General features: G+C 55.8%; 54 protein-coding genes, 1 other RNA gene and 1 pseudogene (2 of these 56 cut by a window edge). 31 read left to right on the plus strand and 25 right to left on the minus strand.

Annotated features, from left to right (window positions below; genetic code table 11):
- On the plus strand, nucleotides 1–504 hold the 3' portion of the coding sequence (thiL, locus tag ACR42C_RS05030) for a thiamine-phosphate kinase (protein ID WP_479984842.1). It extends 468 nt beyond the left edge of the window; the window shows 504 of its 972 coding nt (coding positions 469–972); its start codon lies off the left edge, out of view; its stop codon occupies nucleotides 502–504.
- Nucleotides 505–577: 73 nt separating this feature from the next.
- Here thiL and ACR42C_RS05035 read toward each other — a convergent pair whose 3' ends face one another.
- The 4 genes from ACR42C_RS05035 to xseB all read right to left on the minus strand — a co-directional run bounded on the left by ACR42C_RS05035 (nucleotide 578) and on the right by xseB (nucleotide 4645).
- The gene (locus ACR42C_RS05035) at nucleotides 578–1552 is read right to left on the minus strand and encodes an aldo/keto reductase (RefSeq protein ID WP_479984843.1); all 975 of its coding nucleotides are present in this window, start codon (nucleotides 1550–1552) and stop codon (nucleotides 578–580) included.
- 63 nt (nucleotides 1553–1615) lie between these two features.
- Nucleotides 1616–3478, minus strand: a complete 1863-nt coding sequence (gene dxs / locus ACR42C_RS05040) for a 1-deoxy-D-xylulose-5-phosphate synthase (protein WP_116341627.1) — start codon at nucleotides 3476–3478, stop codon at nucleotides 1616–1618.
- Nucleotides 3479–3502: 24 nt separating this feature from the next.
- Entirely contained in the window at nucleotides 3503–4402 is a 900-nt protein-coding gene (ispA, locus tag ACR42C_RS05045; protein ID WP_116341625.1) for a (2E,6E)-farnesyl diphosphate synthase, read from the minus strand.
- Nucleotides 4403–4645: an exodeoxyribonuclease VII small subunit gene (gene xseB, locus ACR42C_RS05050; RefSeq protein WP_045909783.1), complete on the minus strand. Its 243-nt coding sequence runs from the start codon at nucleotides 4643–4645 to the stop codon at nucleotides 4403–4405.
- Nucleotides 4646–4836: 191 nt separating this feature from the next.
- On the opposite strand from xseB, the gene thiI reads away from it, so the two are divergent.
- Complete coding sequence (thiI, locus tag ACR42C_RS05055; protein ID WP_116341623.1) at nucleotides 4837–6285, plus strand: tRNA uracil 4-sulfurtransferase ThiI; 1449 nt, start codon at nucleotides 4837–4839, stop codon at nucleotides 6283–6285.
- Nucleotides 6286–6352: 67 nt separating this feature from the next.
- Here thiI and yajL read toward each other — a convergent pair whose 3' ends face one another.
- A complete protein-coding gene (gene yajL / locus ACR42C_RS05060) occupies nucleotides 6353–6943 on the minus strand; it encodes a protein deglycase YajL (protein WP_116341621.1) in 591 nt (196 codons plus the stop codon).
- On the minus strand, nucleotides 6906–7817 hold the full coding sequence (gene panE, locus ACR42C_RS05065) for a 2-dehydropantoate 2-reductase (RefSeq protein ID WP_316380337.1): 912 nt from the start codon (nucleotides 7815–7817) through the stop codon (nucleotides 6906–6908). Before panE ends, yajL begins: the two co-directional genes overlap by 38 nt.
- A gap of 121 nt (nucleotides 7818–7938) precedes the next feature.
- Between panE and ACR42C_RS05070 the strand changes: the two genes are divergently transcribed.
- The gene (locus tag ACR42C_RS05070; protein ID WP_023334701.1) at nucleotides 7939–8430 is read left to right on the plus strand and encodes a YajQ family cyclic di-GMP-binding protein; all 492 of its coding nucleotides are present in this window, start codon (nucleotides 7939–7941) and stop codon (nucleotides 8428–8430) included.
- Nucleotides 8431–8461: 31 nt separating this feature from the next.
- Here ACR42C_RS05070 and ACR42C_RS05075 read toward each other — a convergent pair whose 3' ends face one another.
- From ACR42C_RS05075 to ACR42C_RS05110, 8 genes are all read right to left on the minus strand, one after another.
- Nucleotides 8462–9823, minus strand: coding sequence for an MFS transporter (locus tag ACR42C_RS05075; RefSeq protein ID WP_479984844.1), 1362 nt, complete (start codon nucleotides 9821–9823; stop codon nucleotides 8462–8464).
- Between the two features lie 148 nt (nucleotides 9824–9971).
- Entirely contained in the window at nucleotides 9972–10859 is an 888-nt protein-coding gene (gene cyoE / locus ACR42C_RS05080; protein WP_479984845.1) for a heme o synthase, read from the minus strand.
- Between the two features lie 11 nt (nucleotides 10860–10870).
- Nucleotides 10871–11197, minus strand: coding sequence for a cytochrome o ubiquinol oxidase subunit IV (locus ACR42C_RS05085; RefSeq protein ID WP_006176899.1), 327 nt, complete (start codon nucleotides 11195–11197; stop codon nucleotides 10871–10873).
- Nucleotides 11197–11811, minus strand: coding sequence for a cytochrome o ubiquinol oxidase subunit III (locus ACR42C_RS05090; protein ID WP_003859057.1), 615 nt, complete (start codon nucleotides 11809–11811; stop codon nucleotides 11197–11199). Before ACR42C_RS05090 ends, ACR42C_RS05085 begins: the two co-directional genes overlap by 1 nt.
- Nucleotides 11801–13792, minus strand: coding sequence for a cytochrome o ubiquinol oxidase subunit I (gene cyoB, locus ACR42C_RS05095; protein WP_116341615.1), 1992 nt, complete (start codon nucleotides 13790–13792; stop codon nucleotides 11801–11803). Before cyoB ends, ACR42C_RS05090 begins: the two co-directional genes overlap by 11 nt.
- A 16-nt stretch (nucleotides 13793–13808) precedes the next feature.
- Complete coding sequence (gene cyoA, locus ACR42C_RS05100) at nucleotides 13809–14756, minus strand: cytochrome o ubiquinol oxidase subunit II (protein ID WP_008503322.1); 948 nt, start codon at nucleotides 14754–14756, stop codon at nucleotides 13809–13811.
- Nucleotides 14757–15233: 477 nt separating this feature from the next.
- Complete coding sequence (gene ampG / locus ACR42C_RS05105) at nucleotides 15234–16709, minus strand: muropeptide MFS transporter AmpG (RefSeq protein ID WP_116341613.1); 1476 nt, start codon at nucleotides 16707–16709, stop codon at nucleotides 15234–15236.
- Nucleotides 16710–16754: 45 nt separating this feature from the next.
- A complete protein-coding gene (locus tag ACR42C_RS05110) occupies nucleotides 16755–17333 on the minus strand; it encodes a lipoprotein (protein ID WP_023310568.1) in 579 nt (192 codons plus the stop codon).
- Nucleotides 17334–17638: 305 nt separating this feature from the next.
- Here ACR42C_RS05110 and bolA point away from each other — a divergent pair, with 305 nt between their 5' ends.
- The 11 genes from bolA to ACR42C_RS05165 all read left to right on the plus strand — a co-directional run bounded on the left by bolA (nucleotide 17639) and on the right by ACR42C_RS05165 (nucleotide 28718).
- Nucleotides 17639–17956 carry a transcriptional regulator BolA gene (gene bolA / locus ACR42C_RS05115; RefSeq protein WP_003859051.1) on the plus strand — a complete coding sequence of 106 codons (318 nt, stop codon included), beginning with the start codon at nucleotides 17639–17641 and terminating at the stop codon, nucleotides 17954–17956.
- A 330-nt stretch (nucleotides 17957–18286) separates the two neighbouring features.
- Nucleotides 18287–19585 carry a trigger factor gene (tig, locus tag ACR42C_RS05120; protein WP_014882773.1) on the plus strand — a complete coding sequence of 433 codons (1299 nt, stop codon included), beginning with the start codon at nucleotides 18287–18289 and terminating at the stop codon, nucleotides 19583–19585.
- Between the two features lie 260 nt (nucleotides 19586–19845).
- Complete coding sequence (gene clpP, locus ACR42C_RS05125) at nucleotides 19846–20469, plus strand: ATP-dependent Clp endopeptidase proteolytic subunit ClpP (RefSeq protein WP_014069126.1); 624 nt, start codon at nucleotides 19846–19848, stop codon at nucleotides 20467–20469.
- Between the two features lie 126 nt (nucleotides 20470–20595).
- Entirely contained in the window at nucleotides 20596–21870 is a 1275-nt protein-coding gene (gene clpX, locus ACR42C_RS05130; protein ID WP_061099041.1) for an ATP-dependent protease ATP-binding subunit ClpX, read from the plus strand.
- A gap of 183 nt (nucleotides 21871–22053) precedes the next feature.
- Nucleotides 22054–24408, plus strand: a complete 2355-nt coding sequence (lon, locus tag ACR42C_RS05135; protein ID WP_061099040.1) for an endopeptidase La — start codon at nucleotides 22054–22056, stop codon at nucleotides 24406–24408.
- Between the two features lie 210 nt (nucleotides 24409–24618).
- On the plus strand, nucleotides 24619–24891 hold the full coding sequence (gene hupB / locus ACR42C_RS05140; RefSeq protein ID WP_002444653.1) for a nucleoid-associated protein HU-beta: 273 nt from the start codon (nucleotides 24619–24621) through the stop codon (nucleotides 24889–24891).
- Between the two features lie 212 nt (nucleotides 24892–25103).
- Entirely contained in the window at nucleotides 25104–26975 is a 1872-nt protein-coding gene (gene ppiD / locus ACR42C_RS05145; RefSeq protein ID WP_479984846.1) for a peptidylprolyl isomerase, read from the plus strand.
- Between the two features lie 148 nt (nucleotides 26976–27123).
- A complete protein-coding gene (locus ACR42C_RS05150) occupies nucleotides 27124–27504 on the plus strand; it encodes a helix-hairpin-helix domain-containing protein (protein ID WP_163330427.1) in 381 nt (126 codons plus the stop codon).
- A 97-nt stretch (nucleotides 27505–27601) separates the two neighbouring features.
- Entirely contained in the window at nucleotides 27602–28000 is a 399-nt protein-coding gene (locus tag ACR42C_RS05155; protein WP_025756175.1) for a YbgC/FadM family acyl-CoA thioesterase, read from the plus strand.
- 48 nt (nucleotides 28001–28048) lie between these two features.
- Complete coding sequence (locus ACR42C_RS05160) at nucleotides 28049–28402, plus strand: type II toxin-antitoxin system RelE/ParE family toxin (protein ID WP_233003137.1); 354 nt, start codon at nucleotides 28049–28051, stop codon at nucleotides 28400–28402.
- Complete coding sequence (locus ACR42C_RS05165) at nucleotides 28389–28718, plus strand: addiction module antidote protein (protein WP_233003138.1); 330 nt, start codon at nucleotides 28389–28391, stop codon at nucleotides 28716–28718. Before ACR42C_RS05160 ends, ACR42C_RS05165 begins: the two co-directional genes overlap by 14 nt.
- Nucleotides 28719–28720: 2 nt before the next feature.
- On the opposite strand, the gene queC is transcribed toward ACR42C_RS05165, so the two are convergent.
- Nucleotides 28721–29416 carry a 7-cyano-7-deazaguanine synthase QueC gene (gene queC / locus ACR42C_RS05170; RefSeq protein WP_023332238.1) on the minus strand — a complete coding sequence of 232 codons (696 nt, stop codon included), beginning with the start codon at nucleotides 29414–29416 and terminating at the stop codon, nucleotides 28721–28723.
- A 66-nt stretch (nucleotides 29417–29482) separates the two neighbouring features.
- Nucleotides 29483–31183: an SgrR family transcriptional regulator gene (locus tag ACR42C_RS05175; RefSeq protein ID WP_163330429.1), complete on the minus strand. Its 1701-nt coding sequence runs from the start codon at nucleotides 31181–31183 to the stop codon at nucleotides 29483–29485.
- A gap of 101 nt (nucleotides 31184–31284) precedes the next feature.
- Between ACR42C_RS05175 and cof the strand changes: the two genes are divergently transcribed.
- Nucleotides 31285–32103, plus strand: coding sequence for an HMP-PP phosphatase (gene cof / locus ACR42C_RS05180; RefSeq protein WP_163330430.1), 819 nt, complete (start codon nucleotides 31285–31287; stop codon nucleotides 32101–32103).
- 41 nt (nucleotides 32104–32144) lie between these two features.
- Here the strand turns inward: cof and ACR42C_RS05185 are convergent, their stop codons facing one another.
- Nucleotides 32145–33191: a PLP-dependent cysteine synthase family protein gene (locus ACR42C_RS05185; protein WP_166710273.1), complete on the minus strand. Its 1047-nt coding sequence runs from the start codon at nucleotides 33189–33191 to the stop codon at nucleotides 32145–32147.
- 115 nt (nucleotides 33192–33306) lie between these two features.
- Here ACR42C_RS05185 and ACR42C_RS05190 point away from each other — a divergent pair, with 115 nt between their 5' ends.
- From ACR42C_RS05190 to amtB, 5 genes are all read left to right on the plus strand, one after another.
- Nucleotides 33307–33765: an Lrp/AsnC family transcriptional regulator gene (locus tag ACR42C_RS05190; protein WP_008503307.1), complete on the plus strand. Its 459-nt coding sequence runs from the start codon at nucleotides 33307–33309 to the stop codon at nucleotides 33763–33765.
- Between the two features lie 30 nt (nucleotides 33766–33795).
- On the plus strand, nucleotides 33796–35568 hold the full coding sequence (locus tag ACR42C_RS05195) for a SmdA family multidrug ABC transporter permease/ATP-binding protein (RefSeq protein ID WP_479984847.1): 1773 nt from the start codon (nucleotides 33796–33798) through the stop codon (nucleotides 35566–35568).
- Nucleotides 35561–37342 (plus strand): SmdB family multidrug efflux ABC transporter permease/ATP-binding protein, encoded by a 1782-nt coding sequence (locus tag ACR42C_RS05200; protein WP_316380341.1) that lies wholly within the window; start codon nucleotides 35561–35563, stop codon nucleotides 37340–37342. The genes ACR42C_RS05195 and ACR42C_RS05200 overlap by 8 nt, the downstream gene beginning before the upstream one ends.
- Before the next feature lie 220 nt (nucleotides 37343–37562).
- Entirely contained in the window at nucleotides 37563–37901 is a 339-nt protein-coding gene (gene glnK / locus ACR42C_RS05205; protein ID WP_008503304.1) for a P-II family nitrogen regulator, read from the plus strand.
- A gap of 35 nt (nucleotides 37902–37936) precedes the next feature.
- Nucleotides 37937–39223 (plus strand): ammonium transporter AmtB, encoded by a 1287-nt coding sequence (gene amtB / locus ACR42C_RS05210; RefSeq protein ID WP_014882787.1) that lies wholly within the window; start codon nucleotides 37937–37939, stop codon nucleotides 39221–39223.
- A 96-nt stretch (nucleotides 39224–39319) separates the two neighbouring features.
- Here amtB and tesB read toward each other — a convergent pair whose 3' ends face one another.
- On the minus strand, nucleotides 39320–40180 hold the full coding sequence (tesB, locus tag ACR42C_RS05215; RefSeq protein WP_116341587.1) for an acyl-CoA thioesterase II: 861 nt from the start codon (nucleotides 40178–40180) through the stop codon (nucleotides 39320–39322).
- A gap of 203 nt (nucleotides 40181–40383) precedes the next feature.
- On the opposite strand from tesB, the gene ACR42C_RS05220 reads away from it, so the two are divergent.
- Nucleotides 40384–40911, plus strand: a complete 528-nt coding sequence (locus tag ACR42C_RS05220; protein ID WP_479984848.1) for a YbaY family lipoprotein — start codon at nucleotides 40384–40386, stop codon at nucleotides 40909–40911.
- Between the two features lie 33 nt (nucleotides 40912–40944).
- On the opposite strand, the pseudogene ACR42C_RS05225 reads toward ACR42C_RS05220, so the two are convergent.
- Nucleotides 40945–41341 (minus strand): annotated as a pseudogene (locus ACR42C_RS05225) (MGMT family protein).
- A gap of 84 nt (nucleotides 41342–41425) precedes the next feature.
- Between ACR42C_RS05225 and ffs the strand changes: the two are divergent.
- The 3 genes from ffs (at nucleotide 41426) to ACR42C_RS05240 (ending at nucleotide 42246) form a co-directional block, all read left to right on the plus strand.
- An RNA gene (gene ffs / locus ACR42C_RS05230) (signal recognition particle sRNA small type) lies at nucleotides 41426–41522 on the plus strand.
- Nucleotides 41523–41782: 260 nt separating this feature from the next.
- Nucleotides 41783–42034, plus strand: coding sequence for a hypothetical protein (locus ACR42C_RS05235; protein ID WP_006176926.1), 252 nt, complete (start codon nucleotides 41783–41785; stop codon nucleotides 42032–42034).
- Nucleotides 42031–42246 carry a hypothetical protein gene (locus tag ACR42C_RS05240; protein WP_023310588.1) on the plus strand — a complete coding sequence of 72 codons (216 nt, stop codon included), beginning with the start codon at nucleotides 42031–42033 and terminating at the stop codon, nucleotides 42244–42246. Before ACR42C_RS05235 ends, ACR42C_RS05240 begins: the two co-directional genes overlap by 4 nt.
- An 81-nt stretch (nucleotides 42247–42327) precedes the next feature.
- On the opposite strand, the gene yczR is transcribed toward ACR42C_RS05240, so the two are convergent.
- Entirely contained in the window at nucleotides 42328–43749 is a 1422-nt protein-coding gene (gene yczR, locus ACR42C_RS05245; protein WP_479984849.1) for a MocR-like transcription factor YczR, read from the minus strand.
- A gap of 87 nt (nucleotides 43750–43836) precedes the next feature.
- Here yczR and yczE point away from each other — a divergent pair, with 87 nt between their 5' ends.
- The 3 genes from yczE to ACR42C_RS05260 all read left to right on the plus strand — a co-directional run bounded on the left by yczE (nucleotide 43837) and on the right by ACR42C_RS05260 (nucleotide 48787).
- Nucleotides 43837–44448 (plus strand): membrane protein YczE, encoded by a 612-nt coding sequence (gene yczE, locus ACR42C_RS05250; protein ID WP_166710280.1) that lies wholly within the window; start codon nucleotides 43837–43839, stop codon nucleotides 44446–44448.
- 76 nt (nucleotides 44449–44524) lie between these two features.
- Complete coding sequence (locus tag ACR42C_RS05255; protein WP_479984850.1) at nucleotides 44525–45595, plus strand: LacI family DNA-binding transcriptional regulator; 1071 nt, start codon at nucleotides 44525–44527, stop codon at nucleotides 45593–45595.
- A 102-nt stretch (nucleotides 45596–45697) separates the two neighbouring features.
- Nucleotides 45698–48787, plus strand: a complete 3090-nt coding sequence (locus ACR42C_RS05260) for a beta-galactosidase (protein ID WP_479984851.1) — start codon at nucleotides 45698–45700, stop codon at nucleotides 48785–48787.
- 39 nt (nucleotides 48788–48826) lie between these two features.
- On the opposite strand, the gene ACR42C_RS05265 is transcribed toward ACR42C_RS05260, so the two are convergent.
- Nucleotides 48827–49642 (minus strand): nickel/cobalt efflux protein RcnA, encoded by an 816-nt coding sequence (locus ACR42C_RS05265; protein ID WP_479984852.1) that lies wholly within the window; start codon nucleotides 49640–49642, stop codon nucleotides 48827–48829.
- A gap of 133 nt (nucleotides 49643–49775) precedes the next feature.
- On the opposite strand from ACR42C_RS05265, the gene ACR42C_RS05270 reads away from it, so the two are divergent.
- The gene (locus ACR42C_RS05270; protein WP_116341576.1) at nucleotides 49776–50048 is read left to right on the plus strand and encodes a metal-sensing transcriptional repressor; all 273 of its coding nucleotides are present in this window, start codon (nucleotides 49776–49778) and stop codon (nucleotides 50046–50048) included.
- Here ACR42C_RS05270 and ACR42C_RS05275 read toward each other — a convergent pair.
- Nucleotides 50041–51606, minus strand: coding sequence for an EAL domain-containing protein (locus tag ACR42C_RS05275; RefSeq protein ID WP_316380345.1), 1566 nt, complete (start codon nucleotides 51604–51606; stop codon nucleotides 50041–50043). The two genes, ACR42C_RS05270 and ACR42C_RS05275, sit on opposite strands and share 8 nt — an antisense overlap.
- Nucleotides 51607–51826: 220 nt before the next feature.
- Between ACR42C_RS05275 and ACR42C_RS05280 the strand changes: the two genes are divergently transcribed.
- Together ACR42C_RS05280 and ykgO are read left to right on the plus strand one after the other, a co-directional pair.
- Nucleotides 51827–52087, plus strand: a complete 261-nt coding sequence (locus tag ACR42C_RS05280; RefSeq protein WP_006176933.1) for a type B 50S ribosomal protein L31 — start codon at nucleotides 51827–51829, stop codon at nucleotides 52085–52087.
- 2 nt (nucleotides 52088–52089) lie between these two features.
- Nucleotides 52090–52230, plus strand: coding sequence for a type B 50S ribosomal protein L36 (ykgO, locus tag ACR42C_RS05285; protein WP_003859006.1), 141 nt, complete (start codon nucleotides 52090–52092; stop codon nucleotides 52228–52230).
- Here the strand turns inward: ykgO and ACR42C_RS05290 are convergent.
- Entirely contained in the window at nucleotides 52227–52937 is a 711-nt protein-coding gene (locus ACR42C_RS05290) for a GNAT family N-acetyltransferase (protein ID WP_316380346.1), read from the minus strand. The genes ykgO and ACR42C_RS05290 overlap by 4 nt on opposite strands.
- A gap of 101 nt (nucleotides 52938–53038) precedes the next feature.
- On the opposite strand from ACR42C_RS05290, the gene pdxR reads away from it, so the two are divergent.
- Nucleotides 53039–54499, plus strand: coding sequence for a MocR-like pyridoxine biosynthesis transcription factor PdxR (pdxR, locus tag ACR42C_RS05295; RefSeq protein WP_316380347.1), 1461 nt, complete (start codon nucleotides 53039–53041; stop codon nucleotides 54497–54499).
- Here the strand turns inward: pdxR and ACR42C_RS05300 are convergent.
- Nucleotides 54471–54938: a YlaC family protein gene (locus ACR42C_RS05300; RefSeq protein ID WP_116341568.1), complete on the minus strand. Its 468-nt coding sequence runs from the start codon at nucleotides 54936–54938 to the stop codon at nucleotides 54471–54473. The two genes, pdxR and ACR42C_RS05300, sit on opposite strands and share 29 nt — an antisense overlap.
- Nucleotides 54939–55056: 118 nt before the next feature.
- Nucleotides 55057–55547, minus strand: the 3' portion of a protein-coding gene (gene maa / locus ACR42C_RS05305; RefSeq protein WP_163330441.1) for a maltose O-acetyltransferase. 61 nt of this gene lie beyond the right edge of the window; the window shows 491 of its 552 coding nt (coding positions 62–552); its start codon lies beyond the right edge, outside the window; it ends in the stop codon at nucleotides 55057–55059.

Genomic DNA, 55547 nt, shown 5'->3' on the forward strand with positions numbered 1-55547 from the left:
GTGACCGGTACGCCGGGAGACAGCGCGGCAGGGCTGGCGATCCTTCAGGATCGCTTAACCGTGAAGGACGCTGACGATGCGGCATATCTGGTGAAACGCCACCTTCGCCCAACGCCGCGCATTCTGCACGGTCAGGCACTGCGCGAGCGGGCCAGCTCGGCTATCGATCTCTCTGACGGGCTGATCTCGGACCTCGGGCATATCCTGAAGGCCAGCGGCGTGGGCGCGCGCGTTGACCTGGATCTCTTCCCGCTGTCTGAGCAACTGCTTCGCCATGTAGAGCCTGAGCAGGCGCTGCGCTGGGCGCTATCCGGCGGCGAGGATTACGAGCTGTGCTTCACCGTTCCTGAGCTGAACCGTGGAACGCTGGACGTGGCGTTAGCGCATCTCGGCGCGAAATTTACCTGTATCGGTCAGATCATGCCAGAGAGTGAAGGGCTGAAGTTTGTGAAAGACGGTGCGCCCGTTACGCTGGACTGGAAAGGGTACGATCACTTCGCGTGAGTTTGTGCCTTTGTATTGCCGGGTGGCGGCTACGCCTTACCCGGCCTACGGATTAGAGGGTTAGGGTGAGGGCTTATTTAAACCCCACCACCGGATGCTGCTGATACGGCGTTTCCAGCTCGGCAACCTGCTCCGGCGTAAGCGTGATATCAACCGCATTCAGCAGCTCATCCAGCTGTTCTTCCCGCGATGTGCCGATAATCGGTGCCGCAACCCCGCGCTTGCCCAACAGCCAAGCCAGCGCCACCTGCGCGCGGGTGGCGCCGGTATCATCGGCAATTCCGGCTAACCGTTCGGCAATCAACGCATCGCTGGCTTCGGTACCGGAATAAAGATTTTTTCCCACTTCATCCGATACCAGACGAGCCGTGGTTTCTCCCCACGGGCGGGTTAATCGACCGCGCGCCAGCGGGCTCCACGGGATCACCGCCACGCCTTCCTGATGGCACAGCGGCAGCATCTCGCGTTCTTCTTCCCGGTAGATCAGGTTGTAGTGATCCTGCATGGTGACAAAGCGCGCCCATCCGTGCTGCGCCTGGAGATCCAGCGCCTGAGCAAACTGCGACGCGTGCATAGACGATGCGCCGATATAGCGTACCTTACCGGCTTTCACCACGTCGTTGAGCGCCTCAAGCGTCTCCTCGATCGGCGTGTTGTAATCCCAGCGGTGTATTTGCAGCAGGTCGACGTACTCCATGTTCAGGCGTCTGAGGCTGTCATCAATGGAGCGCAGGATCTGCGCGCGAGACAGGCCCTCAGCCAGGTCGCCCACTGGATAGTAGACCTTGGTGGCAACGACGATGTCATCCCGGCGGGCAAAATCGCGCAGGGCGCGGCCGACAATCTCCTCGCTGCTGCCGTCGGAGTAGCTGTTGGCGGTGTCAAAGAAGTTAATGCCGCCCTCGATGGCGCGTTTGATTATCGGGCGGCTGCTCTCTTCCGGCAGCGTCCAGGCGTGGTTTCCCCGATCGGGCTCGCCAAAGGTCATGCAGCCCAGGCAAAGCCGGGAAACGCTAAGGTCGGTTTTTCCTAATGTTGTGTATTGCACGGTCCGCTCCTGCTGTTTTAAACATGAGGTTTAAGCATAGCAGGAGCAGAAAAGGGGGAGGGGTTATGCCAGCCAGCTGCGGATTTTGGCTTCGATACCGGCAGCGTCCAGGCCAATCGCCGCGCGCGCTTCGTCCTGGGTACCTTGCGGAATGAAGTAGTCCGGCAGGCCGAGGTTTAGCACAGGAACGGCCTTACGGTTTGCCATCAGCACCTCATTCACGCCGCTGCCCGCGCCGCCCATAATGGCGTTTTCTTCCAGCGTAACCAGCACGTCGTGCGTCTCAGCCATATTCAGAATCAGGGACTCATCCAGCGGCTTCACAAAGCGCATGTCCACCAGGGTAGCATTCAGCGTTTCAGCCGCTTTCGCCGCCTCCGGCATCAGCGTGCCGAAGTTCAGGATCGCCACTTTCTCACCGCGACGCTTCACCAGACCTTTACCGATCGGCAGTTTTTCCAGCGGCAGCAGCTCGACGCCCACTGCATTGCCGCGCGGGTAGCGAACCGCGCTTGGGCCATCCTGATAGTGGTAGCCGGTAAACAGCATCTGACGACATTCGTTCTCGTCGCTTGGCGTCATGACAACCATATCCGGGATACAGCGCAGGAAGGAGAGATCGAACGCGCCCTGGTGCGTCTGGCCGTCGGCACCGACGATGCCCGCGCGGTCGATAGCAAACAGCACCGGCAGCTTCTGGATGGCCACGTCGTGGATAACCTGATCGTAGGCGCGCTGCAGGAAGGTGGAATAGATAGCGACAACCGGCTTGTAGCCGCCAATCGCCAGGCCAGCTGCAAACGTCACCGCATGCTGCTCGGCAATAGCAACGTCGAAATACTGGTCAGGGTATTTTCTGGAGAACTCCACCATGCCGGAGCCTTCACGCATGGCCGGAGTGATCGCCATCAGCTTGTTGTCTTTCGCTGCGGTTTCGCACAGCCAGTCGCCGAAAATTTTGGAATAGCTCGGCATGCCGCCGCTGCTTTTTGGCAGACAGCCGCTGGACGGATCGAATTTCGGCACCGCGTGGAAGGTGATCGGATCTTTTTCCGCCGGCTCGTAGCCACGCCCTTTTTTGGTCATGATGTGCAGGAACTGCGGGCCTTTCAGGTCGCGCATGTTCTTGAGCGTGGTCACCAGACCCAGCACGTCATGGCCGTCAACCGGGCCAATATAGTTAAAGCCCAGCTCTTCAAACAGGGTGCCCGGTACGACCATACCTTTGATGTGTTCTTCGGTACGTTTGAGCAACTCTTTAATCGGCGGTACGCCGGAGAAAACTTTTTTGCCGCCTTCGCGCAGCGAGGAGTAGAGCTTGCCTGAAAGCAGCTGCGCAAGATGGTTGTTCAGCGCGCCGACGTTTTCGGAGATCGACATTTCGTTATCGTTAAGGATAACCAGCATGTCCGGCTTGATGTCGCCTGCGTGGTTCATGGCCTCGAAGGCCATACCGGCGGTAATGGCACCGTCGCCAATCACGCAGACGGTGCGGCGCTGCTTGTTCTCTTTTTCGGCGGCAACGGCAATACCGATGCCCGCAGAAATGGAGGTCGAGGAGTGGCCGACGCTCAGTACGTCATACTCGCTCTCTCCGCGCCACGGGAAGGGGTGCAGGCCGCCTTTCTGGCGAATAGTGCCAATTTTATCGCGACGTCCGGTCAGAATTTTGTGCGGATAGGCCTGGTGGCCCACGTCCCAGATAAGCTGATCGAACGGCGTGTTATAGACGTAGTGCAGCGCCACGGTCAGCTCTACCGTGCCAAGCCCGGAGGCGAAATGGCCGCTGGAGCGGCTTACGCTGTCGAGCAGGTAGCGACGCAGCTCGTCGCACAGCTTCGGCAGGCTCTCTTTCGGCAACAGACGTAACTCCTGGGTGGAGTCAACTAACGCCAGTGTCGGGTATTTGGCAATATCAAAACTCATCAAAGGCTCATCGAGATATATAGTTTATTTATTACGCTGGATTATATAGTCCGCTAGCGCTTCCAGTGCCGAGGTATCCAGCGATTGCGCGGCCAGCTCATTCAGCGACCGGCGGGCATCGTCAATCAGATCCCGGGCTTTACGTTGGGCTTGCTCAAGTCCCAGCAGGGCGGGGTAGGTACTTTTGCCAAGCTGCTGGTCGGCACCCTGACGTTTACCCAATGTTGCAGTATCGCCCACCACATCCAGAATGTCATCCTGAACCTGGAATGCCAGACCGATACTTTCTGCGTATCTGTCCAGAATCGGCAGGGCTTTGCGCCCTTGCTCACCCGCGCTCAGCGCGCCCAGGCGAACGGCGGAACGAATAAGCGCGCCCGTCTTATGGCGGTGAATACGCTCCAGCTGTTCCAGATTAACCTGACGTCCTTCCGCTTCAAGATCCAGCGCCTGACCGCCGCACATGCCGGCCACACCGCTGGCCATCGCCAGTTCGGAGATCATCGCCAGGCGGTCGCGGTCGCTTACTTCCGCCATCGGCGCGTCGCTCAGAATGGAGAACGCCAGCGTTTGCAGGGCATCACCCGCCAGAATGGCATTCGCCTCGCCAAACTTAATGTGGCAGGTTGGCTGACCCCGACGCAGATCGTCGTCGTCCATCGCCGGAAGATCGTCGTGAATCAGCGAGTAGGCGTGAATGCACTCAACGGCGGCTGCCGGGGCGTCCAGCGTGTTATCGCTGATACCAAACATATTGCCGGTGGCGTACACCAGAAACGGGCGCAGGCGCTTTCCACCCAAGAGTGCGCCATAGTGCATGGCTTCAACCAGTGGAGTGTTCTGAAAAGGCTGTGGCGCAATAAATCGGCGCAGGGCGTCGTTGGCGCGCACGACGCGCGCCTGAAGCTCGTTGGCAAAATCCATTTACTCGGCGTCCGGTGTGAAAGGCGTGGTTTTCGCCTCTTCGCTGTCGGAGAGCAGGATCTGCACGCGCTGCTCGGCCTGCTGCAGTTTGACCTGCCCCTGGCGCGCCAGCTGCACGCCGCGCTCGAATTCGTTGAGCGCTTCTTCCAGCGGGAGATCGCCGCTCTCAAGACGGGTAACGATTTGCTCCAGTTCACTCAGCGCAGTTTCGAAACTGGCCGGTGCGTCGTTCTTCTTCGGCATAGTGAATTGACTCTTATATTCTCAGCCCCGACATGGTAACGGACTCAGGGCAATTATCAAATAACGCGCAATGTGCACAGGAGCGGCGCGATGGTGGTATACTTGCGCGCCTGGATGCAGCCACGGGTGTGGGCTGCTGTACTCTTTTCCATTACAAGCCTTAATACGCTTGCCTAAGAAACATTGCCGCCATGAAGTTTATCATTAAATTGTTCCCTGAAATCACCATCAAAAGCCAATCTGTGCGTTTGCGCTTTATTAAAATTCTCACCGGGAACATTCGTAACGTATTAAAGCACTACGACGAAACCCTCGCCGTGGTGCGCCACTGGGACCACGTTGAAGTGCGCGCCAAAGACGAAAACAAACGTCAGGATATTCGCGACGCGCTGACCCGTATTCCGGGGATCCACCATATCCTGGAAGTGGAAGATGTTCCGTTCAGCGATATGCACGACATCTTCGAGAAAGCGCTGGTCCAGTACCGCGATCAGATCGAAGGCAAAACCTTCTGCGTGCGCGTGAAGCGTCGCGGCAAGCACGAATTCAGCTCCATTGAAGTGGAACGTTACGTTGGCGGCGGTCTGAACCAGCACGTTGAAACGGCGCGCGTACGTCTGACCAACCCGGACGTGACCGTGAACCTGGAGATCGAAAACGATCGCCTGCTACTGGTGAAAGGGCGCTATGAAGGCATCGGCGGCTTCCCGATTGGCACCCAGGAAGACGTATTGTCCCTGATCTCCGGCGGCTTCGACTCCGGCGTCTCCAGCTATATGCTGATGCGTCGCGGCTGCCGCGTGCACTATTGCTTCTTCAACCTGGGCGGCGCGGCGCACGAAATCGGCGTACGTCAGGTGGCGCATTACCTGTGGAACCGCTTCGGCAGCTCCCACCGCGTGCGTTTTGTGGCGATCAACTTCGAACCTGTGGTCGGTGAAATCCTTGAGAAAGTGGACGACGGCCAGATGGGCGTGGTGCTGAAGCGCATGATGGTGCGTGCGGCGTCCAAAGTGGCGGAACGCTACGGTGTGCAGGCGCTGGTCACCGGCGAAGCGCTGGGCCAGGTCTCCAGCCAGACGCTGACCAACCTGCGTCTGATCGACAACGTCTCTGATACGCTGATCCTGCGTCCGCTGATCTCCCACGATAAAGAGCACATCATCGACCTGGCGCGCGAAATCGGCACCGAAGATTTTGCCCGTACCATGCCGGAATACTGCGGCGTGATCTCAAAAAGCCCGACGGTGAAAGCGGTGAAGGCGAAGATCGAAGCGGAAGAAGAGAATTTCGACTTCAGCATTCTGGAAAAAGTGGTGGCGGAAGCGTCCAACATTGATATCCGCGAGATTGCCCAGCAGACCGAGCAGGAAGTGGTTGAAGTTGAAACCGTGAGCGGTTTCGGCGCTAACGATGCGATTCTGGATATCCGCTCCATTGACGAGCAGGATGACAAGCCGCTGCAGGTGGAAGGCGTGGAGGTGGTTTCGCTGCCGTTCTACAAGCTGAGCACTAAATTTGGCGACCTCGATCAGAGCAAAACGTATCTGCTGTGGTGTGAGCGTGGGGTGATGAGCCGCCTGCAGGCGCTTTATCTGCGCGAGCAGGGCTTTGCGAATGTGAAGGTGTATCGCCCGTAGTGTTTTGTCGGGGAGTGCGGCCTGTTGCCCTCACCCCGACCCTCTCCCACGGGGAGAGGGAGAACACCTATTCGTAATAATTATAAATTCCCGCCGGCATCACCAGCGATGACGCCACTTCGTAGGCCTTCTCGCGTCCGACCAGCAGGTCAATAATCTTTAAGCCAAAATCAATCGCGGTGCCGGGCCCCTGGCTGGTCAGCAGGTTGACGCGCGGGTCCCAGACGACGCGTTTATCCACCCAATGCTCTTCCGGGATGGTGTCCTTCAGCCCCGGGAAGCCGGTCATGTTGCCGATGGGGAAAATGTCGTGCGGAATAAGCACCGTTCCTGCGGCAGCGCAGATTGCCGCGACAATGCGGCCGGATAGATGAAACTGACGCACGGTCTCGACCAGCAGCGGGCTGTCGCGAAAACATTCCGCGCCTTTTAAGCCGCCGGGCAGCACGATGATGTCGTAATCGCCATCAGCAACCTGAACAAGCGGTGCATCTGCCAGAATTTTCACCCCTCGGGAACAGGTGATCGCCAGGCTGCCGTCGCTGGCAACGCTGGCGGTGGTGACCTTAATGCCGCCACGTACCATTAAATCAATGGTGGTGACCGCTTCCATCTCTTCGCTACCAGGGGCGAGGCAGATCAGTGCTGACGCGCTCATATTCACTCTCCTTACGTTTAACCAGGTCATACAGACGGGCGTTTTCCGGCACGGCGATGCCGTGCGCGCGGGCGCGCTTTAGCAGATATCCCGTGATGTAGTCGATTTCCGTGTGGCGTAAGGCCCGAACGTCCTGCAGCATTGAGGAGATGTTCTCAGCCGTACTCTCAATCACTTGCTCGACGTAACAGCGCAAATCCTCTGCTGAGGTGTGCAGGCCTTCTCGCTCAATTACCGACGCGACTTCCGCACACAGGGACGCCACCTCCTGCGGATGGTTTTTCAGCTCACCGTTCGGGCAGTTCCACAGCGCCGTCAGCGGGTTGATCACGCAGTTTACCGCAAGCTTACGCCACAGCTGAGGGTGAATGTTGTTATGCCATGCCACGTCCGGCAAAACCTTCTGCAGCACGTCTGCGAGATAGCTGTAGTCGCCATCCTGTGTCCTGGCCGGGCCGATGTGCGTCACGCCGCTGGCGACATGCACGATAATGTTGCCGTCGCGACGCGCGGCGTGGGTGGTGGTCGCCATCAGCAGAGGCTGCGGGACGCTTTTCAGCTCATCAAGGGTTCCCATACCATTGTGCAGGAGCAGAATGGGGGACGTGGGGGGGAGCTGCGCGGCCAGCGTCTTTACCGCGTCTGAAACCTGCCACGCCTTGAGCGTCACCAGCAGGAGGTCGCTTTGCGCCAGGAAATCAGGATCGTTTGCCGTGAGGGACTCGTTAAAAATGCTTCCGTCTTCACCAATCAGGTTGACACTGCAATAGGGCTGGGGCACGCGCAGCCAGCCCTGAACCTCATGTCCGTGCTTGCGCAGCGCGGTCAGCCACAGCTGACCAAGCGCTCCGCATCCGAGCACCGTAATTTTCATTGTTCCTCCTCACCTGCAACTGCGCCAGGTGTTACAGCTTAATTATACAGCTAAGCTTCTGTTGAGTTATGCCTCGTAGCGGGTATTATGCAACGCAACAAAAGTGAAGGGAGAAGAAAAGATGCCATCTTTCGATATTGTTTCCGAGGTTGATATCCAGGAAGTTCGCAACGGCGTTGAGAACGCAACACGCGAAGTTGAGTCACGTTTCGATTTTCGTGGCGTTGAGGCGTCGTTTGAGCTGAACGACGCAAATAAGACCATTAAGGTGCTGAGCGAGTCTGATTTCCAGGTGAATCAGCTGCTCGATATTCTGCGTGCCAAGCTGTTAAAACGCGGCATTGAAGGGACATCTCTGGACGTGCCGGAAGAGTTTGTCCACAGCGGTAAGAACTGGTTTGTGGAAGCCAAACTCAAGCAGGGCATCGAGAGCGCGGTGCAGAAGAAGATCGTTAAGCTCATCAAAGACAGCAAGCTGAAGGTGCAGGCGCAGATCCAGGGCGAAGAAATTCGCGTGACCGGTAAATCCCGCGACGATCTGCAGTCCGTGATGGCGCTGGTGCGCGGCGGCGATCTGGGGCAGCCGTTCCAGTTTAAAAACTTCCGCGATTAAGACTGAAAAGCCCGGTTTAACCGGGCTTTTTTTAGGCTTTAAGCGCCTGCTCGACCTCAAAGCGGTTGGTCACCTTGCTGTCTATTTTGACGTAAGCGCTCCGCTCTTCCGGGACAATGAACACCTCTGTCACGCCTTCTTTTGCTTCCAGACGCTGCTTCAGCGCATCGCTGATTTCTACATCATCCGGGATTTCTACCCGCAGGCTGCTCACATAGCGCGGCTCTTTCATGGTGCTGGCGACCAGCAGCCAGACTGTCGCCAGCAGCGCGCCCGCGAGAAACACGGTTTGTGAATCAAACAGGCCGTCGACCCAGCCACCGAGCGAGCCGCCGATCGCCACGCCGAGAAACTGGCTGGTGGAGTAGATACCCATCGCCGTGCCTTTGTAACCTGCAGGAGACTCCTTGCTGATAAGCGACGGCAGCAGCGCTTCCATCAGGTTAAACGCCAGGAAGAACAGCTGTACGCCAGCAACCAGCTCCCAGAAGTGCGGGCCGGATCCCCAGAGCACGATCTCGGCTATCAGCAGCAGCGCCACGCAGCCCACGAAGACGCGCTTCATTTTGCGCTTCACTTCGGCATAGATGATGAATGGCACGACGGAGACAAAAGATATCAGCATCGTGACCAGATAGATTTTCCAGTGCTCTGCGGCCTGGAAACCCGCTGCGGCAAGCTGGCCGGGCAGGGCGACAAAGGTCGACATCAGCAGAATGTGCAGGCACATAATGCCGAAATTCAGCTTGAGCAGGCGTGGCTCAACGAGCACTTTGCTGAAGCAGCCTTTGACCATGCCTGACTCACGGTTCAGAACGTGGTTTTTACTGTCCGGCACGACCCACAGAGTTAAGGCAATGCCGATGGTCGCCAGCACGGCAATCATCCAGAACAGAGCGTGCAGGCCGAGCGTATGGGTGATAATCGGACCGAGCACCATCGCAATCGCGAAGGTGACGCCAAAGCTCACGCCGATAAACGCCATCGCCTTCGTGCGGTTCTGTTCGCGTGTAAGGTCTGACAGCAGCGCCATAACGGCGGCGGCAATCGCGCCGGAGCCCTGGAGGGCGCGACCAAGAATAATCCCCCAGATGGAGTGGGAGAGGGCGGCAATGACGCTACCGAGAACAAAAATAAGCAGACCGCCGACAATCAGCGGCTTTCGACCCACCCGATCGGAGAGCAGACCAAACGGGATTTGAAATATCGCCTGCGCAAGACCGTAAATACCAATTGCCAGGCCAATCAGCGCCTCGCTGGCCCCCTGCAGCGCCATGCCGTACGTGGTCAGAACAGGCAGGACCATAAACATGCCGAGCATCCGTAGCGAGAAGACAGTCCCTAAGCCCCAGGTCGCGCGTAGCTCGCCTGGCGTCATTTTATAATCGTTCATTACCACCTCAGTTCAAAAGCAGGCCATAGTGTAGTGCGGGGAAGGGGCGGGGTAAATAAAGGGTTATTTAACAAATATTACATGCGTTATTAATGGATTTGATGAATAAAAAAGGGTGCCGAAGCACCCTTTTATTCACCTGCGAGTCTTACCAGACGTAAGTCAGCAGGTTATGTGAATCCGGCACCATAAAGTCTACGGACATCATCACGGATAGTGAAGTGATAGCAACGATAGAGAACACAAACAGCTTGCGCGCCCAGACTTTGTCATCTTCCACTTTGTATCCGCGCAGGGCCATACCGAGCCACCAGAAGCTCACCGCAGCCGCTACCGCCAGATATTTATACCCGGCGTAGCCACCCAGAGAGAGCATCAGCGTTGCCACGGCAAAAGCGATGATGTAGAGCGTGATGTGGTTCTTGGCAACCGAAATGCCCTTCACGACCGGCAGAACCGGGATGTTCGCTGCCTGATAATCCTTAAAGCGGAAAATCGCGATGGCATAGGAGTGCGGCATCTGCCAAAGGCTAAAGATAGCCAGCAGGATCAGCGCACCGCTGTCGAACTCGTTCGTGACCGCGCAGTAGCCAATTACCGGCGGCGCAGCGCCGGAGAGAGAACCAATCAGCGTGCCGTAGACGGAGTGACGTTTCATATACAGGCTGTAGACGCCTACATACACTACGAACCCCATCACCCCCAGCCAGCAGGCCAGCGGGTTAGCACCAAACCACAGCAGCATAAAGCCAGCAATACCCAGCAAGGTGGCGTACACCAGCGAGACGGAAGGGGCGATCAGGCCTTTAACCAGCACCCGATTTTTGGTCCTTTCCATCTTCTTGTCGATATCCATGTCGATGTAGTTGTTAAATACACAACCGGACGCAACAACCAGTGACACACCGACCAGCGTAGAGATAAAGAGGGCGTAATCAATGCTGCCTTTAGAGGCCAGCAGGAACCCTCCGATCACGGAGATCAGGTTGCCAAAGATGATGCCTGGTTTCGTTACTTGCAGGTATTGCTTAAACATACTCGCCGCTCTTAGTGAACCATCATGTTGTAGTTGAGGTTCCACATAATCCAGATGGAACCGACTACCAGGATAGCGATGATAATCACGGTAAAGATAAAGGCGGTCATATTCCAGCCTTCATCGGACTTGGTGTTCATGTGCAGGAAGCAAACCAGATGCACCAGAATCTGAATCACCGCGGTTACCAGGATTGCTCCCAGGATAACCGGCTTGGACGCAGAACCGCTCATCACCATCCAGAACGGGATCACCGTCAGGATGATCGACAGGATGAAACCTGTCATGTAGGTTTTTACGCTGCCGTGGGAAGCGCCATGATCGTTAGAATGACTCATTACATCGCCCCCATCAGATAGACAACAGAGAACACACAGATCCATACCACGTCCAGGAAGTGCCAGAACAGGCTCAGGCACATGATACGGGTACGGTTAGTGCTGGTCAGGCCGCGGCGGGAGATCTGGAACATCAGTACTGCCATCCAGATCAGACCCGAGGTCACGTGCAGACCGTGGGTACCCACCAGCGCGAAGAACGCGGACAGGAAGCCACTGCGATCCGGGCCGAAGCCTTCCATAATCAGGTGATGGAATTCATAGATTTCCATCCCGATAAAGCCAGCACCAAACAGCCAGGTCAACGCCAGCCAGGAGACAACCTGGCTCTTGTTGTTTTTGTACATGGCGATAGCCGCCATGCCGTAGGTGATGGAGCTGAATAACAGCAGTGCGGTTTCAACCAGAACGAACGGCAGTTCAAAGATGTCCTTGCCGGTCGGGCCGCCCGCTGTGCCGTTCACCAGAACGGCATAGGTCGCGAACAGACAGCAGAACAGAATGCAGTCGCTCATCAGGTAGATCCAGAAACCGAAGACTTTCGTCGGTCCTGTATCGTGGTGCGCATGTTCATGCGCGTGGGCAGTTGAGTGCGCCAGAGTATCAGTTGCCATTTTTCAGCCCCGCTTTAGAAATCTCGTCGAAATGCTGATTTTCCAGCTTTTCAACTTCACGGACTGGTACGTAGTAGTCCACGTCCTCGTCAAAGCTCTTCACAATCCAGCTGATTACGATGCCGGCGAAGCCAACAATCGCCATCCACCAGATGTGCCAGATCATTGCGAAACCAAATACCGTTGCGAAAGCGGCAATCACGATGCCCGCAGCGCTGTTTTTCGGCATATGGATCTCTTCGTAATGCTCAGGTTGCTTGTACGCTTCACCTTTTTCTTTCATTTCCCAGAAGGCATCACGCTCGTGAATGTGCGGCACTACGGCAAAGTTATAGAACGGCGGTGGAGAAGAGGTTGCCCACTCCAGCGTACGGCCACCCCATGGGTCACCGGTCAGGTCGCGGTTCAGGTTACGGTCACGGATGGACACGTAGTACTGAATCAGCTGGCACAGAATACCGCAGGCAATCAGCGCTGCACCGCCCGCTGCAACCATCAGCATTGGGTGGAACTGCGGATCGATCTGCTGGCTCAGACGACGGGTCATACCCATGAAGCCCAGCACGTACAGCGGCATAAACGCCACGAAGAAGCCAATGATCCAGAACCAGAACGCGCGTTTACCCCATTTTTCGTTCAGCGTGAAGCCGAACGCTTTTGGCCACCAGTAGGTTACGCCAGCGAAGCAGCCGAAGACCACGCCGCCGATGATAACGTTATGGAAGTGCGCAATCAGGAACAGACTGTTGTGCAGAACGAAGTCAGCGCCCGGTACCGCCAGCAGTACGCCGGTCATCCCACCTACGGAGAAGGTAACGATGAAGCCGATGGTCCACAGCATTGCTGAGTGGAACACGATACGGCCCTGGTACATGGTGAACAGCCAGTTGAAGATCTTCACCCCGGTAGGGATGGCGATAATCATGGTGGTGATACCGAAGAAGGCGTTTACGTTCGCGCCCGCACCCATGGTGAAGAAGTGGTGCAGCCAAACGATGAACGACAGAACGGTAATACACACGGTTGCCCACACCAGAGAGGTGTAACCAAACAGGCGTTTACGCGAGAAGGTTGCCGCGATTTCGGAGAACACACCGAAGACAGGCAGAACCAGGATGTACACTTCCGGGTGACCCCAGGCCCAAATCAGGTTGATGTACATCATCATGTTGCCACCCATATCATTTGTGAAGAAATGGGTGCCCAGATAGCGGTCCAGGGTCAGCAGCGCGATGGTGACGGTCAGAATTGGGAACGATGCGATAATCAGTACGTTGGCGCACAGAGATGCCCAGGTAAATACCGGCATCTTGAACATCGTCATACCAGGAGCACGCATCTTCAGGATGGTCACGAAGAAGTTGATACCGGTCAGGGTCGTACCGACACCGGAGAGCTGAAGCGCCCAAATCCAGTAGTCAACACCGACACCCGGACTGTACTCAATTCCCGACAGCGGCGGGTACGCCAGCCAGCCGGTCTGCGCGAATTCGCCCACACCCAGTGACAGGTTAACCAGGATAACGCCGACAACGGTGAACCAGAAGCTCAGGTTGTTCAGGAACGGGAACGCCACGTCGCGCGCACCAATTTGCAGCGGAACGACGACGTTCATCAGACCGATTACCAGCGGCATCGCCACGAAGAAGATCATGATAACGCCGTGAGCGGTAAAGATCTGATCGTAGTGGTGCGGCGGCAGGAAGCCGGCTTCGCCCGCAGATGCGAGTGCCTGCTGGCTACGCATCATGATCGCATCCGCAAAGCCACGAATTAACATGACGATACCGACGATGCAGTACATGATACCGAGTTTTTTGTGGTCAACCGAAGTCAGCCACTCATTCCACAGGTAGCTCCACTTACCGAAGTAAGTGATCAGGCCAACTAAGGCCGCGCCACCAATGATAATTGCAGCCACCGTAACCATGATAATCGGTTCATGGTAGGGCACTGCATCCAGTGTCAATTTTCCGAACATTTTCTTCCTCGGCCCCTTAGTGAGCGGTTTCCGCGTGGCTCATGTCCATGCCTTCCATACCTTCATGCGCGCTGTGCTCGCCTTCTGGCTGGGTCATGTCCATGCTCTTGCCGTGATCCATAAATTTGCCAATAACGTCTTTGAACAAATCAGGTTTCACGTTAGAGAAGTACTCCACCTTGTTGTATTCGCTAGGTGCAGCCACTTTTTCGAACGCCGCCATGTCAGACATGGTGTTTGGAGACTGCTTCGCTTTTTCAACCCACTGGTCGAAAGCGGCACGGTCCGGCGTCGCAATAGCTTTGAACTTCATACCTGAGAAGCCCGGGCCGCTATAGCTGGCGGAGATACCATCGTAGGTGCCTGCTTCATTCGCGATCAGATGCAGGTTCGTCTGCATACCGGCCATCGCGTAAATCTGGCTACCCAGACGCGGGATGAAGAAGGAGTTCATTACGGAGTTGGAGGTCACTTTGAACTGAACCGGAGTGTTCGCCGGGAAGGCGATTTCATTCACGGTAGCAATGCCCTGCTCTGGATAGATGAAGAACCATTTCCAGTCCATGGAGACCACTTCAATGGTAATAGGTTTTTCATCGTGAACCAGCGGCTTGCTTGGCTCAAGTGCGTGAGTGGTTTTCCAGGTCAGTACGGCAAGGAACAGGATGATCAGAATAGGCACCGTCCAGACCACAGCTTCCACTTTATTGGAGTGTGACCAGTTCGGGCTATACTTCGCATCTTTATTGCTCGCACGATACTTCCAGGCGAAACCAACAGCCATCAAAATGGCAGGAATAACCACAATCAACATCAGGCCAAAAGCCGTCAATATCAGTGAACGTTGTTCCAGTCCAATCTGTCCTTTGGGGTCTAGTAGTGCAGAATCGCAGCCACTGAGTAATACAGTACCTGCGAATAATGACAACCATCCCAAACTTTTATTGTATTTCCTGAGTCTCATTTAACGACCTCAATTCCACGGGAGTCTGGTGGCGTTTAAAGTGTGCGGGCATTTTACGGGAAGGTTACATTACTGTAAACATCATTAGGCCTGTGTCAGGAAGGTGTTACCGGGTTCTGCCGCACGTGTCACAAGTGTTGCAGATTATGTCGGTTTTTATGACCGAAGCCGCATGAGATGGGCTTTATAACGAAAGGACCCCCAAGCATACCCTAAAAGGGGCAATTGGTATAACCATTGTTAAAAATAAACAAAAAATTAACAATTAATTATCAATAAAAAGACATCTAAAAAACGAAAAATCAAACTTTCCAATGCTGAATCGTTTAATGAAAAATAGCAATTTGGAACCGGCTCCAATAATTTCCAAATCCTATCCCGCACAAAACAACAAATATTTTTTTAGCGGCTGATGGCTATTTCGCCGTTATAATTTCGGTTAGTGATTACAACGGGAAATAACCTTTCGCTTTTTCTTCAGGTCATCTGCGTTTTACGCAATGCCATAAAATCGAGCAGACCGCCCGTCAGGATCCCGGCGATGGCCAGCAGGGCTCCGGCGTCCAGCAGAAGGGCTTCGAGGGGGAGCGCCAGAGACGTACTGGCGTTAACAATAAGTACCACAAGCCAGAGCGCCAGCGCGGCGCAGCCCGTCATTAACAGACGTAACGCAAAACGGTAGGCGCGATGATATTCAGTGCGCGGCATAAAGTGTTCAGTCCGCTGGGTATATTCCAGCGTCTGGCGACACACCAGCAATAATAAAATCCCCGGCACGGCAGCCGCGACCGAGAAGAGATAAAACGTTGGCCAGCCGTGGGCTTCCACAAACCAGCCGGCAATCGGGCCTACGTACACGCGGCCAACGGCCGAGAGCGCCGAGAGCAGAGCGAACTGCGTGGCGGAAAATGACTTATTGCACAGGGTCATCAGCAGGGCAACAAACGCCGCCGTCCCCATGCCGCCGCAGAGGTTTTCGAAGAACACCGCTGCGGCCATGCTGATCGTATGTTTGTCGGTAATCGACAGCAGCCAGTAACCGGCGTTAGAGGCGCCCTGAAGAATGCCGAAGATCAGCAGCGCGCGGAACAGCGTCAGGCGCTGCATCAATACACCGCCATAAAGTGCGCCGACGATGGTCGCAAACAGCCCCAGCGTTTTGTTCACTACCCCCACTTCACCGGCATCAAAACCGACGCCGCGGATCAGGAAGGTGGTGGTCAGGCTCATGGCAAAGGCATCACCCAGCTTATAAAGGACGATGAGCAGCAGGATCAGCCAGGCATTGTTACGGCCAAAGAAGTCGCGCAGCGGTTCGGCCACGGCCTGTTCCAGTGAGCGGGGGACCGGAATGACGTCACTCGGTTCGGGAGCAAAGAGCGTTGCGATAATGCAGGGGATCAGCAGGGCGGCCATCAGCCAGTACATGCCCTGCCAGCCGAGGTAACGGTCGGCCAGCCACAGCGCCAGGCCGCCGGAGACCAGCATCCCGAGGCGATAGCCCAGCACGCTGATGGCCGCACCGGCCCCGCGCTCCTCGGCGGGTAAGACGTCCGTCTTCCAGGCGTCAAACACAATATCCTGGGAGGCGGAACAGAAGGCTATCACCACCGCAAGCGCGGCCATCCAGCGAAGCTGTGTGGTCGGTTCAAGGAAGCCCATCGCCGCAATCGCCAGCAGCAGCAGGACCTGCGTCATCACTAACCAGCCGCGACGACGTCCCAGGAACGGGGGCGTATAGCGATCCATCACCGGCGACCACAGGAACTTAAAGACATAAGCCTGGCCGACCAGCGAGAAGAAACCAATGGTTTTGAGATCGATGTTCTCGACCGTCATCCACGCCTGAAGCGTGCCGGAGGTGAGCGCGAGGGGTAAACCGGAGGCAAAGCCGAGAATCAGCAGAATCGCTGATTTCGGTTGCTGGAAAATGCGTAAGTAGTGACTGGACATGGTTTTATGAACTGACCCGGTGAAGCACCGGGTCAGTAAGCAGGATTAACGTGCGTTCTGCTTGATAAAATCGTGAATGCTGGTGTCCTGCGCCATATCGGCGATGGTATCCGTCAGCACGCTGTTAACGGCGTTAGCAATGTTCTGGTTGGATGCCTGGAACGCGCCTTCAACGGAGTAGCTGGCGCGGTAGTTTTTCGTCATCTTGTTACCGTTTTTCGCGGTGGCAATGATGGCGATATCCGCTTTGGTCGCGATGTTGTAGCGCACGTTGCCCTGAGACACGTCTGCATAAAGGTTGTTGACGATGATCTGCAGGTCAACCGCGCCGCTTGGGCCAATCATGTAGCCGCGAGCGGTCATTTGCTTCTCAAGCACTTCCTGCAGCAGGAAGCGCAGGTCGCGGGACGCGGTGAGGGTAACCTGCTGGTTATCGCGGGTCACTTTTGCCAGAGCCTGGTCCTGACGCTGATCGGCACCGTTAATGCTCACGGTGACGCCCATCAGGCTAGGGTCCTGCTGAGGCAGAGTGATTTTTGGTGAGACATCAATAGTGGTAGGCGGAGTCGCACAGCCTGCCAGCATAAAAAGGGCTACCAACGGAAAGAAGAGTTTTTTTAACATTTTCAGGTTCTCAACGAATCGTAAGCATAAAGAAAGAGAAATTGCCGCCATCATAACATCGACTACGGTCAGGGGAAGTGGTCAACGCATGTAAATTCATCGTCTTGTCTGAAAACTGACCAGCTCACCCTTTTTCTCCTCCCGCGAATGATGAAAGGAATGAGTCTCACAGTGAACTTCATTCGTTTGAATGAGAAAATTAGACGAAAGCTAAATATTTGTTGTCAAGGTGTAATGGAAACGGTAAAAGCGGCTAATATTTAAAGGGATGGGTGACATCTCAGCGTTGTCGGAGGAGTAATTTCATGATGATACGTGAACAGATAGAAGAAAAATTAAGGGCAGCGTTCAACCCTGTGTTCCTCGAAGTCGTCGACGAAAGCTATCGTCATAACGTGCCGGCAGGTTCTGAAAGCCACTTTAAAGTGGTTCTGGTTAGCGATCGCTTCACGGGAGAACGTTTCCTGAACCGACATCGCCTGATCTACAGCACCTTGACGGAAGAACTCTCCACAACCGTGCATGCGCTGGCACTGCATACCTACACCATTAAGGAATGGGAAGGCTTGCAGGATACGGTTTTCGCGTCGCCGCCCTGTCGAGGTGCCGGCACTATCGCCTGATAAATCGGATTTGCAACGGCCGGAGCTTTTCCAGTATGTTGCTTACAGATTTCCTCAAAACGGCCTCCGGGCCGTTTTGTTTTGTCTGAGTTTTGAGCGGATGGTGCGATTTTAAGGCTAAAAATAGCCTTAAAGTGTGAAAAAAGCCGCAGCAACATGCCCCAACCGTTCTCGACTCACCTAAGTGATGCCGCTATAATGCCGCGTCTTAATGAATGTCTTCGGGATGATTCTGGCGACAGGGAATGTGAATCTGCACTAAGAGAGCATCCCGGTATAACAGACAGATTCAGAGTTGACCGAGCACTGTGATTTTTTTGAGGTAACAAGATGCAAGTTTCAGTTGAAACCACTCAAGGCCTTGGCCGCCGTGTAACGATTACTATCGCTGCTGACAGCATCGAAACTGCTGTGAAAAGCGAGCTGGTCAACGTAGCAAAAAAAGTACGTATTGACGGCTTCCGTAAGGGCAAAGTACCAATGAATGTTGTTGCTCAGCGTTATGGCGCTTCCGTGCGTCAGGATGTGCTGGGTGAACTGATGAGCCGCAACTTTATCGACGCGATCATCAAAGAAAAAATCAATCCGGCGGGTGCACCAAACTACGTGCCAGGCGAATACAAACTGGGCGAAGACTTCACCTACTCCGTAGAGTTCGAAGTGTATCCGGAAGTTGAGCTGAAAGGTCTGGAATCTATCGAAGTTGAAAAACCGATTGTTTCCGTAACTGACGAAGACGTTGACGGCATGCTGGACACCCTGCGCAAGCAGCAGGCGAACTGGAAAGAGAAAGAAGGCGCTGTTGACGCGGAAGACCGCGTAACCATCGACTTCACCGGTTCTGTTGATGGCGAAGAGTTCGAAGGCGGTAAAGCGTCTGACTTCGTACTGGCAATGGGCCAGGGTCGTATGATCCCAGGCTTCGAAGACGGTATCAAAGGCCACAAGGCTGGCGAAGAGTTCACCATCGACGTGACCTTCCCGGAAGAATACCACGCTGAAAACCTGAAAGGTAAAGCAGCGAAGTTCGTCATCAACCTGAAAAAAGTCGAAGAGCGCGAACTGCCAGAACTGACTGAAGAGTTCATCAAGCGTTTCGGCGTTGAAGATGGTTCTGTTGCTGGCCTGCGTACCGAAGTGCGTAAAAACATGGAGCGCGAGCTGAACGGCGCTGTGCGTAACCGCGTGAAATCTCAGGCGATTGAAGGTCTGGTAAAAGCGAACGACATCGACGTTCCTGCTGCTCTGATCGACAGCGAAATCGACGTACTGCGCCGTCAGGCTGCACAGCGTTTCGGTGGCAACCAGCAGCAAGCGATGGAACTGCCGCGCGAGCTGTTTGAAGAGCAAGCGAAACGCCGCGTGGTTGTTGGCCTGCTGCTGGGCGAAGTGATTCGTACCCACGAGCTGAAAGCTGACGAAGAGCGTGTAAAAGGCCTGATCGAAGAGATGGCGTCTGCATACGAAGATCCATCAGAAGTGATCGAGTTCTACGGCAAGAACAAAGAGCTGATGGACAACATGCGCAACGTCGCCCTGGAAGAGCAGGCTGTTGAAGCGGTACTGGCGAAAGCGAAAGTGACCGAAAAAGCGACCTCTTTCAACGAACTGATGAACCAGCAGGCGTAATTTCGCCCTAACGGTTTAAAGTTTGAACAAAAAACCCGTTGCCCTCCGGCGACGGGTTTTTTTTATCGCAGCTTGGGTTCTTGAAGGGTGCTAAAACGCCCTTTCAGTGTTAGCGTTACAACAAAAGGTTGTTATGCTTGAAATAGGGCGTGGCGAACCCCATAAGTGTGTAATCACGATGATTGAGACTGGCTGATAATCCGTCCATAAGGTTACAATCAGTACAGCAGGTGTTTTCAATTTTGAACCAGGAGACGGAAATGTCATACAGTGGCGAACGAGATAACTTTGCACCCCATATGGCGCTGGTGCCAATGGTTATTGAACAGACCTCACGTGGTGAGCGTTCTTTCGATATCTATTCCCGTCTGCTCAAGGAACGCGTTATCTTTCTGACCGGCCAGGTAGAAGACCATATGGCTAACCTGATCGTGGCGCAGATGCTGTTCCTGGAAGCGGAAAACCCGGAAAAAGACATTTACCTGTACATCAACTCGCCTGGCGGTGTGATTACGGCGGGCATGTCCATTTATGACACCATGCAGTTCATCAAGCCAGATGTCAGCACTATCTGTATGGGTCAGGCTGCATCCATGGGGGCCTTCCTGTTAACCGCAGGGGCGAAAGGTAAGCGTTTCTGCCTGCCTAACTCCCGCGTGATGATTCACCAGCCGCTGGGTGGTTACCAGGGGCAGGCGACGGATATCGAAATCCACGCCCGCGAAATTCTGAAAGTAAAAGCGCGCATGAATGAACTTATGGCGCAGCATACAGGTCAATCTCTTGAGCAGATCGAGCGCGATACCGAGCGCGATCGCTTCCTCTCTGCTCCAGAGGCAGTTGAGTACGGCTTAGTCGACTCCGTATTGACCCATCGTAATTGATGCCCGCGACGCGAGTGTGCCGCTATACTAAAGTAGGGCGGCACGCTGCTTAATGCAGCTTGCGTCTTAGAATGGCATTTGCGTCGTCATGTGCGGCACAAAGAACTTAAAAAGAGGTTTGGACTCATGACAGATAAACGCAAAGATGGTTCGGGCAAACTGCTGTACTGCTCTTTTTGCGGCAAAAGCCAGCATGAAGTGCGTAAACTGATTGCCGGGCCGTCCGTGTATATCTGCGACGAATGTGTCGATTTATGTAACGACATCATTCGCGAAGAGATTAAAGAAGTTGCGCCGCACCGTGAGCGTAGCGCATTGCCAACGCCGCATGAGATTCGTCATCACCTTGACGACTATGTCATCGGTCAGGAGCAGGCCAAGAAAGTGCTGGCGGTGGCGGTATATAACCACTACAAACGTCTGCGTAACGGCGACACCAGCAATGGCGTGGAACTGGGCAAAAGCAACATTCTGCTGATCGGGCCAACCGGCTCCGGTAAAACGCTGCTGGCGGAAACGCTGGCGCGCCTGCTTGATGTTCCGTTTACCATGGCGGATGCCACCACACTGACCGAAGCCGGTTATGTGGGTGAAGACGTTGAGAACATCATTCAGAAGCTGCTGCAGAAGTGCGATTACGACGTACAAAAAGCCCAGCGCGGGATTGTTTACATTGATGAGATCGACAAGATCTCCCGTAAATCAGACAACCCGTCCATTACCCGTGACGTATCGGGTGAAGGCGTGCAGCAGGCGTTGCTGAAGCTGATCGAAGGTACGGTTGCCGCCGTTCCGCCGCAGGGTGGACGCAAACATCCGCAGCAGGAGTTCCTGCAGGTTGATACTTCCAAGATCCTGTTCATCTGCGGCGGTGCGTTTGCAGGCCTGGATAAAGTGATCTCCCACCGTGTTGAAACCGGCTCCGGCATTGGTTTTGGCGCAACGGTGAAGGCGAAGTCCGAGAAAGCCAACGAAGGCGAATTGCTTTCGCAGGTTGAGCCTGAAGATCTGATCAAATTTGGTCTGATCCCTGAGTTCATTGGCCGTCTGCCGGTTGTGGCAACGCTGAATGAGCTGAGTGAAGAGGCGCTGATTCAGATCCTGAAAGAGCCGAAAAATGCGCTGACCAAGCAGTATCAGGCGCTGTTCAATCTGGAAGGCGTTGACCTGGAATTCCGTGACGAAGCGCTGGACGCAATTGCCAAGAAAGCGATGATCCGTAAAACCGGTGCGCGCGGCCTGCGTTCTATCGTTGAAGCGGCACTGCTCGACACTATGTACGATCTGCCGTCGATGGAAGATGTTGAAAAAGTGGTTATCGACGAGTCCGTGATCGGTGGCCAATCCAAGCCGCTGCTGATTTACGGTAAACCGGAAGCCCAGCAGGCATCTGGCGAATAATTCACCAAATCATACAAGCAGTTAATCAAAAAGGGGGGATTTTATCTCCCCTTTACTTTTTCCGTGTTCATAGCGTTGAATGTGTGGGAAACATCCCCATATACTGGATACATGTTAATGGTTATGTGAAGCACTGTGACATGACCAGCTTACCTGGCGGACACTAAACTAAGAGAGAGCTCTATGAATCCTGAGCGTTCTGAACGCATTGAAATCCCCGTATTGCCGTTGCGCGATGTGGTGGTTTATCCGCACATGGTCATACCCTTATTTGTAGGGCGGGAAAAATCTATCCGTTGCCTCGAAGCCGCTATGGATCATGATAAAAAAATCATGCTGGTGGCGCAGAAAGAAGCATCAACGGATGAGCCGGGTGTAAACGATCTTTTCACCGTCGGGACCGTGGCCTCTATTTTGCAGATGCTGAAGCTGCCTGACGGCACCGTGAAGGTGCTGGTGGAAGGGCTGCAGCGTGCGCGTATTACCACCCTGTCTGACAATGGCGAACACTTCTCTGCTAAGGCAGAGTACCTTGATTCGCCTCAGCTTGATGAACGCGAGCAGGAAGTGCTCGTGCGCACCGCAATCAGCCAGTTTGAAGGCTATATCAAGCTGAATAAGAAAATTCCACCAGAAGTGCTGACGTCGCTGAACAGCATCGACGATCCTGCGCGTCTGGCGGATACCATCGCTGCGCACATGCCGCTGAAGCTGGCTGACAAACAGTCCGTGCTGGAAATGTCCGACGTTAACGAACGTCTGGAATACCTGATGGCGATGATGGAGTCTGAAATCGATCTGCTGCAGGTTGAGAAGCGCATTCGTAACCGCGTGAAAAAGCAGATGGAGAAGTCTCAGCGTGAGTACTATCTGAATGAGCAAATGAAGGCGATTCAGAAAGAGCTGGGCGAGATGGACGACGCGCCGGATGAAAACGAAGCGCTGAAGCGTAAGATCGACGCGGCGAAGATGCCGAAAGAGGCGAAAGAGAAAGCCGAAGCAGAACTGCAGAAGCTGAAAATGATGTCTCCAATGTCGGCTGAAGCGACCGTCGTGCGTGGCTACATCGAGTGGATGGTTCAGGTGCCGTGGAATGCCCGCAGCAAGGTCAAAAAAGACCTGCGTCAGGCTCAGGAGATCCTGGATACCGACCACTACGGCCTGGAACGCGTCAAAGACCGCATTCTTGAGTACCTTGCGGTACAAAGCCGTGTAAACAAAATCAAAGGTCCAATTCTGTGCCTGGTAGGACCGCCAGGGGTGGGTAAAACCTCTCTGGGTCAGTCCATTGCCAAAGCGACCGGACGTAAATATATCCGTATGGCGCTGGGCGGCGTGCGCGATGAAGCGGAAATCCGCGGTCACCGCCGTACCTACATCGGTTCTATGCCGGGTAAACTGATCCAGAAGATGGCGAAAGTGGGCGTTAAAAACCCGCTGTTCCTGCTCGATGAGATCGACAAGATGTCTTCGGACATGCGTGGCGATCCGGCGTCTGCACTGCTGGAAGTACTTGATCCAGAACAGAACGTGGCGTTCAGCGATCATTATCTGGAAGTGGACTACGACCTGAGCGATGTGATGTTCGTGGCGACCTCCAACTCCATGAACATTCCGGCCCCGCTGCTGGACCGTATGGAAGTGATCCGTCTCTCCGGTTATACCGAAGATGAGAAGCTGAATATTGCTAAACAGCACCTGCTGCCGAAACAGATTGAGCGTAACGCGCTGAAAGCCAACGAGCTGACCGTCGAGGACAGCGCGATTATCGGCATCATTCGCTACTACACCCGTGAAGCGGGCGTGCGTAGTCTTGAGCGTGAAATCTCTAAACTGTGTCGTAAAGCGGTGAAACAGCTGCTGCTGGATAAGAGCCTGAAGCACATTGTGATTAACGGCGACAATCTGCATGCCTACCTGGGCGTTCAGCGCTTCGACTACGGTCGCGCGGACAACGAAAACCGCGTTGGTCAGGTCACCGGTCTGGCATGGACGGAAGTGGGCGGCGATCTGCTGACCATCGAAACCGCCTGTGTGCCGGGCAAAGGCAAGCTGACCTACACTGGCTCGCTGGGTGAAGTGATGCAGGAATCCATTCAGGCGGCGCTGACCGTGGTGCGTGCGCGTGCGGAGAAACTGGGTATCAATCCGGATTTCTACGAAAAACGCGACATCCATGTGCACGTTCCGGAAGGGGCGACGCCGAAAGATGGCCCAAGCGCGGGTATTGCCATGTGTACGGCGCTGGTCTCCTGTCTGACAGGGAACCCGGTACGTGCCGATGTGGCAATGACCGGTGAAATCACCCTGCGTGGTCAGGTCCTGCCAATCGGTGGGTTAAAAGAAAAACTGCTGGCGGCACACCGCGGTGGGATCAAAACCGTATTGATTCCTTACGAGAATAAACGCGATCTGGAAGAGATTCCGGACAACGTGATTGCCGATCTGCAGATCCATCCTGTTAAGCGAATTGAGGAAGTTCTTACTCTCGCATTGCAGAATGAACCGTCCGGAATGCAGGTTGTAACCGCAAAATAGTGACCTCGCGCAAAGAGCGTCAATAAAAACAAGGCTGGTAAGTCATTTCGCACTTGCCAGCCTTTTTTTGTATAGCTAATTTAGATTGCTGATTAGGTCAGCCATCAACAACGGGTGTTGTAAGGTCATGGCAGGCCTGATATAACTGCTGCGCGGTCGCGTTGTGAAGGACTCAGGCGCGATATAAATTATAAAGAGAGGAAGAGAACAGTGAATAAATCTCAACTGATTGACAAAATTGCTGCTGGTGCTGATATTTCTAAAGCTGCAGCTGGACGTGCGTTAGATGCATTAATTGCTTCTGTTACTGAATCTCTGCAGGCTGGGGACGACGTTGCACTGGTAGGCTTCGGTACTTTTGCTGTTAAAGAGCGTGCTGCCCGTACTGGCCGCAACCCTCAGACCGGTAAAGAGATCACCATTGCTGCTGCTAAAGTGCCGGGTTTCCGTGCAGGTAAAGCGCTGAAAGACGCAGTAAACTGATTGCTTTCCCGTTTCAGGGAAGCCGGATAGTACAAGGGCGCATCGTTTGATGTGCCTTTTTTGTTTGTCCAGACCTGATTTGTGCGAGTTTATGCGAGTTGTGGGCTGACAATCGCCCCGTTTTCTTGTCACAATACGCCTTTACGCGCGACGGGCAGGATTTTCCGTCAGCGTCAGGTAACCAGTCACCTACAGCGGAGTGTTGTTACACCATGATGGACAGCTTACGCACGGCTGCTAACAGTCTCGTGCTCAAGATTATTTTCGGTATCATTATCGTGTCGTTCATATTGACCGGCGTGAGCAGTTACCTTATTGGCGGTGGCGCGAACTATGCCGCAAAAGTGAATGGCCAGGAAATCAGCCGTGGTCAGTTCGAGAATGCTTTTGCCGGTGAACGTAACCGTATGCAGCAACAGCTGGGCGACCAATTCTCTGAACTGGCGGCGAATGAAGGGTACATGAAAACCCTGCGCCAACAGACGCTGAACCGTCTTATCGACGAAGCGCTGCTGGATCAGTATGCCAAAAAGCTGGGCCTTGGCATCAGCGACGAGCAGGTGAAAAAAGCGATCTTCGCCACTCAGGCATTCCAGTCTAACGGTAAATTCGACAACGCGCGGTACAACAGCATCGTCAACCAGATGGGCATGACGGCGGATCAGTACGCGCAGGCGCTGCGTAACCAGCTGACCACTCAGCAGCTTATCAATGCCGTTGTGGGCACCGATTTTATGCTCAAAGGTGAAACGGAAGAATTGGCTGCGCTGGTAGCACAGCAGCGCGTTGTCCGTGAAGCGACCATTGATGTGAACGCCCTGGCGGCGAAACAGCAGGTGAGCGACGCAGAGGTTAACGCCTGGTACGAGCAGAATAAGAACGCCTTTGTTTCTCCGGAGCAGTTCCGCGTCAGCTACATCAAACTGGATGCAGCTGCGCTGCAGGAAAGCGCGTCTGACGCGGAGATCCAGTCTTACTACGATCAGCATCAGGATCAGTTCACTCAGCCGCAGCGTAACCGCTACAGCGTGATTCAGACCAAAACTGAAGCAGATGCTAAGGCGGTACTGGATGAACTGAACAAAGGCGCTGATTTCGCCACCATCGCGAAATCGAAATCCACCGATATCATCTCTGCGAAAAACGGCGGTGATATGGGCTGGCTGGAAGACGCAACCACGCCGGACGAACTGAAAAATGCCGGCCTGAAAGAGAAAGGCCAGCTGTCTGGTGTGATTAAATCATCCGTTGGTTTCCTGGTCGTGCGCCTGGACGACATCATCGCGGCGAAAACCAAGCCGCTGGCTGAGGTTCGTGATGATATCGCTGCGAAAGTGAAACAGGAAAAAGCCCTGGATGCCTACTACGCGCTGCAGCAGAAAGTGAGCGATGCTGCCAGCAACGACAACGAATCTCTGGCAGGTGCAGAGCAGGCAGCGGGTGTGAAGGCGGTTGAGACGGGCTGGTTTGGTCGCGACAACCTGCCGGAAGAGCTGAACTTCAAGCCGGTTTCTGATGCCATCTTTAACGGTGGTCTGGTGGGCGAGAACGGTACGCCGGGCAGCAACTCTGACATCATTACCGTCGACGGCGATCGTGCGTTTGTTCTGCGCGTCAGCGAGCACAAGCCAGAAGCGGTCAAACCGCTGGCGGAAGTGAAGGATCAGGTCGTCGCTCAGGTTAAGCACAACAAAGCGGAACAGCAGGCGAAACTGGATGCTGAGAAGATTCTGTCTGACCTGAAAGCGGGTAAACAGGACGCGCTGAAAGCGGCTGGCCTGAGCTTCGGTGAGGCGAAAACGCTGAGCCGTTCCGGTCAGGACCCAATCAGCCAGGCTGCGTTTGGCCTGACACTGCCGTCAAAAGACAAGCCAAGCTTCGGCACCACCACCGATATGCAGGGTAACGTTGTTCTGTTGGCGCTGGACGAAGTGAAAGCCGGCACCCTGCCAGAAGCGCAGAAGAAGGCGATGGTTCAGGGCATTACTCAAAACAATGCTCAGATTGCTTTCGAAGCCATGATGAGCAACCTGCGTAAAGAAGCCAAAATTAAGCTGGGCGATGTCATGACTCAGCAGCAATAATTACGTGTCTGCTCGCAGATTTTCGTAACGCTCTGCAAAAACTAAAGGCCGCTTTCGCGGCCTTTTCCATTTCTGCAATCTGCTGTTTGTGCCTGTTTTCTCCGGGAGCTATCGTTGCGTGGCTGTCAACAAACAAGGAGATAACAGCATGAAATGTGGAATCAAAGCACTGTTAATTACGCTGGCTATTGCCACCACCGGGATGAGCGCGGGCGCGCTGGCGGCGACGCCCGCCGCCAAACCACAGACCACGCAGAGCAAATCTGATGCGGCCGCGCCGGTGCAGGGGCAAACCAAAGCGGCTGACGCCGTTAAAAATACGGATGATGACGGTACGCGGGTCAGCATTAACTCGGCCTCGGCAGAGGATCTTGCCCGCGCAATGAACGGTGTCGGCCTGAAAAAAGCGCAGGCCATCGTCAGCTACCGCGAAGAGTATGGCCCTTTCAAAACGGTCGATGATCTCAAGCAGGTCCCGGGCATGGGCAGCGCGCTGGTTGAGCGCAACCTCTCACACCTGACACTGTAATAACGCAATTTCTTGCACTGCGGCAAAAGTTTGCCAGGATAAAGAGGTCATACCAGTTATGACCTCTGATCCTATATCAACGTAAGGCTATTGCGCTATGCAGACAAAAATCAAAGTACGCGGTTTCCATCTTGATGTTTACCAGCACGTTAACAACGCCCGCTATCTCGAATTTCTTGAAGAAGCGCGCTGGGACGGACTAGAGAACAGCGAAAGCTTTCAGTGGCTGACCGCGCACAACATCGCTTTCGTGGTCGTCAATATCAACATCAACTACCGCCGCCCGGCCGTGCTGGGCGATGTGCTCACCGTGACCAGCCAGGTACAACAGCTAAACGGCAAGAGCGGCGTGTTAAGCCAGGTGGTGACGCTCGATCCAGAAGGGCAGGTAGTGGCTGATGCGCTGATTACCTTTGTCTGTATCGATCTGAAAACTCAGAAAGCGCTGCCGTTGGAAGGGGAGCTGCGGGAAAAGCTGGAGCTGATGATCGCTTAGAAAATTTGTCTTTTATAAAAGACAAAAGGATTTTTCAGGGATAGAATAATGGACAGGGACTACGTTGTTGAACGTTACCGGACCCGTGACGGGAAAGTGCCGTTTGAGGAGTGGGTAGCCAAAATGAACCGAAAGGATCCTGATATAGTTTTCCGGATCCTTATGCGGATTAACCGCGCGATAAAACGTAATTTTGGTGATTACAGGTATCTCAGGGAAGGTGTTTGGGAGATGCGAGTCGACAGTGGCCCCGGCTACAGGATCTATTTTGCAGTAGAGAATCGGCAGGTTTTATTGTTACTGATCGGTGGTAACAAAAAGAGCCAAAAAGCGGATATCAAACTGGCAATAGATTACTGGAAAGATCACCAGACAAAAGGACATTTCAATGAGCGCCGCTGAACGAAAATATTCGAGTTCCGTTAGCCACCATGATGCTGTTGTAAAAATGCTGCGAGAAAATCCTTCCTACGCTCAGCGTTATCTGCAAACAGCCCTGGAAGAGATCTATGAAGACCAGGGCATCCCTGCCTATCTCATTGCACTCCGTCAGGTCATCGAAGCCCGTGGCGGCATAGGTGAAATCTCTGCCAAAGCCGGTCTTTCCCGCCAGCAGCTATATCGAACCTTATCAGACAACGGCAACCCAACGCTGACTACGCTAATGAAGGTTACCCGTGCTGCCGGGGTAAAACTGTTCGACAGCACGGTGAGGTAGCCTTATTTAAGCCCGGTTTTTTGCTTCATTGCCGCCATTACGCCGACTTTATCAGCCAGGTAGTGGTTCAGTCCGTTAGCGCGCAGATTACAGGCGGCGCACTGGCCGCAACCGTCGCCTTTGATACCGTTATAGCAGGTGAGGGTTTCGCTGCGAACTAAATCCAGCTTGCCCCAGTAGTCGGCCAGCGCCCAGGTTTCGGCTTTATCCAGCCACATGAGCGGGGTTTCAAAGCGCGTCTCTTTTGCCATCCCCAGATTGACGGCGTGGTTGAGCGCTTTTACAAACTCATCACGGCAGTCCGGATATCCTGAGAAGTCGGTCTCGCATACGCCCGTAATTACCGCTTCGGCTTTTACCTGATAGGCATAAATTGCCGTCAGGGTCAGGAACAGAATATTACGGCCCGGCACGAAGGTGTTCGGAATGCCGCTGGCATCGGGTTCGTAGTCCGGGACGGGAATACTGTCCCGGGTGAGGCTGCTGACTGCCAGTTCATTTAACAGCGTAACGTCCAGCACCTTGTGCGCGCGTGCCCCCAGTTTCAGGGCAAGTTCACGGGCAACGTCGATTTCAGCGCGGTGACGCTGGCCATAATCGAAAGTCACACAGTGAACTTCATCATACTGATGAAGGGCCTGAACCAGGCAGGTTGTAGAGTCTTGTCCTCCGCTGAACACGACGACGGCACGTTTCATAAATCATCTCGACTGTTACGGTAAAAACGTTATGTTACCGTCTGGCTACGGCGGCGACCAGCTTCTTCACGATTTGGGGGCGGGTAGCCAGGCTTCGGTAAAATCAAACCAGCCGCGGGTGTTGAGGCGTATGCCGTTGACCCCTGGCGGGGCGCTGATTTGATATTGATAGTTAAAAAGCGGCGTCAGCACCGCATTCTCCATCAGGCGGTTGAAAATGGCTTGCAGACCGGCGTGTCGGTCCCGAGCTTCGGCCTGCGACTGCACCGCATCCAGCGTGGCTTGCAAATGAGCGTAGGCCGGTGCGCTTAACACGTGCGGCCACAGTGCATCGCAGCGCAGCCATTGCTCAAGCGTATACGCTGGCGCTTCGCCAATCAGCCTGTCCCCCATCATGATATCTGCATCGGCAAGCTGCTGGCATCCGTCCCACGTCTTGGCGTCGTGGAAGACGACGGTCAGTTCACAACCCTGTCGCGCCAGGTACGTTTTTAACTGGCTGGCCATGGTGTGAAGCTCAACGGGAAGATGGTAAACCAGCGTCAGCGACTCGGGCAGGGCAACGTCCGTTAAATCAGGCCATTCGGGAATTGTCCAGCCGGGAAGCAGTTCCTGAGTGGGCGTAATGAGCCCTTCATTGAGCGGAAGCGTGTGCAGAAGCCTGGAGAGATGGATGATATTGATAAGCCGCTTTGCCTGGAGCTCACTCAGACGCGCGCTCTGTTTCAGCGTGAGGTAACAGAAGCCCAGACTGGTACTGCTGCTGACCAGCCTCAGGGTTTCCAGCTCATCGGCCTCGCCAATCGCAATTTGCACCGGGTGACGACAGCTGGTACCCAGCCTGTAATCAAACAGCTGGGGAGTGATCCAGTATTCGATGGCTTTAAGCAGCGGATGGCTCAGGTGGTACTGCTCATGGCTTTCCAGACGAACCAGGTCGGGCTCAAAGGCGGCCAGCCGGAAGGGACCGCAGCCAACCGCAGGATGGTCGGGATGCGCCAGACGACTGCAGTAGGTTGCCAGCCTGTGCGCCAGCCAATAGTCCGGTTGATGCAGCACAAACGTCAGACACTGTGGATGCGTTGTTTCGATACGTAAGACGCTCCGAAACAGGGTGCGCAGGGCGGGAAGCGTCAACAGCGCGGTCAGGCTTCGCTGGAGTTGCGCCGTTTCTATTTTATCGCCGTTATGCCAGTGCAGCGTGGAGCGAATATAGAAATGCCAGCGCAGCCCGTCAGCAGAGACCTCCCAGTGATGCGCCAGATCGCCCGTAGGTTCACTGCTGTTGCCGTTAAAACGCGTCAAACCTGAAAATACCTGTCCCGCCAGATGCTGCTCCGCCCGGCCAGGCAAGAAGCCCGGCTGAAGCGGCTCCAGCGAGCGATAGTAGGGGATGCGCAGCGTCGGCGTGTCGTTTTGCCATTGCCCGCCTAAAAACGGATGCAGCAATGATCTCAGCGCGTCCGGCGCAAGCTGCGCCAGCTCCAAAGCGTTATGCTGCTGCCCGCTCTTCAGTGCCTCTTCCATCATCGCATTGCGCAGTGACTCCGGGCTGGCATGGAACGTCAGCTCACCGCGCTTGCCGCGACCAGACCGCGCGCGCCAGCTGAGCCAGCCCGCCTCCTGAGCCTGGCGCAGCAGGGTGCGGACATGCCTCTCGCTACAAAAACAGCGGCTGGCAAGCTCGCTTACGGTTACGAGCTGCGGAGCGCCGGCGGAAGGTTGCCACAGGCGTTGATACTGGTTAAGGCGGTTAAGCTGGCGCATAAGAAACCCGGAACAATAATTTTCATCTATTCACTATTACTTCCGTATATCTCACACGATACTGATGCACAAGTTAATCGCATCACATTTCAGGAGTAAACATGGCCCGGCTCGCTGCATTTGATATGGACGGTACGTTGTTAATGCCGAATCACCGTCTGGGGGAGAAAACGCTGAGTACCCTCAAGCGCCTGCGCGAGCGTGATGTCACCCTGACGTTTGCTACGGGTCGCCACGTACTGGAGATGCGTCATTTGCTGGGCGCGTTTTCCCTGGATGCGTTTTTAATCACCGGCAACGGGACGCGCATTCACACCGTTGAAGGGGAGGTGCTGCACCGCCAGGATCTCAACCCGGAAGTGGCGGACATCGTGCTGCACAGTACCTGGGACACGCGGGCCAGTATCCACGTCTTTAACGATCAAGGCTGGTTTACCGGAAGCGAAATCCCCGAATTATTGCACGCGCATGTTTATAGCGGCTTCAAATACCAGCTTATCGATCTGCGTCGGATCCCCGCCCACGCGGTGACCAAGATCTGCTTCTGTGGCGATCACGACGATCTTTGTCGCTTACGGATTCAACTGAATGAGGCGCTGGGCGACCGGGCGCACCTGACCTTCTCGGCGGTAGATTGTCTGGAAGTGCTGCCGGTGGGCTGTAACAAAGGTTCCGCCCTGGCGGTACTGAGCGACCACCTGGGCTTAACGCTGCAGGATTGTATGGCGTTTGGCGACGCCATGAATGACCGCGAAATGCTGGGCAGCGTGGGGCGCGGTTTGATTATGGGGAACGCGATGCCGCAGCTGATCGCAGAGCTTCCTCATCTGCCGGTTATCGGACACTGCGGTAACGAAGCGGTGTCCCATTTTTTGACGCATTGGCTGGACAACAATAACCTCCCATATTCCCCCGAATAGTGAGACCCTTCCAGCAAGCCAGACTTCGGTCTGGCTTTTTTTTATTTCAGCAGCTGCGCAATCTGCGCTTTCCACGGGGTGATGTCGCCGATGTTGGCCTGTACCCACTCCGCATTGTAGTAGGTTTCAAGATAGCGCTCTCCGCTGTCGCAAAGCAGCGTGACGATGGAGCCGGTACGGCCTTCCTCGCGCATGCGTGCCGCAAGCTGCAGTGCGCCCCACATGTTGGTGCCCGTTGATGCACCAACCTTGCGGCCGAGCTGCGTCTCCAGCCAGTGCGCGGTGGCGATGCTGGCAGCGTCCGGCACGCGAAGCATTTCGTCCACCACATCCGGGATGAACGACGGTTCCACGCGCGGGCGCCCAATCCCTTCAATTTTACTGCCCACCGGGCTGCGCAGGCCGGCATCGCGGCTTTGCCAGTAGTCGAGGAAGACGGAGTTCTGCGGGTCAACCACCATCAGTTGGGTATCGTAGCCCTGACAGCGGATGTAACGTCCGATAGTCGCTGACGTGCCGCCGGTACCGGCGCTCATCACAATGTACGATGGAACCGGATGCGGCTCGTGGGTCATCTGGCGGAAAATACTGTCGGCAATGTTGTTATTGCCGCGCCAGTCGGTTGCGCGCTCGGCGAAGGTGAACTGGTCCATATAGTGGCCGTTTAGCTCGCGGGCCAGCATTTCAGAGGCGGCGTAGATTTCGCAGGCGCTTTCCACAAAGTGGCAGCGTCCGCCGTAAAATTCGATCTGCTCGATTTTACGTTTTGCGGTGCAGGAGGGCATCACGGCGATAAACGGCAGGCCCAGCAGGCGGGCAAAATAGGCTTCGGACACCGCCGTTGAACCAGATGAGGATTCAATGATGGTGGTGCCTTCTTTAATCCAGCCGTTACATAAACCGTATAAAAACAGGGAGCGCGCCAGGCGATGCTTCAGGCTACCGGTAGGATGGGTACTTTCATCCTTCAGGTAGAGCTGAATACCGTCAAATCCCGGCAGGGAAAGGCGAATCAGGTGCGTATCCGCCGAGCGCTGATAATCGGCATTGATTTCACTGATGGCATGTTTAACCCAGGTGCTATTCATCGTAGTTATCCGTTTGTCATTTTGTGCCCAGCATAGCGAAAAGCACAGAAAAAATTGTTGCTATCTGGCCTTTAAAATAGAATGAAGGGAGAAAAATTTTCTCTGTGAGGTGGGTATGCTAGATAAAATTGACCGCAAGCTCCTTTCATTGCTGCAAAGTGACTGTACCCTCTCTTTGCAGGCGCTGGCAGATGCCGTTAATCTGACCACCACACCGTGCTGGAAGCGCCTAAAAAAGCTGGAAGATGACGGTATTCTGCTGGGCCGCGTCGCGTTACTCGATCCCGAAAAACTGGGGCTTGGGCTGACGGCATTTGTGCTGATAAAAACTCAACACCACAGCAGCGAGTGGTATTGCCGCTTCGTCACTCAGGTGTCTGAGATGCCCGAGGTGCTCGGCTTCTGGCGTATGGCCGGCGAGTACGATTACCTGATGCGCGTCCAGGTGGCTGACATGAAGCGCTATGATGACTTCTACAAGCGGCTGGTGAACAGCGTCCCGGGCTTGTCGGACGTCACCTCAAGCTTCGCCATGGAACAGATAAAGTACACCACAGCATTACCCATTGAATAACTTCGTAAAATACCTTCAGGAACAAACCGCGTGCGATTATTTGCCCAATTAAGCTGGTACTTTCGTCGGGAGTGGCAACGCTACCTCGGTGCAGTCGCCCTGCTTATTATCATTGCCATTTTGCAGCTGATCCCGCCGAAGGTGGTGGGCTACGTCGTGGATGGCGTCACTGAACAGCATTACACCACCGCACGGGTGTTGATGTGGGTCGGCACGCTGGTGCTGACGGCGGTCATTGTTTATCTCCTGCGCTACGTCTGGCGCGTGCTGCTGTTTGGTGCGTCCTATCAGCTGGCCGTTGAGCTGCGCGAAGATTTTTACCGCCAGCTGAGCCGACAGCATCCTGAGTTTTATCTCCGCCACCGCACCGGGGATCTTATCGCTCGCGCGACTAACGACGTCGATCGCGTGGTTTTTGCCGCCGGGGAAGGGGTGTTGACGCTGGTGGACTCGCTGGTGATGGGCTGCGCGGTGCTGATCGTCATGTCCACGCAGATCAGCTGGCAGTTGACCCTGCTTGCCCTGCTGCCGATGCCGCTGATGGCGCTGGCGATCAATCGCTACGGCGAACAGCTGCACGAGCGCTTCAAGCTGGCGCAGGCGGCGTTTTCATCTCTGAACGATCGCACCCAGGAGAGCATGACCAGCATCCGCATGATCAAAGCGTTTGGCCTGGAAGACCGACAGTCCGCGCTGTTTGCCGCCGATGCGGCAGACACGGGGGCGAAAAACATGCGCGTAGCTCGCATTGACGCCCGGTTTGACCCGACGATTTATATCGCAATCGGCATGGCAAACCTGCTTGCCATTGGCGGCGGGAGCTGGATGGTGGTGCAGGGCACGCTGACCCTGGGGCAATTAACCAGCTTTGCGATGTATCTGGGGCTAATGATCTGGCCGATGCTGGCGCTGGCCTGGATGTTTAACATTGTTGAGCGCGGCAGCGCCGCCTACAGCCGCATTCGCGCCATGCTGGCCGAAGCCCCGGTGGTCAATGACGGCAGCGAAGCGGTGCCGGAAGGGCGCGGTGTCATGAACGTCGACGTTCGTAAATTTGTCTATCCGCAAACGGAACATCCGGTGCTGGAGAACGTTAGCTTTACGCTGCAGCCGGGCCAGATGCTGGGCATCTGCGGCCCAACGGGGTCCGGTAAAAGTACCGTTCTCTCTCTGCTGCAGCGCCACTTTGACGTCACCGAGGGCGATATTCGTTTCCATGATATCTCCCTGACGAACCTGCTGCTGGACGAGTGGCGCGGTCGCCTGGCGGTCGTCAGCCAGACGCCGTTTTTATTTTCGGACACCGTGGCGAATAACATTGCTCTTGGTCATCCGTTGGCGACGCAGGAAGAGATCGAACACGTGGCGCGCTTAGCCAGCGTACATGACGATATTTTGCGCCTGCCGCAGGGCTATGAAACGGAAGTCGGGGAACGTGGCGTCATGCTCTCCGGCGGGCAGAAACAGCGGATCTCGATTGCCCGCGCGCTGCTGCTGAATGCTGAAATCTTGATCCTGGACGATGCGCTTTCCGCCGTGGACGGCCGTACCGAGCATCAGATTCTGCATAACCTGCGCCAGTGGGGCGACGGCCGCACGGTGATTATCTGCGCCCACCGTTTGTCAGCGCTCACTGAGGCCAGCGAAATTCTGGTCTTACAGCACGGGCACATTGCCCAGCGTGGGCAGCATGAAGCCCTTGTCGAACAGCCGGGCTGGTATCGCGATATGTATCGCTATCAACAGCTTGAGGCGGCGCTGGACGATGCGCCGGAACAGGATGAGGAGGCCGCCAATGCGTAAGCTCGGAACGATGTGGCCGACGCTCAAACGTCTGCTGGCTTACGGCTCGCCGTGGCGTAAACCGCTCTCCGTGGCCGTGCTTTTACTCTGGATTGCGGCGATTGCTGAGGTGAGCGGCCCGCTGCTCATCAGCTATTTTATCGACAACATGGTCGCCAAAAGCTATCTCCCGCTGGGTCTGGTAGCGGGCTTAGGCGTGGCCTACGTTGGCCTGCAGCTGGCGGCGGCAGGGCTGCACTATGCTCAGTCGCTGCTGTTCAACCGTGCCGCCGTGGGCGTCGTTCAGCAGCTGCGCACGGATGTGATGGACGCGGCGCTGCGCCAGCCGCTCAGTGAGTTTGATATCCAGCCGGTCGGGCAGGTGATTTCGCGCGTGACCAACGATACCGAGGTGATCCGCGATCTGTACGTCACCGTGGTCGCGACGGTGTTACGCAGCGCGGCGCTGATTGGCGCGATGCTGGTGGCGATGTTCAGCCTCGACTGGCGCATGGCGCTGGTGGCGATTACCATCTTCCCGGCGGTGCTGATCGTGATGGTGATCTACCAGCGATACAGCACGCCGATTGTGCGCCGGGTTCGCGCCTATCTGGCCGACATCAACGATGGTTTCAACGAAGTGATTAACGGCATGAGCGTCATCCAGCAGTTCCGCCAGCAGGCCCGCTTTGGCGAGAGGATGGGGGAAGCCAGCCGTTCGCACTACATGGCGCGTATGCAGACGCTGCGCCTGGACGGTTTCCTGCTCCGTCCGCTGCTCAGCCTTTTCTCTGCGCTGGTGCTTTGCGGGCTGCTGATGCTCTTTGGGCTGAGCTCAAGCGGTACGATCGAAGTCGGCGTGCTGTACGCCTTTATTAGCTATCTCGGACGTCTTAACGAGCCGCTGATCGAGCTCACTACCCAGCAATCGATGCTGCAGCAGGCGGTCGTCGCCGGTGAGCGCGTGTTTGAGCTGATGGACAGACCGCGCCAGGCCTACGGCAATGATGAGCGACCTCTGCAAAGCGGGGATATTGCCTTTGATAACGTCTCGTTTGCCTATCGCGAAGACCGGCTGGTGTTGCAGGACATTACGTTGGATGTTCCGTCGCGCGGTTTTGTTGCGCTGGTAGGTCATACGGGCAGCGGCAAGAGCACGCTTGCCAGCCTGTTGATGGGCTACTACCCGGTCATGCAAGGCGAAATTCGCCTCGACGGACGCCCGCTCGCGTCTCTCAGCCACAACGTGTTGCGTAAAGGCGTCGCGATGGTGCAGCAGGATCCGGTCGTTCTGGCCGATACCTTCTACGCTAACGTGACCCTGGGGCGGGACTATACCCAGGAGCAGGTCTGGGACGTGCTGGAAAAAGTGCAGCTGGCAGAACTGGCGCGTGGGTTTAGCGATGGGATCAATACGAAGCTGGGCGAGCAGGGGAACAACCTCTCCGTGGGGCAAAAGCAGCTTCTCGCGCTGGCGCGGGTGCTGATCGAAACCCCGCAGGTGCTGATTCTGGATGAAGCGACGGCCAGCATTGACTCCGGCACTGAGCAGGCCATCCAGCAGGCGCTGGCCGCCGTGCGCGATCATACGACTCTGGTGGTGATTGCCCACCGCCTTTCCACCATTGTCGATGCCGATACCATTCTGGTGCTGCACCGGGGACAAGCCGTGGAACGCGGCACGCACCGTGAACTGCTGGAAGCTAAAGGACGCTACTGGCAGATGTACCAGCTTCAGCTTGCGGGCGAAGAGCTGGCCGCCAGCGTGCGTGAGGAAGAGTCGCTCAGCGCCTGATGCACCAAAACAAAGCAACGCGCTAACAGTCATTCCTGTTGGTGCAATACTGAAACGCACCGTGCACCGACATGGTGCGTTTTTTTTCGCCGGTTCGTTAATGAAGACGGCGTAACGCTCGTCGCACCGCTTTTCCCCCTCGTTTTCATTTCTGGCACACCCCTTGCAATACCTTCTGCGTGAGCTGCGGCCATTACCGAATTCTGACTGGAGGGGATCTATGAAGCTGGTTACGGTGGTAATCAAACCATTCAAACTCGAAGACGTGCGTGAAGCGTTGTCTTCAATGGGTATTCAGGGACTGACTGTCACCGAAGTGAAAGGCTTTGGTCGTCAGAAGGGTCATGCCGAGCTTTACCGCGGGGCGGAATACAGCGTTAACTTTCTGCCAAAAGTAAAAATTGATGTCGCGATTGCTGACGATCAGCTTGATGAAGTGATTGATGTGATTAGCAAAGCGGCCTACACCGGCAAAATTGGCGACGGCAAAATTTTCGTTGCCGAACTGCAGCGCGTCATTCGCATTCGTACCGGCGAATCTGACGAAGCGGCACTGTAAATAACGCCTGGCACACAGTGATAGGGATCGAGAAAATGAAGATAGCAACACTTAAAACGGGTCTGGGTTCGCTGGCACTGCTGCCGGGCCTGGCGCTGGCTGCCCCTGCCGTGGCTGACAAGGCCGATAACGCCTTTATGATGATCAGCACCGCGCTGGTACTGTTCATGTCTATCCCGGGCATTGCGCTGTTCTACGGCGGCCTGATCCGCGGCAAAAACGTTCTCTCCATGCTGACGCAGGTTGCCGTGACGTTCGCGCTGGTCTGCGTGCTGTGGGTGGTTTACGGCTACTCGCTGGCCTTCGGCACCGGCAACGCCTTCTTTGGTAACTTCGACTGGGTGATGCTGAAAAATATTGAGTTGACCGCGCTGATGGGCAGTTTCTATCAGTATATTCACGTTGCGTTCCAGGGCTCGTTCGCCTGCATTACCGTCGGGCTGATCGTTGGCGCGCTGGCGGAGCGCATTCGTTTCTCTGCCGTCCTGATCTTTGTGGTGGTCTGGCTGACCCTCTCCTATGTGCCGATTGCGCACATGGTCTGGGGCGGTGGTCTGCTGGCAACGCACGGCGCGCTGGACTTCGCGGGCGGTACCGTTGTTCACATCAACGCCGCGGTAGCGGGTCTGGTGGGGGCGTACCTGATTGGCAAACGCGTGGGCTTCGGTAAAGAGGCGTTCAAACCGCACAATCTGCCGATGGTGTTTACCGGTACGGCTATCCTTTACTTTGGTTGGTTTGGCTTCAACGCCGGTTCCGCCAGTGCAGCAAACGAAATCGCCGCGCTGGCCTTCGTGAACACCGTTGTGGCCACGGCGGGTGCGATTCTCTCCTGGGTATTCGGCGAGTGGGCGGTACGCGGTAAACCTTCCCTGCTGGGTGCCTGTTCAGGTGCGATTGCCGGTCTGGTTGGTATCACCCCTGCGTGTGGTTATGTCGGCGTAGGCGGTGCGCTGCTGGTGGGTCTGGTCGCGGGCCTTGCGGGTCTGTGGGGCGTCACCGCACTGAAACGTGTGCTGCGCGTTGACGACCCATGCGATGTGTTTGGCGTGCACGGCGTGTGCGGCATCGTCGGCTGTATCATGACCGGTATCTTTGCCGCGAAATCGCTCGGTGGCGTGGGCTACGCTGAAGGCGTGACGATGGTTCATCAGGTGCTGGTGCAGCTGGAAAGTATTGCTATCACCGTGGTGTGGTCTGCCGTTGTCGCTTTCATCGGCTATAAGCTGGCGGATATGACGGTTGGTCTGCGCGTACCAGAAGAGCAGGAGCGCGAAGGTCTGGACGTCAACAGCCACGGCGAGAATGCGTATAACGCCTGATAAACAGAAAAACGGTAACCTTTGGTTACCGTTTTTAGTGTGTATTCCCTCTCCCTGTGGGAGAGGGGCAGGGTGAGGGCATCAGGCCGCACAACATCAACCGCGATTACGCATTACCCCTTCCTGCACCGTAGAAGCGACCAGCACGCCGTCCTGAGTATAAAACTCTCCACGCACAAACCCGCGAGCGCTCGACGCTGAGGTACTCTCCACGCTGTAAAGCAGCCACTCGTTCATATTGAACGGACGATGGAACCACATGGAGTGATCGATGGTCGCGACCTGCATCCCTTTTTCAAGGAAGCCAACGCCGTGCGGCTGTAGTGCAACCGGCAGGAAGTTGAAGTCTGACGCGTAGCCCAGCAGATACTGATGCACGCGGAAATCTTCCGGCACGGTACCGTTGGCGCGGATCCAGACCTGGCGTTTCGGCTCGGCGGTATGGCCTTTCATTGGGTTATGGAACTCAACCGGGCGGATCTCCAGCGGCTTATCGCAGAGAAACTTCTCTTTGACCTGCGGCGGAAGCAGATGCGCCAGCGCGCGGGCGATATCGGTCTCTGACTTAAGTTCGTCAGGCGACGGTGCTGGCGGCATCACTTTCTGATGCTCATACCCCGGCTCCGGTGCCTGGAAAGAGGCGGTCATATAAAAGATCGGCTTACCGTTCTGAACAGCCGCCACGCGGCGAGCGCTGAAGCTGTTGCCGTCTCGCAGAACTTCAACGTCATACACGATCGGTTTAGCACTGTCGCCAGGGCGTAAGAAATAGCTGTGGAATGAGTGCACCAGACGGTCTGCAGGGACAGTCTCCTTTGCAGCGTACAATGCTTGTCCGACGACTTGCCCGCCGAACACCTGACGTAAGCCCAGGTCTTCGCTCTGTCCGCGAAAGAGTCCTTCCTCAATTTTTTCCAGATTCAGTAATGTCAGCAGATTGTTCAGTGCCTGACTCATAGTTGTCCTCAGTAAACGCCGCAGCGAAAGATAGGCAGAGTATAACGCAGAAATGAAAGTGGTCCGATGGGTAGAATAATCTGAATGTCGGTACGTTTTTAGGCATTAATCGGTGATCTGTGCCACACTTAAAAACGTTATGTGATTGAAACGACATCGGATGGGATCGATCCCGCTGGTGCATTGATGATAAGGAGACTTCAATGAAACTCGTGCCCATGCTAAGTGGTGTAGCTATTGCGGTGGCGTTGTCCGCCTGTGCCGGTAAGAGCGCCAAGGTGCCGGTGCCAGCTGCAGATCCGAACGGGATTAATACCCTTTCACAGCAATCCATTCAGCAGCCTAACGTTTCCGGTACAATCAGGATTAAACAGAGAGTCGCGCTGCCGCCGGATGCGGTATTAACGGTAACGCTGTCTGATGCTTCCCTGGCCGACGCACCGTCGAAAGTTCTGGCCCAGCGTGCGGTCCGTACTGAAGGTAAGCAGGCTCCGTTTAGCTTCGTGTTGCCGTATAACCCGTCAGACGTGCAGCCGAATGCCCGTATCCTGCTGAGCGCAGCGGTAACCATCAACGGCAAGCTTGTCTTTATCACCGATACGGTTCAGGAAGCGATTAATCACGGTGGAACCAAAATTGACCTGAATCTGGTACCGGTGCAGCAAACCGAAGTTCCGGTTGCTCCACAGACCAATCAGCCGTCCCTGCCAACCCCACCGACTCAGATGTAATTGTTGCTATTACCCTCTCCTTCGGGGGAGGGATTAATACACCCAACGGTACTTCTGTAGATCAATCTGTCCTGCTCCTGATACCTGCACACCCTCTGAAAGTAATGCCTGACGCTGACGCTGGAGATCCGGCCCGGTTAACGAGATGGCGCCATGACGGTTCACCACCCTGTGCCAGGGCAGCGTACTCCCTTCCGGCAGCCGCTTCAGAACGCCTCCAACCTGTCGCGCCGCGCGGGGAGAACCGGCCAGCCGTGCGACATCACCGTAAGTGGTGACGTAGCCTTCCGGAATCGAGGCCACGATTTGCCATACGCGCTGTGGAAAGGAGTCGTGTTCGTCCATACCTTCACCTGTGGGGTTGTCTGGACCGTCATGGTAAACGAAGATCGTCGTGTTTGCTGCGTCTGTTTGCGCAAGAAACCAGCATCCGGTTTGTGGTCGCTTGCAATTGAGGCTTTGCGCAGGGATAATGCGCCAGCGCGTTGGTTATCAACGCTCTCAATGGGGGCTCTGTTGGTTCTCCCGCAACGCTACTCTGTTCACCAGGTCAGGTCCGGAAGGAAGCAGCCAGGGCAGACGACGTGGGTGCCGGGATGTAGCTGGCAGGGCCCCCACCCATTTGTGGCCTCATCCGATCTTTCCTGTTTCCGTCTCTTTTTAGCCTTTATTCCACAAAAATATAATGCCTATACCATGTAATATATATTTCATCGCTTTGAAATATTATTGTCATAAACCTGTAATAATAGACTGGCATTTTATAATTGGACGTCTATTTTTCGTCAAAACTCAAAAAAATATAGAACTGGATAACAGTGATAACTTCGTGTATTAAATAAAGTACTTATTCCGAAGGGAAGTGACAAACATGGCTACTGCAGTTTTAAATGTTAAAATTGACGAAGCGCTAAAAGAAAGACTCCGCCACTATGCGGAAGTAAATAACGAGAATTTAAGCGTGACCACAGAGAAACTGCTGCTGCTGGCGTTTGAAGCAGTAGAAGAGGCGGGAGTATCGGAAGAGGATATTGATAATCAGCATACGGAAGAAGAGAGTGTTTCTCCTTTTACTCCTAAAGAAATCAAGGCCCTACGTAAACTTCTGAAGAAGAGAAAATGAAACAACAACTGTCAACTGCCAGTGACTACAACGAGGCCTGCGATCTGTTGCGTTCAGGCTACGTGAAGCATGTACGTCTTGGCTGGAATGTTGGAAGCGATGAGTTCTTTCGTATTGCGTCTGACTGGTGTGATACCGGTGCAAAAATAAAGAAAGACGGTGATAACTTCGTTATTTCATTGAAAGGCTTCCCGATTCCTCCTCAACACTAAATCACTGACCAGTGAAAACTGCTGACTGCATATATTACAGTCAGCAGTTTTTATTTTATGATCCAGTTCAAAATTTGAATATTAAACCAGGCTGCGTTTGACTGCTGGCGTATTTGAATTTAGCGCGATCCATAATGGTTTAATCCGCAGTAACGCCGCTTCCAGCTCCGCTGGCTCCAGCGAAAAGGGCATACGTAAAAAGCGATCAAACGCCCCCGATAAGCCAAACCGCGTCCCGGTTCCCAGGTTAATCCCGATGATTTCTGCCCGTGCGGCAAGCTGTGTCCCCATCATGCCTGGAAGCTCAATCCAGTAAGAGAGCCCGCCTTCCGCCTCATGGAACTTCCACTCCGGGAAATGTTCTCGCAGCAGGTCACTGCAGCGATCGCGGCGTTCTGCCAGCATCTTGCGGCGAGCGGGAAGAAAACGTTCGCTGTTGTCGATAAGCCACAGCGTCGCCAGCTGCTCCAGCACCGGCGAGCCTAGATCCAGCGTATCGCGTGTCTGGGTAAGGGTGGCGATGGTGCGCGAGGAGGCGCGGATCCAGCCAAGACGCAGACCGCCCCAGAAGCTTTTTCCGGTAGAGCCTAACGTAATTACGTTGGCCTGCGGGTTAAACGATGCCAGCGGTGGTGGCGGAGGCGAATCAAACCAGAGATCGACCATCGTTTCATCGACGACCAGCGCCGTGCGGGTTTGGGCAGCAATATCGGCGATAGCCTGACGGGTGGCGATATCCATACATCGCCCGGTTGGGTTGTGAAAATCTGGCATCAGATAGGCCAGGCGTGGCGCCGTCTGGGCAAGCGTTGCGGCAAAGCCATCCGTATCCCAGCCGGTTTCCGGCAGCGACACCCCGACAGGCCGACACTGCGCCCCCTGAATGGCGGCAATCGCCAGCGGATAGGTGGGATGATCGACCACGACGCGGTCCCCCGGCCCGGTCATCATCCGCAGCACCAGCGCAAACCCGCTGACGGCACCGTTGACCACCATCACCTCGTCTGCGCGGGTAGGCAGACCCCGCGCGGTATAGCGTGCAGCAATCGCCTCACGCAGGGCAGGAAGCCCAAGCTGATCGTAGCCCGTCAGCGAGAGGTGCTGGGTAATGGCCGTGATCGCATGGGTGTAAGCCTGGTGGATCTCCGGCCCGGCATTGAGGGCGGCAGTGGAGAGATCCAGGGCGGCGCTCGCCGCTGAAAGGGTGGGAACGGCGCGCGCATCAGGGAGTATGACGCGCGACCCGCTGCCGTGGCGGCTTTCGAGGTATCCCTCCTCACGTAGGTGGGTGAGGGCGCTGCTGACGGTGGTTCTGCTCACGTCCAGCGCCGCGGCCAGTTCCCGTTCGCCCGGTAGCCGCGTATGCAGCGCCAGCCGGCCATCAAGGATTAACAGGCGCAGCGCGTCAGCCAGCTGGCGCCAGAGCGGCGTGCGGGATGAGGTTTGCTGCCAGTGCCCTAAAAGGCGCACCAAAGACTGGCTTCCGAAGCGGCGTGATGACATATGCAGTCCACTATTTAAAAACTGGACATTAATCTTAGTGCCATTTTGGGTCAGGATGAAAGTCGGGTTCACTGGAGAAGATAAAAAATGGTACGTCGTCTGCTACAACTTTATGTCGGTTTAGGGCTGTATGGGCTTTCAACCGCGATGTTTATTCGCGCCGATCTGGGGGTCGATCCGTGGGATGTGTTTCATCTTGGCGTGGGAATTCAGCTGGGTATGAGCATCGGGACGGTGATCATTTTGACCGGTGCTGCGGTGCTGCTGCTGTGGATCCCACTGCGTCAGATGCCCGGTCTTGGCACGATCAGTAACGTAATTTGTATTGGTCTGGCGGCGGACGCCAGCATGGCGCTGCTCCCCGAACTGAGTTCGTTACCCGTGCGCATCGCTTTCCTGGTGTCGGGCATCGTGATGAACGCGATTGCCACCAGCATGTACATCGGGGCCGGTTTTGGGCCTGGCCCGCGCGACGGCCTGATGACCGGCATTCATGCCCGGCTGGGGTGGTCCATTCGCAGCGTGCGTACCTCCATCGAAGTGTCCGTCCTGCTGATTGGGTGCGTGCTGGGGGGCTCGTTTGGGGTGGGGACCGTAGTGTACGCTCTGACCATTGGCCCGCTTATTCAGCTCTGCTTGCCCTGGTTCCGCCAGAAGCCGCGCGGTGAGAAAATACCGCAGCCGGAGCGGGTTGTTTGATTTGCGAAGCGCTCACATGCTTTAACGGCATTGCTGTGCCAGAATAGACGCTTCGAAAATAGCGATGCCGGAACGCATGAAAGCAATCACTCTCTATGATGTTGCCCTCCTTGCGGGGGTTTCTTATCAGACCGTTTCCCGCGTGATTAACGACGCGGAGCACGTCTCTGCCCGCACGCGGGAAAAGGTGCAGCAGGCGATGGCGGAGCTGCATTACGTCCCCAACCTGCGGGCGCAGCAGCTGGCGGGTAAACGCACCCGTACGCTGGGCCTCATCACCACCGATCTGGCGCTGCATGCGCCCTCGCAAATTGTGTCGGCGGTAAAATCCCGGGCTGCAGAGCAGGGGGCGAGCGTCCTGATTTCCATGGTGGAACAGCCGCATCAGTGCCAGGCCGCGCTTCAGGCGCTGCTGGCGCAGCGGGTAGACGCGCTGCTGGTAAATGTGCCGCTTGACGATCCGCTCGCCGAAGAGCTCATGGCGCTGGCGACGCCTGTCCCGGTGCTGTTCCTCGACGTGTCGCCGTCAGCACAGGTAAATAGCCTCGTGTTTAACGCCGGGGAAGGGGCGCGCCTGGGCGTTGAACATCTGCTTTCGCTGGGGCATCGGCATATTGCCCTGCTGAGCGGGCCGGAAAGCTCGGTTTCCGCGCGCGCGCGTCTGGCGGGGTGGAAAGCAACGCTGGCACAGGCGGGTCTTGACGCGGTTGCGGTGGCTTACGGAGACTGGAGTGCGGCCAGCGGCTATGAGAAGGGACACGTGCTGCTCTCGGGGGCGGTATTACCGGATGCCATTCTGGTGGCGAACGATCAGATGGCGCTTGGGGTGATGCGCGCCTGTGCGGAAAAAGGGATCGCTGTTCCCGGTCAGATATCGGTGGTCGGGTTTGACGATACGGCCGACAGCGCCTGGTTTTCCCCACCGCTGACGACCATTCGTCAGGCGTTTCGCGAGGCGGGCGAGCGCAGTGTGGAGTGGCTGCTGGGCCCCTCCGGGGACGAGGAATGCTGGCAGGTTCAGCTGCCGGTGACGCTGGTGACCCGCCACTCCTGCGCGCGCCGCACCCCGAAGCAGGCCGAACGAGAGGATCTGGCGCAGCAGCTCAGAAGCCTGGCACTCCTTGCCGAGCAGCTTGCCCGCAAATAAAACTTTGTGATCGGACTCGCTACCCCGCGATTCAACGCTTTACCGTCGCCGGGCGCCAGGGCATGTTAACCAAAATTGTGAGCGCTTCGCAAAGAGGTTAATATGCCCAACACTTTATCGCTGACTCTCAGCGCCATTCTGGCCCGACGGGACTGGGAAAACCCGGGCGTCACCCAGTGGAACCGTCTGGAGGCACATGCGCCGTTACACAGCTGGCGTCTTGAACAGCCTGCCCGGGAGGATGCTGCATCTGCCAGCAGGCGCTCCCTCAATGGGGTGTGGCGATTTAACTACTTTACTGCACCCGAGCAAATCCCGGAGGCATGGATAACCGAAGATTGCGCAGACGCCGTTGCGATGCCCGTGCCGTCGAACTGGCAGATGCAGGGGTTTGATACGCCAATCTACACCAACGTCACCTATCCCATCCCCGTTAATCCCCCTTTTGTGCCGCAAGAAAACCCAACTGGTTGTTACTCGCTCACATTCAATGTGGATGACGCGTGGCTTCAGAGCGGGCAGACCCGCATCATCTTTGACGGCGTGAACTCGGCGTTTCATCTGTGGTGCAACGGGCGGTGGATGGGCTATTCCCAGGACAGTAGGCTGCCTGCCGAATTCGATCTCTCAGCGGTCCTGCGGCCCGGTGAGAACCGCCTGGCGGTCATGGTGTTACGCTGGTGCGACGGCAGCTATCTGGAAGATCAGGACATGTGGCGCATGAGCGGCATTTTCCGCGACGTGACGCTGCTGCATAAACCCGAAACGCAGATTGCTGATTATCACGTGGTGACGGATCTGAATGCAGAGCTGGACCGCGCGGTGCTGAAGGCTGAAGTCGCGCTGGCAGGGACTGGCTTTGCAGACTGCGAGGTGATCTTTACCCTGTGGCGCAAGGGTGAAAAATGCGCCAGCGTTTCCCGGTGTCCGGGGTCTGACATTGTGGACGAGCGCGGCAGCTGGGCCGAGCGCTTAACGGTGGCGATCCCCGTCGACCACCCCGCGCTCTGGAGCGCTGAAACGCCGGAACTGTATCGTCTGACGATAGCGCTCCTTAATCCGCGGGGTGAGGTGCTGGAGGTTGAGGCCTGCGATGTGGGCTTCCGCCGCGTTGACATCAGCAATGGCCTGCTGAAGCTTAACGGTAAACCGCTGCTGATCCGGGGGGTTAACCGGCACGAGCATCACCCGGAAAACGGTCAGGTGATGGACGAAGCGACCATGCGTCGTGATATCGAAATCATGAAGCAGCACAACTTCAATGCCGTGCGCTGCTCCCACTATCCGAACCATCCCCTGTGGTACCGGCTTTGCGATCGCTACGGGCTGTACGTCGTTGACGAAGCCAATATCGAAACGCACGGCATGGTGCCGATGAGCCGCCTGGCTGACGATCCGCGCTGGCTGCCCGCCATGAGCGAGCGCGTTACCCGCATGGTGCAGCGCGATCGTAATCACCCCTCAATTATCATCTGGTCCCTGGGCAACGAGTCCGGCCACGGCGCGAATCACGATGCGCTGTACCGCTGGCTGAAAGCCACCGATCCAACGCGGCCTGTGCAGTACGAAGGCGGTGGGGCCAATACGGCGGCGACCGACATTGTCTGCCCGATGTACGCTCGGGTCGATTGGGATCAGCCCTTCCCGGCGGTGCCTAAATGGTCAATCAAGAAATGGATCGGCATGCCGGACGAGACACGTCCGCTGATCCTCTGTGAATACGCCCACGCGATGGGAAACAGCTTTGGTGGGTTCGCGAAATACTGGCAGGCGTTTCGCAGCCATCCTCGCCTGCAGGGTGGGTTTGTCTGGGACTGGGTCGATCAGGCCCTGACGAAGCAAGACGAAGAGGGCAACGCGTTCTGGGCGTACGGCGGAGACTTTGGCGATCAGCCGAACGATCGACAGTTCTGCCTCAATGGGCTGGTATTCCCCGATCGCACGCCGCACCCGGCGCTGTACGAGGCGCAGCGCGCCCAGCAGTTCTTTACCTTTACGCTGGTCAGCACCTCTCCGCTGGCGATCGAGGTGCAAAGCGGCTATCTGTTCCGTCACAGCGATAACGAAGTGCTGAGGTGGACGGTTGCCCGGGACGGGGACGTGCTCGCTGCGGACGAGGTGACGCTAGCGATGGCGCCGGAAGGTATCCAGCGTCTGGAGTTCGACCTGCCGGAGCTGAAGGACGAGCCGGGTGAAATCTGGCTGAACGTTGAGATTCGCCAGCCGCGGGCAACGCCGTGGTCACCGGCAGGCCATCGATGCGCGTGGGAGCAGTGGCCGCTTCCGGCTCCACTCTTTATTGCTCCGCCAGCTCCGGCGGGCGAGCCGCCGGTGTTAACGCAAAGCGATCGCATCCTGGAGATCACGCATCGTCAACAGCGCTGGCAGTTCGATCGCGCCTCCGGATACCTGACTCAATGGTGGCGAAATGGCGTTGAAACGCTGCTTTCCCCCGTGTCGGATAACGTCTGCCGCGCGCCGCTGGACAACGACATTGGCGTGAGCGAAGCGACGCGCATCGATCCGAACGCGTGGGTGGAACGCTGGAAAGCGGCGGGCATGTACGATCTCACATCGCGCGTTCTGCACTGTGAGGCAGAGCAGCACGCAGGCGAAGTGGTGGTGAGAACTCAGCATGTCCTGGAGCATCGCGGCAAGGCGCTGTTCCTGAGCCGTAAAATCTGGCGGGTGGACGAGCAGGGGATTCTGCATGGCGATATTCAGGTCGATATGGCGTCTGATATACCTGAACCTGCGCGCATTGGCCTGAGCGTTCATCTCGCTGAAGCGCCGGAAAAGGTTGACTGGCTGGGGCTGGGGCCGCATGAAAACTACCCGGACAGAAAGCTGGCGGCGCAGCAGGGGCGCTGGGTATTGCCCCTGGAGGCCATGCACACGCCGTATATCTTCCCGACGGAAAACGGTTTGCGCTGCGATACCCGGAAGCTTCTGCTGGGACCGCACCAGCTGAACGGCCGGTTCCATTTCTCGGTGAGCCGCTACGACCAGCAGCAGCTTCGTGAGACAACCCATCATCATCTGCTGCGGGAAGAGCCAGGGTGCTGGCTCAATCTCGATGCGTTCCATATGGGCGTGGGCGGCGATGACTCCTGGAGCCCCAGCGTCTCGCCGGAATTCATCCTGCAGACGCGCCAGCTTCGTTATACCTTTAGCTGGCAGCAGAACCCTTAACTGACCATTCAGATGCGGCCACATGGCGTGGCCGCAGGCTTACGCCAGAATGCCGCTCAGGCCATGTAGGCTCATGTAAATCCCTACCACGATAATTAGCGCCGCGGAGATCCACGGCGCTTTGCGGGAAAGTTCGCTAAATCCGGGCCAGCGTTTTGTCGCGTGCTTAAGACTTAAGGCGGCAATCGCGCCGGAAGCGACCAGCGTTAACGCCAGACCGATACTGAAGCTGAATACCAGCGTCGCGCCGAGCGCAAAATGCTTCAACTGCAGGCAGATTAGCAGAACGGTGATGGATGCCGGGCAGGGGATAAGCCCGCCGGTCAGGCCAAACATCGCGATCTGTCCCGTCGTCACGTTTTGCCCGTTAAAACGTCGATTAATATCCTGCGCGTGCGCGCGCTGGTGGGCATCCTGCCACTCCTCTTCAACCAGCGGGTGTGAGTGGTGATGGTGATGATCATGATGGTGATGATCATGATGGTGGTCATGATCGTGATGATGATCGTGCGGCTGGCTCTCTTTCCAGGTTCGCCACGCCATCCACAGGGCGATCGCAACGATCAACACCCCGGAGATCAGCTGGAACCAGGGTTCGGACGTATGTGCGTCCCAGCCGCGGCCAAACCATAATCCCGCCATGGCAATGATCCAGACCACCGCCGTATGGGAAAGCGTTGCCGCCAGACCGAGCAGCACCGCCTGCTTCAGCGTGCCGCGGATAGCCACGATAAAGGCAGCCATCATTGTTTTTGAGTGGCCCGGCTCCAGGCCATGCAGCGCACCGAGCAGGATAGCGCTGGGAACAAACAGCCAGGCATTACCCTGCTGCAGGAGTGAAGCAAAATCGTTCATTGAAATTTCCGGTGTGGAAAGCGTGCGCAAATAGTACTCCCCCCCAGTAGAGTAATACTACCCCCCAGTAGAAAAATACTCAGGGGGAGTAGAGCGTGATATGCTTTAAAAGCCAAAACAGAGGGAGACAGAGATGTCACATACCGTTCGCGACAAGAAGATGTTATTGACTCGCCTGAAGAAAATTCAGGGGCAGAGCACCGCGCTGGAAAAAATGCTCAACAGCGATCACGAATGTGCCGACGTGCTACAGCAGCTGGCGGCGATCCGTGGAGCGGTCAATGGCATGATGATGCAGGTGATTGAAGGGCACCTTACCGATCATGTCGTGAAAGAGCCTGAAGAGGCGCAGCGTGAAGCCGATCTTGGCGTTGTGCTGCAGGTGATCAAATCCTATCTTAAGTAGAGCGCGTGGCGAGGTTGTTTTCTGCCCAAAGAATAAATTCCGTCTTTGGCAGCGCCTTACTGTAGAACCATCCCTGCCCGTACTGCACGCCATGGCGGTGCAGCCAGGTGAGCTGCCCTTCGGTCTCCACGCCTTCCGCCACCATCGCCAGCTGCAGCGATTTCGCCATTTCGATAATGTGCGGCGTTACGTTTTTGTACTCCAGCGCATCCACGAACGATTTATCAATTTTTAGCGTGTCGACATCAAGATCCTGCAGATAGCTGAGGCTGGAATAGCCCGTGCCGAAATCATCAATGTAGACAGGGTGGCCCGAACGGCGAAACGCGGCGATAGCCGGCGCGCTGATTTTGGGGTCAGCAAAGCCACGCTCGGTTAACTCAAGGGCGATTTGTCTGGGGTGAATCTGCCACTTATTCAGTAGCTGGCTCAGTAAAAGCGGCAGGTTACTGGAGGTCAAATCGGCCGGGGCGAGGTTGATGGAGATATGCTGATCGGGGTGGAGCTGCAGCCAGTGGCCCATATCTTCAAACACTTTTTCCACGACTAACTGCGTCAGCTGCGAGATGAGGCCGGTTTGTTCAGCAAGCGGCACAAAAATATCAGGCGAGAGACTGCTTCCGTCTGGCTGGGGCCAGCGCGCCAGTGCCTCTGCGCCGACAATTTTGCCGCTACACAGCGCCACAATGGGCTGATAGTGAACTACAAAATCGCGGCTGTTAATGGCGTCAAGCAGGCGATTGCGTGGCGACTGGATGCGTCGCAGGATCCGCAGGACAAACAGTGCCGCAAGCACGCTTATCAGCATGCCAAACGGCAGCCAGAAAAGCAGTTGCCGGTGCCAGGTTTCAGCCAGGGGCTTGAGCGTAGCCCATGCGACGACGGTAAACCCCAACTCAGGGACTGGTTTCATCACATACATCGAACCATTGTACTGAATGCTGGAGATACCCCGATCGTTAACCCGATCGCGGATATGCGGATCAAGCGTGTTACTGCTGGCGAAAATAAGATGCGTTGCGCTTCCCACCAGGGCGGCATCAATGGCAATCGCCCCGAAGGGGATCACATCCACAAGCGAGGCAGGATCGATCAGAACAAGGTAATGACCTTTTCCCAGGACGGCCATGTAGCGGTGAAAACCAAGATCGTTTTGTGCGGTAAGCCACGCGCTGTAACCATCTTCGGTTATCCGCATGGGAGGAGGGTAAGGGACCGCTTTGCTGGCCTGCTCAAGCGAAGAGCAGATTGGGCGGAGATTGTCGATGTAGATCACCTCCTGGATATAGCGCCATGAGAACGCGACCCGACGTATCTCCCTCAAGTGCAGCGGGCTACAGGGGACCCCTTTAAATTCCTGCAGATGATTTAACGCTTCTTTAGCTTGATCCACGACCCTGTCGGTGCGCATCAGCACGCGAGAAGCATAGCTATCCAGCGCATCGACAAATTTCTCTTCCGCCTGGCGATGGGCCAGCCAGATGCTGAGGCAAATGGGAACCAGCACGGAAAAGATAAGTACGCCAGTCACCAGACTGACCAGATGTCGGGTTTTCATACTGTCGTTTCCTTTCTCATATGCCCGAATTCGGGCACTGAGTTCCCTACCTGCAGAGAGATATTTTACCGCGAAATGAAATAGTTATAGCACGTGGGGGCAGGGTTTTCATGTTATCTAAAGCAAATCAGAAAATATCGTCGGAAGAGAGGGGGGTTGTTTTTTCAACATGGCCTGGATATTATTTTGTTATGTTATAACAAAACACATGGGGTTTACGATGAAACCAAACATCCATCCAGCGTATCGCACCGTGGTATTCCACGACACCAGTGCCAATGAATACTTTAAAGTTGGTTCAACCATTAAAACCGACCGCGAAATTGAACTCGACGGTGAAACATATCCGTACATCACCATCGAGGTTTCTTCAAAATCGCATCCGTTTTATACCGGCAAGCAAAAAACGTTCTCCACGGACGGCAGCGCGGCGCGCTTCCGCAAGCGTTTTGGCGGCTTTCTTAATGCGAAGCGGGGCTAACCATGCAGGTGCTTAACTCATTGCGCAGCGCAAAACAGCGTCACCCGGATTGCCAGATAGTCAAACGCAAGGGACGCTTATACGTGATTTGCAAATCCAATCCGCGCTTTAAGGCGGTGCAGGGACGTAAAAAAAGACGCTAAACGCGTGTTTCTCGCCAGCTTTCCAGGGATCTCTTCTGTTTGCCATCGGCAGTAAAATTGTCGGTGGCAAGCCAGCCTTCAAAGGCGCTCGCCAGTGCCGACCACTCTTTGTCGAGAATCGAAAACCAGTCGGTATCCCGGTTACGGCCTTTTATGACCAGCGCCTGGCGAAAGCGCCCTTCAAACTGAAAGCCCAGACGCAGTGCCGCTTTGCGCGAAGGCTCGTTCAGGCTGTTGCACTTCCATTCATATCGCCGATAGCCAAGGGTATCGAGCACGTACCGCATTAGCAGATATTGCGCTTCTGTTGACATGGGCGTACGGCTTAATAGCACGGAGAAGTGAACGTGTCCTACTTCCACAACGCCGTTTTTGGGATCGATCCGCATCAGGGCCAGCGTCCCGACCGGGGCCTGAGTCTGATTATCTATAACCGTAAAGTGCATCGGGTCCGATAACTCACACACGCTTGCCACCCATTCGGCAAACTCCGCGGCCGTGGCATCGGGTTCACGCAGCAGCCACGTCCAGCTGCGGGTGTCTCCGGCCAGAGCATAGGCGGAGAACAACGCTTCGGCATGCTCCACGCGCAGCGGTTCAAGCCGGCAATAACGCCCCTGCAGTACCACCCGGGACGGATGAGGGCGGGGCTGCCAGTTGGTAAGAGCTTCGCCCACAGGTTGTCCAAACTCATTGAATGTCTTCATTTTTATTTCCGTGACGTTGAGAAGAGTTCCAGATTAGAAAATTACTGGTTCCTTAAAAAGAACCACTCGACTATGTTTTAGTGGTACCACAAGGAGATGAAATGAACATACCGGGCGATGAACTTTATACTTTGCTTCACGCTGCGCTGAAAACGCGTGGGGAAGAGACGCTCCAGCGCGCGCTCTATCTCGCTTTGCGGGAGGCCATACTGGGCGGAAGACTTCGCTCCGGGAGCCAGCTGTCCGGCTCGCGAACGTTGGCGCAGCAGCTCTGCGTTTCCCGGAACACCGTCAATGCGGCGCTGGACCAGCTCACGCTTGAAGGCTATTTGCTGCGTAACCGTCAGGGGACGCGGGTGGCGCAATTCGCCCATCGTGCCAGCCGGCGGGTGCTGCCGGATCCTGACGTCCGGCTTGCAAAACGTGTCGCTCAGCTGCCTGAGCCTGTACCGCGCGACACCCCGGTAATGGCGTTTACGCCGGGAACGCCCGCCATCAACTATTTCCCCTTGCCGCTGTGGCGACGATTGTACGATCGCGTCCTGCGGGAGGAGGGGAGCGCTCTGCTGGGCTATGGCGACCCGGCCGGGGAGCCGTCGCTGCGGGCAGCCATTGCCCGCCACCTTGCTCTCTCTCGCGGCATTGACTGTGACGCCAGCCAGATTGTGATAACAGAAGGGGCGCTTGAGGGCGTTAATTTGTGCACGATGCTGTTAAGCGAGCCGGGGGATGTCGCCTGGGTGGAAAACCCTGGCTATAGCGGGGCTAAAAGCGCCTTTGTTAAAACGGGCCTGGCGATGACCGGTATACCGGTGGATGACGAGGGGATGCGCTGGGAAGGGCTGCATGCGCCTTCACCCACGCTGATTTTTACCTCGCCATCGCACCAGTTTCCTTACGGGAGCGTGCTCAGCGCGCGGCGGCGGCTTGCCCTGCTGGAGCTGGCCCGCCAGCACAAGGCGTGGATCATTGAGGACGATTACGACAGCGAGTTCCGTTATGTCGGTGAGCCGGTACCGGCGATGCTGGGAATGGTCAACAACGCGCCCGTTGTGTATCTGGGAACCTTCAGCAAAACGCTGTTTCCGTCTCTCAGAATGGGGTTTATGGTGTTGCCGCCAGCGCTGGCGAAAGCGGCGCGCCCGGCCATCGGCTCGCTGCTGCGCGGCGGGCATCGTGCAGAACAGCGCACCCTGGCGCTGTTTATTGAGGAGGGACACTATGCCCGTCATCTGGCCGCCATGCGTCGCCTTTATCGTAAGCGTTACCGCCAGCTGCGGGAGGTGCTCGGCGCAGAGCTTCATACTCCGCACCGTATTCTGGCCGGTGAAGGCGGTATGCACCTGACGCTGTCGATAGACGGTATTGATGACCAGAGGCTGGTAGAGAAGGCGAGGCCGTTTCAGCTGGCACCCGCGGCACTGAGCGGGTACTACCTGGAGAGGAAGCAGGGGCAAACCGGCCTGGTTTTAGGTTACGGCAACACCTCTGCTTCGCAGTTTGCACCGGGGATCCGACGCCTGCAGGCGTTAATTACGCAGCAGCAGGTCGGGAAAGGGTAAAGACATCATAAAACGAGAGCTGGCCTTTGGTGGCGACCATTTTCTGCAGCTTCTCTTTTTGCACAGTGTCGACAGCCGGAGAGTGCATGATGTTTTCGATTAGCTCCCTGGGCACGAAACGCGTGTTGTACCATTCGCCGTTGTAGCAGACCCGGAAATCGAGCACGTCAATATCTTCGTAACGGTAGCGGGGATTCACGTCGAAAAAGAAAAAGGCGTTAAAGACGACAAACAGCACCACCAGCAGCCAGACGGAGTCCACCAGCGTTTCGGACTTCAGCATTACAATCAGCGTCGCCAGCCAGGCGGCATACATGGCAACAAACAGCCCGGGATGTTTGCGGATAAAGCTAATGCTAAAGCGCGGGCGATTGTCGCGCTTTTCGCGGTGGTTAAGATCGTCGATGGTGGCGGTAAGCAGGCGCTGTATCTCGGTCATTTTTGGCCTTTATGAGAGTTGACAATACAGGGTGTCTGCCAATTTTAGGGGAGCCATCAGGCTGAAAAAAGTAACAGTCTGGTGCTAAAAGACCATAACAGTTGGCTCCCCCGGAGCGTTACAGCGTTTTGATGATTTTTGCCGGGTTGCCGCCCACGACGACGTTAGCCGGGACGTCTTTCGTCACGACGGCACCGGAAGCCACCACCACATTATCGCCAATGGTGACGCCAGGGTTAATGACCGCACGTCCACCAATCCAGACATTATTGCCAATAGTGACGGGCTTACCGAACTCCACGCCGCTGTTACGTTCTTCTGCATCCAGCGGATGGGTTGCCGTATAAATATGTACGCCTGGCGCGAGCATGCAGTTATCGCCAATACGAACAGGGCAGACATCAAGCATCACGCAATCGAAGTTAGCGTAAAAGTCTTTGCCGAGATAAATGTTATATCCATAGTCACAGCGGAAGCTCGGCTCAATATACGCCCCTTCGCTTTGTCCCAGCAGTTCCGCCAGAATGTTCTGGCGTTCTGTTTTTTCGTCAGGCGCGGTGTGGTTATAGCGGTGAATCAGATGGCGTGCCCGCAGCCGGTCGGCTCGTA

Source organism: Enterobacter sp. MG-EB028 (genome assembly GCF_056673305.1).

What these genes read in the sequence shown, in the direction of transcription:
- ACR42C_RS05260 (WP_479984851.1), top strand. Translation starts at nt 45,698, where the DNA reads ATGCCCAACACTTTATCGCTGACTCTCAGCGCCATTCTGGCCCGACGG.
- ACR42C_RS05165 (WP_233003138.1), top strand. Translation starts at nt 28,389, where the DNA reads ATGAGCGCCGCTGAACGAAAATATTCGAGTTCCGTTAGCCACCATGAT.
- clpX (WP_061099041.1), top strand. Translation starts at nt 20,596, where the DNA reads ATGACAGATAAACGCAAAGATGGTTCGGGCAAACTGCTGTACTGCTCT.
- queC (WP_023332238.1), bottom strand. Translation starts at nt 29,416, where the DNA reads ATGAAACGTGCCGTCGTCGTGTTCAGCGGAGGACAAGACTCTACAACC.
- yczE (WP_166710280.1), top strand. Translation starts at nt 43,837, where the DNA reads ATGGTACGTCGTCTGCTACAACTTTATGTCGGTTTAGGGCTGTATGGG.
- ACR42C_RS05220 (WP_479984848.1), top strand. Translation starts at nt 40,384, where the DNA reads ATGAAACTCGTGCCCATGCTAAGTGGTGTAGCTATTGCGGTGGCGTTG.
- tesB (WP_116341587.1), bottom strand. Translation starts at nt 40,180, where the DNA reads ATGAGTCAGGCACTGAACAATCTGCTGACATTACTGAATCTGGAAAAA.
- xseB (WP_045909783.1), bottom strand. Translation starts at nt 4,645, where the DNA reads ATGCCGAAGAAGAACGACGCACCGGCCAGTTTCGAAACTGCGCTGAGT.
- ACR42C_RS05075 (WP_479984844.1), bottom strand. Translation starts at nt 9,823, where the DNA reads ATGAACGATTATAAAATGACGCCAGGCGAGCTACGCGCGACCTGGGGC.
- ACR42C_RS05155 (WP_025756175.1), top strand. Translation starts at nt 27,602, where the DNA reads ATGCAGACAAAAATCAAAGTACGCGGTTTCCATCTTGATGTTTACCAG.
- cyoE (WP_479984845.1), bottom strand. Translation starts at nt 10,859, where the DNA reads ATGTTTAAGCAATACCTGCAAGTAACGAAACCAGGCATCATCTTTGGC.
- ACR42C_RS05240 (WP_023310588.1), top strand. Translation starts at nt 42,031, where the DNA reads ATGAAACAACAACTGTCAACTGCCAGTGACTACAACGAGGCCTGCGAT.
- panE (WP_316380337.1), bottom strand. Translation starts at nt 7,817, where the DNA reads ATGAAAATTACGGTGCTCGGATGCGGAGCGCTTGGTCAGCTGTGGCTG.
- ACR42C_RS05190 (WP_008503307.1), top strand. Translation starts at nt 33,307, where the DNA reads ATGCTAGATAAAATTGACCGCAAGCTCCTTTCATTGCTGCAAAGTGAC.
- ispA (WP_116341625.1), bottom strand. Translation starts at nt 4,402, where the DNA reads ATGGATTTTGCCAACGAGCTTCAGGCGCGCGTCGTGCGCGCCAACGAC.
- ACR42C_RS05200 (WP_316380341.1), top strand. Translation starts at nt 35,561, where the DNA reads ATGCGTAAGCTCGGAACGATGTGGCCGACGCTCAAACGTCTGCTGGCT.
- cyoB (WP_116341615.1), bottom strand. Translation starts at nt 13,792, where the DNA reads ATGTTCGGAAAATTGACACTGGATGCAGTGCCCTACCATGAACCGATT.
- thiI (WP_116341623.1), top strand. Translation starts at nt 4,837, where the DNA reads ATGAAGTTTATCATTAAATTGTTCCCTGAAATCACCATCAAAAGCCAA.
- ppiD (WP_479984846.1), top strand. Translation starts at nt 25,104, where the DNA reads ATGATGGACAGCTTACGCACGGCTGCTAACAGTCTCGTGCTCAAGATT.
- ACR42C_RS05255 (WP_479984850.1), top strand. Translation starts at nt 44,525, where the DNA reads ATGAAAGCAATCACTCTCTATGATGTTGCCCTCCTTGCGGGGGTTTCT.
- tig (WP_014882773.1), top strand. Translation starts at nt 18,287, where the DNA reads ATGCAAGTTTCAGTTGAAACCACTCAAGGCCTTGGCCGCCGTGTAACG.
- ACR42C_RS05275 (WP_316380345.1), bottom strand. Translation starts at nt 51,606, where the DNA reads ATGAAAACCCGACATCTGGTCAGTCTGGTGACTGGCGTACTTATCTTT.
- yajL (WP_116341621.1), bottom strand. Translation starts at nt 6,943, where the DNA reads ATGAGCGCGTCAGCACTGATCTGCCTCGCCCCTGGTAGCGAAGAGATG.
- yczR (WP_479984849.1), bottom strand. Translation starts at nt 43,749, where the DNA reads ATGTCATCACGCCGCTTCGGAAGCCAGTCTTTGGTGCGCCTTTTAGGG.
- bolA (WP_003859051.1), top strand. Translation starts at nt 17,639, where the DNA reads ATGATGATACGTGAACAGATAGAAGAAAAATTAAGGGCAGCGTTCAAC.
- ACR42C_RS05070 (WP_023334701.1), top strand. Translation starts at nt 7,939, where the DNA reads ATGCCATCTTTCGATATTGTTTCCGAGGTTGATATCCAGGAAGTTCGC.
- cyoA (WP_008503322.1), bottom strand. Translation starts at nt 14,756, where the DNA reads ATGAGACTCAGGAAATACAATAAAAGTTTGGGATGGTTGTCATTATTC.
- ACR42C_RS05270 (WP_116341576.1), top strand. Translation starts at nt 49,776, where the DNA reads ATGTCACATACCGTTCGCGACAAGAAGATGTTATTGACTCGCCTGAAG.
- ACR42C_RS05280 (WP_006176933.1), top strand. Translation starts at nt 51,827, where the DNA reads ATGAAACCAAACATCCATCCAGCGTATCGCACCGTGGTATTCCACGAC.
- ACR42C_RS05300 (WP_116341568.1), bottom strand. Translation starts at nt 54,938, where the DNA reads ATGACCGAGATACAGCGCCTGCTTACCGCCACCATCGACGATCTTAAC.
- clpP (WP_014069126.1), top strand. Translation starts at nt 19,846, where the DNA reads ATGTCATACAGTGGCGAACGAGATAACTTTGCACCCCATATGGCGCTG.
- amtB (WP_014882787.1), top strand. Translation starts at nt 37,937, where the DNA reads ATGAAGATAGCAACACTTAAAACGGGTCTGGGTTCGCTGGCACTGCTG.
- glnK (WP_008503304.1), top strand. Translation starts at nt 37,563, where the DNA reads ATGAAGCTGGTTACGGTGGTAATCAAACCATTCAAACTCGAAGACGTG.
- lon (WP_061099040.1), top strand. Translation starts at nt 22,054, where the DNA reads ATGAATCCTGAGCGTTCTGAACGCATTGAAATCCCCGTATTGCCGTTG.
- ACR42C_RS05110 (WP_023310568.1), bottom strand. Translation starts at nt 17,333, where the DNA reads ATGTTAAAAAAACTCTTCTTTCCGTTGGTAGCCCTTTTTATGCTGGCA.
- ykgO (WP_003859006.1), top strand. Translation starts at nt 52,090, where the DNA reads ATGCAGGTGCTTAACTCATTGCGCAGCGCAAAACAGCGTCACCCGGAT.
- pdxR (WP_316380347.1), top strand. Translation starts at nt 53,039, where the DNA reads ATGAACATACCGGGCGATGAACTTTATACTTTGCTTCACGCTGCGCTG.
- cof (WP_163330430.1), top strand. Translation starts at nt 31,285, where the DNA reads ATGGCCCGGCTCGCTGCATTTGATATGGACGGTACGTTGTTAATGCCG.
- ACR42C_RS05085 (WP_006176899.1), bottom strand. Translation starts at nt 11,197, where the DNA reads ATGAGTCATTCTAACGATCATGGCGCTTCCCACGGCAGCGTAAAAACC.
- ampG (WP_116341613.1), bottom strand. Translation starts at nt 16,709, where the DNA reads ATGTCCAGTCACTACTTACGCATTTTCCAGCAACCGAAATCAGCGATT.
- dxs (WP_116341627.1), bottom strand. Translation starts at nt 3,478, where the DNA reads ATGAGTTTTGATATTGCCAAATACCCGACACTGGCGTTAGTTGACTCC.
- ACR42C_RS05175 (WP_163330429.1), bottom strand. Translation starts at nt 31,183, where the DNA reads ATGCGCCAGCTTAACCGCCTTAACCAGTATCAACGCCTGTGGCAACCT.
- ACR42C_RS05290 (WP_316380346.1), bottom strand. Translation starts at nt 52,937, where the DNA reads ATGAAGACATTCAATGAGTTTGGACAACCTGTGGGCGAAGCTCTTACC.
- ACR42C_RS05265 (WP_479984852.1), bottom strand. Translation starts at nt 49,642, where the DNA reads ATGAACGATTTTGCTTCACTCCTGCAGCAGGGTAATGCCTGGCTGTTT.
- ACR42C_RS05185 (WP_166710273.1), bottom strand. Translation starts at nt 33,191, where the DNA reads ATGAATAGCACCTGGGTTAAACATGCCATCAGTGAAATCAATGCCGAT.
- ACR42C_RS05235 (WP_006176926.1), top strand. Translation starts at nt 41,783, where the DNA reads ATGGCTACTGCAGTTTTAAATGTTAAAATTGACGAAGCGCTAAAAGAA.
- ACR42C_RS05150 (WP_163330427.1), top strand. Translation starts at nt 27,124, where the DNA reads ATGAAATGTGGAATCAAAGCACTGTTAATTACGCTGGCTATTGCCACC.
- ACR42C_RS05160 (WP_233003137.1), top strand. Translation starts at nt 28,049, where the DNA reads ATGGACAGGGACTACGTTGTTGAACGTTACCGGACCCGTGACGGGAAA.
- ACR42C_RS05090 (WP_003859057.1), bottom strand. Translation starts at nt 11,811, where the DNA reads ATGGCAACTGATACTCTGGCGCACTCAACTGCCCACGCGCATGAACAT.